The following is a 57,671-nucleotide window of genomic DNA, read 5'->3' as shown; positions in this document are numbered from 1 at the left end:
ATCCGTGGAGGTTTCCGCACATACACGGAGCGTGCCGAGGTATACGCAATGCGAACAAGTCGCCCCACGGCCTTACAGCCGGGCGGCGAACGGGCCTTAGCATTTGCCTTTGTCCCCTGACCGTCTCCAGGAACGCGAGATCCATGACCGACATCGCCGATGTACTGCTCGTCCATGGTGGCACCCCGCTCGAGGGCGAGATCCGGGTCCGTGGTGCGAAGAACCTCGTGCCCAAGGCCATGGTCGCCGCGCTGCTCGGCAGCGGCCCGAGCCGGTTGCGCAACGTCCCCGACATCCGCGACGTGCGGGTGGTGCGGGGGCTGCTCCAGCTGCACGGAGTCACGGTCCGTCCCGGGGACGAGCCCGGTGAGCTGCTCCTCGACCCGTCCCACGTCGAGAGCGCCAACGTCGCGGACATCGACGCCCACGCCGGGTCGTCGCGCATCCCGATCCTCTTCTGCGGCCCGCTGCTGCACCGCCTCGGCCACGCCTTCATCCCGGGCCTGGGCGGCTGCGACATCGGCGGCCGGCCGATCGACTTCCACTTCGAGGTGCTGCGCCAGTTCGGCGCGACGATCGAGAAGCGGGCCGACGGCCAGTACCTGGAGGCCCCGCACCGGCTGCGCGGCTGCAAGATCCGGCTGCCGTACCCGTCCGTCGGCTCGACCGAGCAGGTGCTGCTGACGGCCGTGCTGGCCGAAGGCGTCACCGAACTGTCGAACGCCGCGGTGGAGCCGGAGATCGAGGACCTCATCTGCGTGCTGCAGAAGATGGGCGCGATCATCTCCATGGACACCGACCGGACCATCCGGATCACCGGTGTCGAGAAACTGGGCGGCTACACGCACCGCGCCATACCGGACCGGCTCGAGGCGGCATCCTGGGCGAGCGCGGCGCTCGCCACCGAGGGCAACATCTATGTCCGCGGCGCGCAGCAGCGGTCGATGATGACGTTCCTCAACACCTTCCGGAAGGTCGGCGGCGCCTTCGAGATCGAGGACGAGGGCATCCGCTTCTGGCACCCGGGCGGCCCGCTGAACGCGATCGCGCTGGAGACGGACGTCCACCCGGGCTTCCAGACCGACTGGCAGCAGCCGCTGGTGGTGGCCCTGACCCAGGCATCCGGCCTGTCGATCGTGCACGAGACGGTCTACGAGTCCCGGCTCGGCTTCACCAGTGCGCTGAACCAGATGGGTGCGCACATCCAGCTCTACCGGGAGTGCCTGGGCGGCTCGGCCTGCCGCTTCGGGCAGCGGAACTTCCTGCACTCCGCGGTCGTGTCCGGACCCACGAGGCTCCAGGGGTCCGATCTGGTGATTCCGGACCTGCGGGGCGGCTTCTCGTACCTGATCGCCGCGCTGGCGGCGCAGGGCACCTCGCGGGTGCACGGCATCGACCTGATCAACCGCGGCTACGAGAACTTCATGGAGAAGCTGAGCGAGCTCGGCGCGAAGGTCGAGCTGCCGAGCGGCTCCGAGGCCTGATCCGTCCCGGGGGCCGCCGGCCCCCGGGGAGACGGCGAAGGGCGGCCACCCGGACCGGGTGGCCGCCCTTCGTCGTGCGGGGTGTTACTTGCCCTTGGCGGCTTCCTTGAGCTTGGAGCCCGCGGAGACCTTCACGCTGTAGCCGGCGGGGATCTGGATCGGGTCGCCGGTCTGGGGGTTACGCGCGGTGCGAGCGGCACGGTGGGTGCGCTCGAAGGTCAGGAAGCCGGGGATGGTGACCTTCTCGTCACCCTTGGCGACGACCTCGCCAACGGTCTCGGCGAAGGCGGCCAGGACGGCGTCCGCGTCCTTGCGGGTCACCTCGGCGCGCTCCGAAAGAGCGGCCACCAGCTCACTGCGGTTCATATGTACTCCCGTGTTTCTACTTGCCAATGAGGCGTGAGATCGAAGCCGATGCTGCCAGGGCCCTCGGACAGTCCCCGGACCCGGGTCTGATGCAGACCCTCGCGCCCGGATAGGCATCCTGCCCCCATGAACGGCGGGAACGCCAATCCGGCACCCTGGAGAGTCACACGAAAAGCGCCACTGACCCGTTGTGGTGACGCCGTGCCTTCTCCCTCAGCAGCGCACCGCAGGGCTCGCTTCAGGGGTGCGGCCTTTTTCTGCCCCGTCACCCTATGGGCCGGACGGGTCACCTGCTTCCGCGACGCGCCGGGGCAGCCGGGCTGTCGTACGCCCGGCGGGGCCGTACGACAGCCGTCCCGAGGGCGCACGGCGCCGCAGGGACCTGGAAGTCCGGACACGCCCCGACGGGCGGGGGCACCGCCTACTGCGGCTTGGCGACCTCGCTGACGGCGTCCGCGACGGCGCCTGCGACCTTGTCGTTGAAGACGCTCGGAATGATGTAGTTCGGGTTGAGCTCGTCCTCGCTGACGACATCGGCGAGGGCAGTCGCGGCGGCGAGCATCATGTCGGTGGTCACACTGTGCGACTGGGCGTCCAGCAGGCCGCGGAAGACGCCGGGGAAGACCAGCACGTTGTTGATCTGGTTGGGGAAGTCGCTGCGGCCGGTGGCGACCACCGCGGCGGTCTGACGGGCGATCGCCGGGTCCACCTCGGGATCGGGGTTGGCCAGGGCGAACACGATGGCCCCGTCCGCCATGGCGGCGACGTCCTCCGCGCCGAGGACGTTGGGGGCCGAGACGCCGATGAAGACGTCGGCGCCGCTCACGGCCTCCCTGAGGGTCCCGGTGATGCCCTCCGGGTTGGTGTTGTGGGCGATCCATCCCAGCGGGGAGTCCGGGTCGGTGCCGACCAGGTCGTGCCGGCCCGCGTGGACGACGCCGTGGATGTCGGCGACGACCGCGTGCTTCACCCCGGCGGCGATGAGCAGCTTGAGGATGGCGGTGCCGGCCGCGCCCGCACCCGACATCACGACCCGCACATCGCCGATGTCCTTGCCGACGACCCGCAGGGCGTTGGTGAGCGCGGCGAGGACGACGATGGCGGTGCCGTGCTGGTCGTCGTGGAAGACCGGGATGTCGAGGGCCTCGCGCAGCCGCGCCTCGATCTCGAAGCAGCGGGGGGCGGAGATGTCCTCGAGGTTGATGCCCGCGAAGCCCGGCGCGATGGCCTTGACGATCTCGACGATCGCGTCGGTGTCCTGCGTGTCGAGGCACAGCGGCCAGGCGTCGATACCGGCGAAACGCTTGAAGAGGGCCGCCTTGCCCTCCATGACGGGCAGGGCGGCCTTCGGGCCGATGTTGCCGAGGCCGAGTACGGCCGAGCCGTCCGTGACGACGGCGACGCTGTTGCGCTTGATGGTCAGCCGGCGGGCGTCCTCGGGGTTCTGCGCGATGGCCATGCACACGCGGGCGACGCCCGGCGTGTACACCATCGAGAGGTCGTCACGGTTGCGGATGGGGTGCTTCGAGGCCATCTCGATCTTGCCGCCGAGGTGCATCAGGAACGTACGGTCGGAGACCTTGCCCAGTGACACGCCCTCGATGCCGCGCAGCTTCTCGACGATCTCGTCGGCGTGCGCGGTGGAGGAGGCGGCGATGGTGACGTCGATCCGCAGCTTCTCGTGGCCGGAGGCCGTGACGTCGAGGCCGGTGACGGTGCCGCCGGACGACTCCACGGCGGTGGTGAGCTGGCTGACCGAGGTCCCGCTGGCGGGAACCTCCAGTCGGACCGTCATCGAGTACGAGACGCTGGGCGCCGTTGCCATGGCCGTGTTCCTCTGCTTTCCGTTTACCTGCGCCGGCCACGGGGTCATCGGAGCCGACCGGTCCGATCGTCCCACCTACCAGTGGGTAGAAGTTAACCGCTGAGGGGATTCGGTCCATCGCATCGGTCACACAGGACGGCTCTGCCGCACGACGACGGGCGCCCCACCCGTTCGAGTGGGGCGCCCGTCGGACGTTCAGCGACACCGACCCGCCATGCTCGCCTCGCGGCAAGTGGTCGCTCGTAGCGACGATGGTTGGGCCCGGGGGCTTGGATCGGGCCGGTGCCACAGCCAGGCTAACAAACCGTCCCCGCAGGGGATCAAGCCCCGGCGACCGGTTCCCGCGGACGGCGGGCGGGATCTGCGCCGTCCGGTGGGAGTTCCGTCCCGTCCGGCGCAGTGTCCGGCCGGGAGGAGCGCGGCCCCTCAGTCGCGGAGCAGGTCCGGGACCCCGTCCGCGTCCGCGGCGTCCCGCTCGCCGGAGAGCACCGTCAGACGCTGGGTGGCGCGGGTCAGCGCGACGTACAGCACCCGCAGGCCGGCCGGGGACTCGTCCGCGATCTCGGCCGGCGAGACCACGACCGTCGCGTCGTACTCCAGGCCCTTCGCCTCCAGGCTGCCCAGCGCCACGACCCGGTCGCCGAGCCCGGCCAGCCACTGGCGCGCCCCGCCGCGGCGGTCCATGGCCACCACGACGCCGACCGTGCCGTCCACCTCACCGAGCAGCCGCTCGGCCTCCGCGCGGACGGACGCGCCGAGGTCGTCGCCCGCCTGCGCGAACCGGGGCAGGAGGCCGGTCGAGCGCACGGCGGAGGGCGGCTCCATACCGGGCATGGCGACGGCCAGGACCTGGGCGGCGACCTCCGCGATCTCGGCCGGGTTGCGGTAGTTGACGGTCAGCGTGAACGCGCGCCGCGGACGGGTGCCGAGGGCCTCGTCCCGGGCGGCCCCCGCGTCGTCCGGGTCCGGCCAGGAGCTCTGCGCAGGGTCGCCGACGACCGTCCAGGTGGCGTGCCGGCCGCGGCGGCCGACCAGCCGCCACTGCATGGGGGTCAGATCCTGCGCCTCGTCGACGATGACGTGGGCGTAGTCGGTGCGTTCCTCCTCCAGCCGTTCCGTGCGGCTGCGGCGGGACGCGCTCCGGTCCGCGAAGGTGGTGACCTCGTCGAGCCCGGTGAGCTGGTCCAGCGGTTCGGCCTCGCGCCTGCGCGGGCGGGCCGGGACTCCGAGAAGGCCCTGGAGTTCGTCGAGGAGCGCCACGTCGTGCACGGACAGCGGCCCCCGCCCGTCCGGACCCAGGCGCTGCAGCGAGCGGGCCAGCAGCCGGGCCTCGCGCGGCTGGAGGACGCGGCGCGACCAGCGGGCCAGCAGCCGCTGGTCGGCCATGGCGGCGAGCACGCCCCGGGGGGTGAGTTCCGGCCACCAGGCGTCGAGGAACGCGGTGAAGTACGGCTCGGTGGAGATGTCCTCGTCGAAGGCCTGTCGGGCCTCGGCCGCCAGCTCGGGGTCCGGGTGGCGGCGACCCGCACCGGACTTCGTCCACAGGGAGTCGAGGATCAGCCGCCGGGCCCGGGGGCGCATCAGGTTGACCGGGGCGGTGCCGCCGAGCACGGCCTGCCGGATGCGGTCGAGTTCGCCCGCGTCCAGCTCGATGCGCGAGCCGAAGGCGACCGCGCGCAGCGCCGTGGGGGGTGCCGCCGCCTCGGCGGGGGCGTCGTCGAACGGCAGTTGCCCGTCGGCCGCGGGGGCGGCGGAACCCGGCCGCGACGCGGTCAGCGCGCCCCGGGCGGCCTTGCGCAGGACCTTGACCATGCGGGAGGAGCCCTTGATGCGGGCGACGTCCGGGCTGTCGTACGTCGTCGCCTCAGCGCCCTCGACCAGCGAGCCAACGGCGCGGATCGCGACCTGGCCCTCCTCGCCGAGGGAGGGCAGGACACCCTCGGTGTAGGCGACGAGCAGCGGCGTGGGGCTGACCACGAGGATGCCGCCCGCGTAGCGTCTGCGGTCCTGGTAGAGCAGGTAGGCGGCGCGGTGCAGAGCGACGGCGGTCTTGCCGGTCCCCGGCCCGCCGCCGACCTCGGTGACGGACGCGGCGGGCGCCCGGATCACCAGGTCCTGTTCGGCCTGGATCGACGAGACGATGTCGCGCATGGCGTGGCTGCGGGCCCGGCCGAGCGCGGCCATCAGGGCGCCGTCGCCGACGACGGGCAGCTCGGCGCCGTTCAGGGTGGCGGTCAACTCGGGCCGCATCAGGTCGTCCTCGACGCCGAGGACCCGGCGGCCCTTGCTGCGGATGACCCGGCGGCGCACCACCCGTCCGGGGTCCTTCGGGGTCGAGCGGTAGAACGGCGCGGCGGCGGGGGCGCGCCAGTCGATGACCAGGGGGGCGTAGTCGGCGTCCAGCACGCCGAGCCGTCCGATGTGGAGGGTCTCGGCGATCCGGGCGGTCCTGCCGCCGTCGCCGTCCGGCAGGACCGCGTCGTCGGCGGGCTCCACGGAGGTGAAGGCGCCGTCGGGGCCGCGTACGCCGTCCTTGCCGAGGAGCAGGTCGATCCGGCCGAACAGGAAGTCCTCGAACTCGCTGTTGAGGCGGTTGAGGTGGAGGCCGGCGCGGAAGACCTGGGCGTCGCGTTCGGCGAGCGCTCCGGGCGTGCCGACCTGGGCGCGGCGGGACGCGTCGTCCATCAGGAACTCGGCCTCGTGGATCTTCTCCTCGAGGCGGCGGTACACCTGGTCCAGATGATCCTGTTCGACACCGACCTCGCGGTCCCGTACCGAATCGACAGCGGCATCCTGCACGGCCACTGAGGCCCCCTTCTCACGTACTGGGCAGCCGTCAACCGTACGCGAACAGGGGTGTTCCGCGCACCTGCGACCGGCCGCGAGGCGGCGAGCGCACCCGGTTTCGCCCGGTGCCCGTCCTTTCTCGAGCCGATCACATCGCCGCTGATCGGAGCAGCGAGGGTCCCGTCACGGACTCAGGCGCCGTACTCCGTGTCGACCGCCGGTTCCACGTCGAGGCGGTAGCCGCGCTTGACGACGGTGCGGATCAGTTTCGGCTCGCCCAGCGCCGCCCGCAGCCGGGCCACGGCCGACTCCACCGCGTGCTCGTCGGTGCCCGCCCCGGGGAGCGCCCGCAGCAGCTCGGCACGGCTCACCACCCAGCCCGGACGGCGCGCCAGCAGGCGCAAGAGCGCCATACCGGCCGGGGGCACGGGACGCGGCTCGCCGTCCAGCAGCACCGCGTGCCCGCGGATCTCGAGCCGGTGATCCGCGACGGACAACGCCGGAGCCCTGCCCGGGAGCTGTTCGCACAGCAGCTGGACGAGCGGGCCGAGCCGGAAGCGTTCGGGCCGGGAGGTGGGGATGCCGTGGGCCTGGAGGGGGGCGGCGGTGACGGGTCCGACGCAGGCGCTGAGCACGTCGCGACGGAGCGCCTCGAGGACGCCGTCCAGCATGCCGCGCTCCCGGGCCCGGTCCAGGAAGGACGCGGCGGCGGGGGCGCTGGTGAAGGTCACGGCATCGACGCCGTGTCCGGCCGTGGAGTCCAGGAGCCGGTCGACGGGCCCGATGTCCTCGGGCGGAAGCCAGCGGTAGACCGGCACCCCGACGACCTCCGCACCGGCGTCGGTGAGCGCCTCGACGAAACCCGGGACCGGCTCGCCGTGCAGCTGGAGGGCGACGCGGCAGCCGTCCACCCCGTCCGCCAGCAGGCGGTCGAGGACCTCGGCCATCGACTCGGACGCCGGCGACCACTCCTCGGTCAGCCCGGCCGCCCGGATCGCGCCGCGCACCTTCGGGCCGCGGGCGAGGATCCGGGTCCGGCGGAGCCGGTCGCGGACGCTCTCGCCCAGCCCCCATCCGTCCGCCGCCTCGACCCAGCCGCGAAAGCCGATGGCGGTCGTGGCGACCACCACGTCGGGCGGCCGGCCGATCAGGTCACGGGTGGCGGCGAGCAGGTCGCCGTCGTCCGGGAGCGGCACGATGCGCAGCGCGGGAGCATGGACGACCGCCGCGCCGCGTCGCTCCAGCAGGGCGCCCAGTTCGTCGGCCCGGCGGGCAGCGGTGACGCCGACCGTGAAACCGGCCAGCGGCGTGGCTCCCGGGGCCGGCCGCCGTCCCGCTGAGGGTTCGGGTCCGGTGGTGTGGTGCTGGTGCATGGCTCTCGATCCGCTCGCTGTCCCGTACGCGTGCGCCCGGCGCGGGCCGTCCCGCCCGTGTCACCGGGGACCTCGATCCTGCCCGCAGGCGATGACGGGCACGGTTCCCCGGTGTGTCACCACTGTTACGCACGGGCCCACCGGCCGTGGGGCCACCGTACGGGCCGCCGGTTCCGCGGACCGCATCGCGCAGGGCGACGCCGCGTTGCCCGGGAAGGGCCGTGCCCGTTGCCCCTGATCCCGCGGGAGTGGCGAAGCGCGCGACGACGAGCGCGGACCTCGGCGTGCCACGAGGCTGAGCGTCACCCGGTCGCGGCGGACGCTCCTCGCAGGGCGGTCGCGGCACCGCGCGTGATGGGCTCGCCGTGCCCGAACACCGCCGTTTCGACGTCGAGTTCGGCCAGGCGGTGCAGTGACTCCACGGCCCGGGCCCGGTCGGTGTTGAAGACGCCCAGCATGGTCCGGCCCACGTTGGCCACCGCGTCCCCGGTGAACAGAACGCTCGGTCCGGGCAGGTGGAGGGCGATCGACCCGTCTGTGTGCCCGGGCACCGCCACCACCACCGCCCCGCCGCCGAACGCCAGGACGTCGCCGTCCTCGACCTCGTGGTCGACGCGGCACGGAGGGGCCGGCGGCAGAGGTGGAAGCGCCTGTCTGATCGGTACCTCGAACGGCTCCAGCACGGGTGGCGCCCCGACCGCCTCCCCCCGGATGACCGGAGCCTCCCGCCGGTGCGCGACCACCGCTGCTCCGTGCCGGCCGGCCAGCTCGGCTGCCGCGCCGGTGTGGTCCTCGTGCCAGTGCGTCAGGACGATCCGCCGCAGGCGACCGTCCAGAGCTCCGTCGACCTCGGCCGCACAGTCGGCCGTCCCGGTGTCCACGAGGGTCAGTTCGTCGCCGTCCTGCCACAGGTAGGCCGCCCCCACGGGGAAGCGAAGCATCCGTAAGCCCGGTCGCAACCCGATGATTTCCATACGGTGCAGCCTGCACGGCCGCCCCCGTCGGCGTGCGGCCGTTCGCCCAGGGCTCAGCGGGGACAGCCGCCGGCAGCCGGTGCTTCCTCACGAGGTGCCCGGCTCCATGACGACCGCGGCGGCCGCGGTGGGCAGGAGCAGCATCAGCGCGCTGACGACCGTCCAGTTGCGACCGCCGAACCGGGCCACCGCGACGGTGTACGGGATCCGCAGCACCGCACCGACCAGGGTCGCCGTCGCGACCAGGAAGAACTTGCCGGCCGGGTCGATCCCGTACTCGGGCCCCGTGAACAGGACCATGACCGACCACAGGGACCACACCGAGAAGCCGATGTGCTCGGACAGGGCCGAGCAGATCAGGTTGCGGCGTGCGACGCGCTCACCCGTCTCCCGCCAGAAGACCGGGTCCTCCGGATCCCACCGTTCGATCCGGTGTCGCCCGGCCCGTCCGGCCGGTGGTGTCGTCGTGGCGTTCATCGCGCCTCCGGAGTACGGGGCCGGTACGGCCCGCTGTTCCGACGACGCTAGGCAGGCTGTGTTTCGCTCCCGTGGCAGCGGATGAAGGGCGAGCAACCTTGCCCTCACCCGGGTGCGGGGCCGCACGGTGAGCGGTGCCGATCGTCGGGCGGTGGGGGCCGCCCGTCAGTACCGGCGGCCGGAACTGTCGGTCGCGGCGGCGGCGAAGGGCTCCTCGTCGGCTTCCGGCAGCCAGGAGCCGTCCGGCCGCGCGAGCCAACGGCCCGTCGTGCCCAGGGCACGCGACGCCTCCCGGAGGGCGTCGAGGCCCGGGTGCCGCAAGCCGGCGCGCCACACCATGGAGACGGGCGACAGCGGCACCGGGTCCGTCAGCGGGCGCAGCACCATGCCGGGGACGTCCGCGAACTCCGTGCTGGCGAGGACCGACCAGCCCTTCCTGCGGACGAGGCGCACGAACTCCGCCTCGCCCTCGATCTCCGGGAAGGGCGCGGCCGGTTCGATGCCGCGGCCGGCGAACAGGTGCCGGGCGAGGTCCGTCCACTCGGCGGTGGCGGGGTTGCCGGCGCCCGCGTAGAGGGTCTCGCCGGCGAGCGCGTCCAGCGGGATCTCGGCCCGGGCGGCCAGCGGGTGGTCCGCGGGCAGCAGTACGGCCATCGGTTCCAGGCGGACCGGCACCGCCGTCAGGAGGGGGCGGACCGCAGCGTCCAGTCCGGCGGCCCGTCCGAAGGAGACGTCCAGCCGGCCGTCCAGGATCCCGGCCGCCGCGCCGGTCAGACCACTGTGGAAGCGGGCGACGAACTCCAGGTCCGGCCGCGCCTCCCGGGCCGCCTCCAGCACCCGGTGCGCGGTGCCGAACGGCACGCTCACGTCCACCAGCAGTGGTCGCGCCCCCGGGCGTGCGCACGCCTCGGCGAAGTCGTCGTGGGCGGCCAGCACCCGCCGCGCGTACGGCAGGAGGCGCTCGCCCTCGGCGGTGAGACGCACCTGCCGGGTGGTGCGGACGAACAGCTCGACGCCCGACTCCCGTTCCAGCCGGCGCACATCGCGGCTGAGTGCCTGCTGGGCGACGTACAGCCGCGCTGCGGCGCGGGTGAAGTGCAGTTCGTCGGCGACCGCGGTGAAGTACCGCAGCAGGCGTGGTTCGAAGTCCCTGGGCACGGGCCCTATTTGACAACACCGGGCGGTCAATCAGCAGGGGAACAGGTGTTGGACGCCGGAGGGGCGCCACCGTGAGCCTGGGGCGGTGAACCGAAACCCTGCCGTCCGTAAGGCCGTTGACATCGCGCTGCTCCGCCGTCGGGTCTCGGCTGCCCGGACGAGTCGGCGTCGCGGGCCGCTCGCTCCCTACCGCCGGATCCTCGCTGTACCGGGCGCCCTCGCCTTCACCCTCGCCGGGCTGGCGGCCCGGCTGCCGCTGTCGATGCTCGGGGTCGCCACGGTCGCCATGATCGCCGCTGTGCGGGACTCGTACGCGCTGGCGGGCGCGGTGTCGGCGACCGGTGTCGTGGTGACGGCGGCCACCGCGCCATTGCTCGGGCGTCTGGTGGACCGGTACGGGCAGGCGCGGGTGGCGCTGCCGGGCGCGGCCGTGTTCGCCTGCGGCGCCGTCGCGATGCTGCTGTGCGTTCGCCTGGGAGCGCCGGACTGGGCTCTGTTCGTGTGCTGCGCCGGCGAGTGCGGCATCCCGAGCATCGGGGCCATGACCCGGGCCCGTTGGACGGAGCTGTTCCGGGACGATCCGGCAGCCGCTCACACCGCGAACTCGCTGGAGCAGGTGCTCGACGAGTGCTGCTTCATGGTCGGGCCGGTGCTGGCCCTGGTGCTGTGCACGGCTGCCTTCCCGGAGGCGGGGCTGCTGTGCGCGGCGCTCCTGCTGACCCTCGGAACCCTGTTGTTCACGGCGCAGCGCCGGACCGAGCCGCCGGCCCGTCCGGCGGCGCCGGGTTCCCCGGGCGCCGCCCTGCGGATGCCGGGCCTGGGAGTGGTGACCGCCGTGTTCCTGGCGACCGGGGCGCTGTTCGGCTCGATGGAGGTGTCCACGGTCGCCGTACTCGACGTGCTCGGCGGAGGCCCGGCAAAGGGCGGCGTGCTGGCCCTCCAGGCGGCAGGGTCGTGCCTCGCGGGAGTGGTCTTCGGCGGCTTGACGCTTCGCGGCCCGCTGGTCGGGCGGTTCACGGCCGGGGTCGCCGGGATGGCAGCCGGGGTGCTTCCTCTGACGGCCGCCGACGGGCTCGGCGTCCTCGCGGCGCTCCTTTTCCTCGCCGGCACCGCGACGGCGCCGACCATGATCTCCGGGATGACGCTGGTGCAGCGCCTGGTTCCGCCGGGTCGCCTGACCGAGGGCATGAGCACCGCGTACACCGGCCTGCTGATCGGGATATCGGCGGGCGCGGCCGCCGCCGGGCGGATCGTCGAGGGCTTCGGGGCGGCCCGCGGCTACGCCGTGCCGGCGACGGCGGGGGCGCTGGCTCTCGTCGTCGCGCTGGCGGGCTCCGGCCGGCTGCGCGCCGCGCTGCGGCCGGAGTGCGGGTGAGAGGGCGGGGGGTCCGCGCACAGCGCCGTCCGTCGGAAGACGGGGCTCCGGTCGCCCGGGCAGGTGCCGGTGCCGGGCGGCCGGAGCCAGGAAGGACGAGCGGGACGGGACCTAACCGAGGCCCCAGGTCCGGCCCATCCGGTGGGCGGCGCACAGGTCGACGTCGAGCAGGTACGCCCCGGCCGTGCCGCACTGGGTGGCTCCGGTCCCCGGATCGACCGGCTGGCCGTGGCCCATGCCGGTGATGCTGTACGTCTCGACGACCGCCGCCCCGCCGGCGTTCCGGTACACCTTGTGCGGGTAGCCCGCGACGGTGTCGCTGGTGTCGGCGGTTTGGTCGGTGCCGTGGACGTCGGTCCACTGCTCGACGATGTCGTCCATGTTGACGGGCTTGACGGTGTAGTCCGCGGTGCCCTGGAAGACCGAGACCTTCGGCCACGGTCCGGTGTGGGAGCTCGCGGCGCGCACCCGGTCGCCCCACTGCTGCGGGGTCTGCGTGGCCCCGACGTACATGCACACGTACGGCGATCCCGCCGCCTGCGCGCAGCCGTACGGGAGACCTGCGACCACGCCGCCCGCGGCGAACTTCTCCGGATACGTGGCGAGCATGACGGTGGTCATGCCACCGCCCGCCGAGAGTCCGGTGACGTACACCCGCGAGGCGTCGCCGCCGACGTCGGCGATCTGCTTGTCGACCATCTGGGCGACGGAGGCGGCCTCGCCCTGGCCGCGTTCCGTGTCACCGGCCTGGAACCAGTTGAAGCAGTTGCTCGCGTTGTTGGCGGAGGTCTGCTCGGGCAGGACGACGGAGAAGCCCCAGCGGTCCGCGAGCTCGGTCCAGCCGGCGCCGGTGCCGTAGCCCTGGGCGTTCTGGGTGCAGCCGTGCATGGCCACCACGACCGGACGGCCCTGCGGCAGGCCGGTCGGGACGTAGCGGTACATCTTCAGCGCGCCCGGGTTGGTGCCGAAGCCGGTGACCTGCTCGATGGTCCCGGCCGCGGAGGCGGGAGTGGCGACGGCCGGGAGCAGTAATGCGGCGATCGCGGTGAGGAGGGTGACGAGCAGCGCCGTGGAGCGGCCTGTCCGGTGTGATGCATCTCTCATGGAGGTCATGTCCGAGGACGGTAGAAGCGGCCCCCGCAACCCGGATATGGGGCGTGCCCCCACAACGGCGAAGGCCCCGCTGTGTGAGCGGGGCCTTCGCCGACATGGGACGAGTGGAGATGGCGGGAATCGAACCCGCGTCCAACGGTGCGGAAACAGGGCTTCTCCGTGTGCAGTCCGCTGCGCTTTTCTCGGCCCCGGAGATCACGCGGACAAGTCTCCGACGGGCTCAGTCACTGTTTGATTTCCTTCTCGACCCCGTGACCGGGTCTAGAAGTTTAGTCCCCTAGCTGATGCCAGGATCCGGGTCGGGAACAGCCCCGGGCTGACACTTCGCGTGGTCGCTACTCAGGCAGCGAGGGCGAAGGAATCGCGCTTGGTGTTGGCGATTATTGGTTGCGACATATGGTTTACGAGATCATTGCCGCTTCCTCGACACGCTTCCCCTGCTTCGACAGCCGCTGTCGAAACCGATCATCCCCATGTTGATTTTTCAAATCACCGGGCGGACCCGGTGGCTCTGCGGTCATCGTACGGGAACAACGCGTACCGATGCCAGATCATTCCCGCCGGCCAGGTGGATGCCGGAGGTCACGCCCTCAGGCCCGCTGCCTGCGGCGGGCCGCCGACACGGCGCGGTCCGTCTCACGGCGGTCCTGCTTCTCCCGGAGCGTCTGCCGCTTGTCGTACTCCTTCTTGCCCTTGGCGACGGCGATCTCGACCTTCGCCCGGCCGTCCTTGAAGTACAGGCTCAGCGGCACGATGGTGTAGCCGGTCTCCTGCGTCTTGCGGTCGATCTTCTCGATCTCCTCGCGGTGCAGCAGCAGCTTGCGCCGGCGCCGGGCCGAGTGGTTCGTCCAGGTCCCCTGGCTGTACTCGGGGATGTGGACGTTGTGGAGCCACGCCTCGCCGCCGTCCAGCTGGGCGAAGCCGTCCACGAGGGACGCCCGGCCCTGGCGCAGCGACTTGACCTCGGTGCCGGTCAGCACGAGACCGCACTCGTAGGTGTCGATGATGGTGTAGTCGTGCCGCGCCTTCTTGTTCTGCGCGATCAGCTTGCGACCCGTCTCTTTAGCCATAGCGTGGCCATTCTCGCACTACACCCCCGGTGCGGGGCCACCGAATACCGCAGGCCCGCGGCGCCCGGCCGCACGGACCCACCGGCCCGCCTCACTCCCCCGGCCCGAGGCCGCCCAGCACTCTGCGGGCCCGCTGCTCGACGCCCTCGTCGGTGTTCAGATCGGGGGTGATTCCCTCGCCGTCGACGCTCCGCCCGGACGGCGTGCGGTAGTGGCCGACGGTCAGCTCCGCGACGGAGCCGTCGGGCAGTTCGCTCGGCATCTGCACGGAGCCCTTGCCGAACGTACGCGAGCCGACGAGGACAGCGCGCCCGCGGTCCTGCAGTGCCCCGGCCAGCAGCTCGGCCGCGCTCATCGTGCCGCCGTCGACCAGCACCACCAGCGGCGCCTTCGTGGCCCTGCCGCGATCGGCGCGCAGTGTGCGCTGCTCCCCGTGGACGTCGTACGTCGCGACCACGCCGCCGTCGAGGAACGCGGACGCGGCGGTGACGGCCTCCCCGACCAGACCGCCCGAGTTGCCGCGCAGGTCCAGCAGGAACCGGTCACCGTCCGGGGCCGTCTGCACGGCCTTCAGGACCTGCCGCCCGGTGCCCTTGGCGAACGAGCCGACCTTGATGCTGGTGACCGCGGAGCGGGCCTCGCGCTCGACACTCACCGTCTCGATCTCCAGCCGCGTGCGGTGCAGGGTCTGCTCCCGCACGCTGCCGGCCCGCTCGATGCCCACCTGGACGGGCGAGCCGGCCTTCGCGGCACGGTCGCCGCCCCGAAGCCGGGAGACGACCTCGGTGACGGGACGGCCGCGGATGCCCCTGCCGTCGATGCTGCGCAGCCGGTCCCCCGGCGCGACGCCCGCCTTAGCGGCCGGACTGCCGGGCCGTACTCCGGCGACCTCGATGTCCCCGCCGGGTGCACCCCGGACGTCCATGCCGACGCCGACGTACTCGCCGTCCAGGGCCCGTCGGAGCCCCTCGTACTCGCGGGAGGTGTAGACGGCGGCCCACCGGTCGCCGCTGCGGCTGACCGCCTCGCGGGCTGCTTCGGACCCGGACTTGCCGTCGGCCATCGCACGGGCCGCCGCGGCCATCACTTCGGAGCGGGCGGCCGGAGCTGCCTGTGAACGGGCGGCCACCGCCTCGGAGTTGGTGGTCTCGTCGTCCCAGCTGCCGGTGGCGGCACCGGTCACCAGGGCGCATCCGAAGACCAATGTCAGAGCAGCCCCGCGGCGAATGCGGCGGGGCCGGACGAACATCAGCGGATCCGGCATGCCGGTGAGTCTAGGACACGCCGCGGCGCCGTACGGAGCATCTCCGTACGGCGCCACTGGAGACACATCACACCTTGAGGTACTTGCGCAGAGCGAAGAAAGCGGCAAGCGCAGGCATCAGCAACCCGATCGCGAGCACCAGCGGAAGCTTGGTCAGCACCGCGTCCCAGCCGATGAAGTTGATGACGTCGATGCGGTCGACGAGCCAGTTGTTCACCAGGAAGTACTGACCGCTGACCAGCAGGAAGCACGCCAGGCCGGCACCGATCAGGCCGGCGATGGCTGCCTCCATGATGAACGGCATCTGGATGTAGAAGCTGGACGCGCCGACCAGCCGCATGATGCCGGTCTCCCGGCGCCGGCTGAACGCCGACACCCGGACGGTGTTGACGATCAGCATCAGCGCAACGACCAGCATCAACCCCATCAGGCCGAGCGCCGCGATGTTCATGCCGTTGAGCAGGTTGAACAGGTTCTCCAGCAGACTCTTCTGGTCCGTGACCTCCTGGACGCCCGGCCGGCTGGAGAAGGCGCTGGAGATCACCTCGAACTTCTGCGGGTCCTTCAACTTGATCCGGAAGGACTCCTGCATCTGGTCCGGAGTGAGGGAGCTGGCCAGCGGCGAGTCGCCGAACTGCTCCTTGTAGTGCTTGTACGCCTGGTCGGCCGACTCGTACTGGACGGTGTCGACGATCGGCATCCTCTTCAGCTCGGAGAGGATCTCGCCCTTCTGGTCCGGTGTGACCGCGCCCCGGCTGCAGTTGGGGTCGGCCTCGGCGTCGTTCTTGTTGCAGAGGAAGACCGAGACGTTGACCTTGTCGTACCAGTAGCCCTTCATCGTGCTCACCTGGTCGCGCATCAGCAGCGAACCGCCGAAGAGGGTGAGCGAGAGGGCTACGGAGATGATCACAGCGAAGGTCATCGTCAGATTGCGGCGGAGGCCGACGCTGATCTCCGAGAGGACGAACTGTGCGCGCATGGTGTCCTTTCACAAACTGGTGGCTCGGCTACGGGCTTCGTTCAGTGCTGGTAGCCGTAGACACCACGCGACTGGTCGCGCACCAGCCGCCCCTTCTCGAGCTCGATGACGCGCTTGCGCATCTGGTCGACGATCTGCTGGTCGTGGGTCGCCATCACGACCGTCGTACCGGTCCGGTTGATCCGGTCCAGCAGCTTCATGATCCCGACGGACGTCTGCGGGTCGAGGTTTCCGGTCGGTTCGTCCGCGATCAGCAGCATCGGACGGTTGACGAACGCCCGCGCGATGGCGACGCGTTGCTGCTCACCACCGGAGAGCTCGCCGGGCATCCGGCCGTCCTTGCCACCGAGCCCGACCAGATCGAGCACCTCCGGGACCGTCTTGCGGATGGAGGCCCGCGGCTTGCCGATCACCTCGAGCGCGAAGGCGACGTTCTCCCCCACGGTCTTGTTGGGAAGCAGCCGGAAGTCCTGGAACACGGTGCCCAGCTGGCGGCGCATGTGCGGCACCTTCCAGTTGGACAGCCGCGCGAGGTCCTTGCCCAGCACATGGACCTGTCCGTGACTGGCCCGCTCCTCGCGCAGCAGGAGCCTGAGGAAGGTGGACTTGCCCGACCCCGAGGAACCCACGAGGAAGACGAACTCGCCCTTCCCGATCTCGAGCGAGACGTCCCGGAGCGCCGGGCGGGTCTGCTTCGGGTAGGACTTGGAGACGTTGTCGAATCGGATCACGGCTGCACCACGGTCGACGTGTAGAGGGCACGGGAACAGCGGGCTCCCGTCGGTGAGCGAGACCCTACGCGAAGCCGGGAGAGGAGCGCAGTCGTCGTCCCTGGTTATGCACTTAGTCACGTGACATAACACAGAAATCCAGGACAAAGGTCCCGGCGGGTTACCGCGGGGCACCCGGCGAACCCCACCACGGCGCGCCGAACCCGCCGGAAGCTGGCAGAGTGGAACGAGGGGAACCGCAGCACCTCCCCGAGCGTTGGGCACAGTGAGGAGGAGATCGCATGACGTGCGACCGTCTGGTGTGCGCCAACTGCGCGGCCCCCGTCAACGAGGGCCGGTGCCCGGTGTGCCGGGCCAGCCGGGAGAGGATGCGGCAGGAGGGCGGCCTGTTCGCGGCGCTGTCCCCCGTGGCGCTGGTCGCCCTGCTCGTCCTCATGATCGCGCTCGCGGTGCTGCTCCAGCAGGCCGTCTGAGCGCCGGCACCCACCAGCACGCCGAAGGGGCCCGGAACAGTGTTCCGGGCCCCTCGTCGTGCACTGCGCGGGCTCTCAGGTGCTGCGAGCCCTCACCGGGCCGTTCAGGCCACGGCGCCGCCGCCACGGCTGATCAGGCGCGGCATCAGGCGGAAGCCGATGCCGCCGGCGATCATCGTCGCGGCGCCGACCAGCAGGAACGCGGTCTCGGAAGCGCCGGTCTCCGCCAGCTGCTCCTTCGCCTCGCCCTGCTGGACCGGCTGCGAGCCGGCGCCGTCGGGCTCGGTGCCGACCTCGTCGCCACCGGTGCTCTGGCCCTCTTCGCCGCCGGTGCTGCCGCCGTCGGTCGAGCCGCCGGTGCTGCCGCCGCCGGTGCTGCCGCCGTCGGTCGAGCCGCCGGTGCTGCCGCCGTCGGTCGAGCCGCCGTCGGTGGAGCCACCGTCGGTCGAGCCGCCGGTGTCGCCACCGCCGTTCTCGCCGCCCTCGACGACACCGGCGATGGAGCCGCCGTTGTCGCCGCCCTCGGTCGCGCCGGCGATGGAGCCACCGGTGCCCTCGGTGCTGCCCTCGGTCACGCCGGCGATGTTGCCACCGCCGTTGTCGCCACCCTCGGAACCGCCCTCGGAGCCGCCGTTGTCGCCACCCTCCGTCGCACCGGCGATGTTGCCGCCGTTGTCGCCGCCCTGGGTGACACCCACGATGGAGTTGCCCTCGGTGACACCGGCGATGTTGGCGCCGGTTTCGTCGTTCGCGCCGACCTTGGCGATGCCGAGGTCGAGACCGCTCGCCGAAGCGGCGCCGGCGGCGGTCAGCGACGCACCGGCCGCGATCACCGCACCCGCGGCGATCCGCGCAACGCGGAGCCGTGTCTTCTTGGTCATATGTTCGCTACCCCCAGTAGCTGTTGTCTTGATGGAGCAGCCCGTACTCACGCGGCGAGGCAACGACTGGGAGTTCCTGACGCGGGATCTCGACCCGCCGCCCCCGTTCGCACACGCCTCGGACATGGGCATGCCGCGCGTCAGCTTTTCCACTTTCGGCACCAGCGTCAAGGCCGTTCCGTTCGCATTGCCGCATATACGGTCACTTGCCGGACGCAGAAAGTGTGGACTGTGACATGAACCGTAAGTTCCGCTCCGGCACGACGTATTCGGTCGCCACACACACGACGGCGCCCCACGGTCCGTGCGGACCGCGGGGCGCCGTGAAAACCGAACCTGCCTACTTCTCCTGCTGCTTGCGCCAGCGGATGCCGGCCTCGAGGAAGCCGTCGATCTCACCGTCGAGCACGGACTGCGGGTTGCCGACCTCGAACTCCGTCCTGAGGTCCTTGACCATCTGGTACGGGTGCAGGACGTACGAACGCATCTGGTTGCCCCAGGAGTTGCCGCCGTCGCCCTTCAGCGCGTCCATCTTGGCCTGCTCCTCCTGGCGGCGGCGCTCGAGCAGCTTCGCCTGGAGGACGTTCATCGCTGTCGCCTTGTTCTGGATCTGCGAGCGCTCGTTCTGGCAGGAGACCACGATCCCGGTCGGGATGTGGGTCAACCGCACCGCGGAGTCGGTGGTGTTGACGCCCTGGCCGCCGGGTCCGGACGACCGGTACACGTCCACCCGCAGCTCGGACTCGTCGATCTCGATGTGGTCGGTCTGCTCGACCACCGGCAGCACCTCGACACCGGCGAAGGACGTCTGGCGACGGCCCTGGTTGTCGAACGGCGAGATGCGCACCAGCCGGTGCGTGCCCTGCTCCACGGACAGCGTGCCGTAGGCGTAGGGGCACTGCACGGCGAAGGTGGTCGACTTGATGCCGGCCTCTTCCGCGTACGAGGTCTCGTACACCTCGGTCTTGTAACCGTGGCGCTCGGCCCAGCGGAGGTACATGCGCTGCAGCTGCTCGGCGAAGTCCGCCGCGTCCACGCCGCCGGCCTCGGCCCGGATGTTGACGACCGCCTCACGCGAGTCGTACTCGCCGGACAGGAGGGTGCGGACCTCCATCTCGTCGAGCGCCTTGCGGACGGAGACCAGCTCGCTCTCGGCCTCGGCGAGCGCGTCCGGGTCGTCCTCGCTCTCGGCGAGCTCGAACAGCACCTCGAGATCATCGATCCGGCTGCGCAGCGAATCCGCCTTGCGGACCTCGGCCTGGAGGTGGGAAAGCTTGCTCGTGATCTTCTGTGCCGCCTCCGGGTCGTCCCAGAGGGACGGGGCCGCCGCCTGCTCCTCGAGCACGGCGATGTCGGCCCTCAGCTTGTCGAGGTCCAGGACGGCCTCGATCGACCCCATGGTCGAGGAGAGGGACTTCAGCTCTTCGGATACATCGACGACTGCCACGGGACCAGCCTAACGGCTCCACCCCGCTTCCCTCCCCGCCCCCGGCCACCTTCCTCCCCCACCCCCTCGCCCACCCCTGCGGGGGACGGGTCCCCCGCCCCGGAACGACCTCAGCCAGAGGCGGCGTGGCTGCCCGCGCAGGGGACGGGGCCGGAGGGCTGGGGGTCCTGGACACTTCCGTCTATTTGCGGCCGCCAGCGGCCGTAAATATACGGTCCAGGACCCCCAGCCCCGCAGGTCACGGCCCCGGCACCCCAACGCACCCGCACAGGCCCACCGCCCGGCACCCCGACCCGGTACCCGCACCCCGACCTGGCACCGCAACGCACCCGCACACACCCCGCCGGCCCAGGCCCGACCGGCCCGACCCCGGCACCCCAACCCACCCGCGCAAGCCCGCCGACCCGCACCGCGACCCGCCCCCGCCGCGCACCCGGAACCCGCACACACGCCCCCACGTCACAGCACGAACGCCAGCACCCCCACCACGACGACAAGAGCCGCCGCCAGAACCCCCACCCGCACCCGCCTCATCCGCACCGCCGCCCGATGCCGGGCCGACCCCGGCCGCCGCTGCCCTGCCGCCCGCGGCACCCGCGCCGTCCCCCGCGCCCCACCGGCCAGCTCGTCCGCGCTCGGCACCCGCATGCTCGTATGGGTGTCCCGGTTGGAGTCCGGCGCCGCCCCGTGCACCAGCGGCACCGCGCCGCTCCTGCGCCCCCGGCCGTTGCCACCTCCGTCGACCACGCCACCGACGACCGCGCCACCGGACCCCGCACCCGATCCGTCGAACCCGCCGCCACCGCGCCCCGCCCCGGACCCCCCGGAACGGCCCCCCGCGGGCACGTCCACGGGATCCGGTTCCGGCTCGTCCACCGCGAGCGGCGGCATCCCGGCCAGCTCCGGCAGGATCTCCCGCAGCCGGCCCGCCATCTCCGCAGCCCGCAGCCGCGACGCCGGCGACTTCGCCAGGCACTGCACCAGGAGGTGCCACAGCTCGTCCGGCACACCGGGCAGCGGCGCGACGCTCTCCGTCACATGCCGCCGCAGCACCGCACCCGGATGTCCGCCGCCGAAGGGCGTGAATCCGGCGAGCAGTTCGTAGAGCACCGTCGCCAGGGCGTAGATGTCGACGGACGCGCGGGCCGGCAACCCCTCGACGATCTCCGGCGCGAGGTAGTCGGGCGTGCCCAGGATGTGGCGCGGCTGCGAGCGGCCCCCCGCCGCCCCGGCCGGCTCCGCCCCGCCACGAACCGCCCGCGTGCGCCGCGAGGAGTCGACGAGCCGGGCGATGCCGAAGTCGGTGAGCAGTGCGGGATGGGATCGCCCCGGCCCCAACGCGCCCTGCATGTCGAGCAGGATGTTCTCGGGCTTGACGTCCCGGTGGACGACGCCGGCGGCGTGCGCCGCGGCCAGACCGTCCGCGACGTCCGCGACGACGGCCACCGCCGCCTCGGGAGCGAGCCGGCGCTCCCGCTCGAGCCGGGTGCGCAGGTCCGTGCCCCGGACGAGGTCCATGACGAGCGCCAGGTCCGCGCCGTCCACCACCAGGTCACGGACACCGACGACGCGAGGGTGGTCGAGGCTGAGGAGGACCGTGCGCTCCTGCACGAACCGGCCGACGAGCTCCTGGTCGGACGCGAGGTCCTCGCGCAGCAGTTTGATGGCGGCGGGCCCGTCGGGGCCCTCGCCCAGCCACACCGTGCCCACGGACCCGCGTCCCAGGATCTGGTGGGCGGTGTACCGGCTACCGATCTTGCGTGCCAAGGCTGCTCCGACGTGTTGTGCCCCGGGACCCGTGCTCGGGCCCCTGCCCGCCGGGTGGTTCGAGGGTGGTCCTCGGCGGATGATCCCGGGGGGCCGGTGTAGGCGACAAAACTACGCCGCTGCCCGGGGCGCTCAGCACCGGACCACGTCAACTGTCACTTCTGCGCGGGATTTCGACCCGGTGGCAGTCGGAAAAACGTCGAACTCGCCCAATGATGCGACCGGTTCGGGCGACGTTCGGTCAACGGGCTTTCGGAAGCGACGCGTCGGGGCCGGGTGCCTCCCCGTGCAGGAGAGGGCCCCGGCCCCGATCGGCAGGTCGGCGGGCGCCCGGCGCCCGCGCGGGACTACTGCCCGCCCAGGTTGCCGCCGCTGCCCGAGCCGCTGCCCGGCGACGTCTCGCCGAGCTCGGAGAACCAGTCGCCGACCGAGTCGATCCAGTCGGTCGTCGCCACCCAGAAGCTCTTGCCCTCGGCGACCCATTCCGGGAGCGGGGTGAGTTCCCAGATCAGCCAGGCGGCCACGATGAACACCACGATCGTGAACAGGCAGCCCTTCAGGCACCCCAGCCCCGGGATCCGCATCGGGCTGGCACTGCGCCGCGGTTCCCGGCGCGGCTCGCGCCGCGGCGGCTGGGGCTCGTAGCGGCGCGGCGGCGGCTGGCGCCGACGGGGCTCGGCCGGCGGGTAGGGGGCGGGCGGACGGCCGCCCTGCCGCCCGTACGGCGCCTGCTGCGGCGCAGGGCGCGAGGGCCGGCGGCGCAGCGGGTCCTCGCTCGGGTCGAGGTACTGGATCTGGGTCTGCTCGGCCCGGTCGCGGGCCGCGGCCATCTGGTTCTGCCAGGGGTGGTCGCCGTCCTGGCCCGGGGGGCCGGGCGGCACCGGCGGCATCGCCCGGGTGGGGTCGGTGGCGCCCGCGGCACCGGCGGCTGCACTGCCGTGCGGCATGTACTGGGTGGCGTCCCCGTTGGCCATGGTGGTGGCCGACGGGTCGTACGCCGGGGCACCTCCGTGCGGCAGGAACTGCGTGGGATCCGCGTCGGCGTCCGGGACCGGCGCCGGGTCCGGTGCGAGCAGCGCGGCGACACCGAAGGCGGCCTCCGCCTCGGCCGGGGAGGCGTGCACGCCCACCCCCGCGGCGACCGCGCGCAGGCCCCGGGCGAGGTTCTCGGCGCTCGGCCGCTCCTCGGGACGCTTGCGCAGGCAGCGCTCGATGACCGTCCACAGCGGCTCGGGAACGGTCGTGGGGCGGCGGGGCTCCTCACTCAGGTGGCGCTGCAGCACCTCGAGGGCCGTCGCTCCCGCGAACGGCGGGCGCCCCGTGACGAGTTCGTACAGCAGGATCCCGGCGCCGTAGATGTCGACGGCCGACGTCTGCGGCCTGCCCTCCGCGGACTCCGGGGCGACGTAGGCGGGGGTGCCGACGAACTCCTGGGTGCGGGTCAGTCCCGGCGAGTCCGCCAGCCGGGCGATACCGAAGTCGGTGAGCATCGGGTGCAGCGGACCGCCCTGGTGCAGGCCCGCCAGCAGGACGTTGGCCGGCTTCAGGTCGCGGTGGACGACGCCGTCGGAGTGGCTGGCGGCGAGCGCGTCGGCGATCTGCGCGGTGAGGAAGGAGGCGTCGACCGGCGAGAACGGGCCGTTGTCGCGCAGGTGACGCTGGAGGTCCGGGCCGTCGATCAGGTCCATGACGAGCGCGAGGAGATCGCCCTCGACGACCAGGTCGCGCGTCCGCACGATGTTGGGGTGCGTGAGCCGGAGCAGCACGGAACGCTCGCGCAGGAAGCGCATCACGACGTCCGCGTCGTTCGCCAGCTCCTCCTTGAGGACCTTGATGGCGACGGTCTCTCCGGGCTGCCCGGCCACTGCGGCCTCGGCGCCTGCTGTCTCCCGCTGGCGAGCCCGCCACACGGTGCCCGTGGCTCCGCGTCCGAGCGGCTCCTCGAGCAGGTACTTGCTGCCTACCGGCCGCACGTCATGCGCTCCCTGGTCCGTTGGGGGTGGGTGCTGTCGATGGGGCCCGCCGGGCTTGCGATCCGCCCGGTCCGGGACAGAGGGCCCCGAGGGGGTGCCCGGCGGAGCCTCTCCGATCCGCAAAAACCCGCCGCGCACCCCCTACCCGTCCGCCCCACTGTAATGCCGCTCCGGTGTCAACACCCGGGCCGCGGACCGGGGGACCCCTCCGCCGCGGGTTTCGGCGCGGGCGGACGGCGCACCCGGGGGGCCGTCCGGGAGGTGCTGTTCACAGCGCACTCGGGTGGGCGGCCGGCCGGGGCCTGGCGTGCCCCCAGCCGACCGGTGAAGATCGTCCTGTGGCGGGAACGGGGCGCGACGGGCGTCACAGGTGCGAGGATGCACCCCGGCACGCGAGCGGCGGGCGGCGGGGGCCCACGCGCGCCGTGCCGGCCTGTACGCGCCGAAGCGCCGTGCACGCTGGGGGGAGATCTGCGCCAGACGCCGCCTCCCTGTCGGGCACCCGAACAGGAAGGGACCGTTCACGGCCATGCAGATCCGGCTGACCGTCCTGGGACCGCTGGGCGGTTCCGTCGCCGACGTGCTCGTCACGGCTCCGGCCGGCACCCCGCTCGCGGCGGTGGCGAGCGACCTGGCGGCCTCCGTCGCAGAAGCCGCGGCGTCGTCGGGAACCGTGGTGCTGTACGCGGGAGGCGAGCGGCTCGACATCCAGCGTTCCGCCCTGGGCGAGCCGCCGCTGGTGGACGGAGCGGTGCTGTCGCTGGGCGCCCCCGCCGTACCCGGCCGGCACCCCGGGGTGGCCCCCGAGACCGGCTCGCGGGCCTGCGCCCAGCTCCATGTCATGTCCGGGCCGGACGCGGGCGGGGTGCACCTGCTGCACGGCGGTGAGATCCGTATAGGGCGTTCCGGCGAAGCGGACGTGCCGCTCGACGACCCCGACGTGTCCCGGCTGCACTGCACCGTGGCCGTGGGCGAGGACGGCCGGGTGACCGTCACCGACCTGGGGTCGACCAACGGCACCACTCTGGACGGGGAACCGGTCGGCGGGCGTCCGGAGCCGGTGCGGCCGGGCGGTCTGGTGCGCATCGGCGAGTCGGTGCTGCGTCTGCATCCCGCCCCGGACGGCACCGGCGGGGATCCCGGTGCGGGGCCGATACCACGGACGATGGCCGCCGTCGCCGACGGCGAGGGCCATCTGCGGATCGAGCGCGCGGGGCGACAGGCGGGTCTCCCGGCCGGTGCAGCCACGGAACACACCGGACCGGAGCAGAGCGGACGGGAGCGGACCGGGCCGGAGACCGCCGGGCTGCCCGGGGGCAGCGGCGCCGCCGGCGGGGGCCCGGCCGCGGGGGGACCGGCCCGTGATCATCCCGCCGACGGCGGCCCGGGACAGGAAGCCCGGCGGGGACTCGGGGTCAGCGCCTGGGCCCGGTGGCTGACCGCCGGGCGCGCCGGTGTCCGCCCGGGGAACGGGCCCGGCGGACCCGCCGCCCCGGACGTCGCCGCAACCCTGCTCGAGCGCTGGCCGGACCCCGCCACCGTGCTGCTGACCGTGCTCGGCCCCGGCCGCCGGCTCTGGGAGCGGGACGCCGCGCACGACGACGCGATGGTCGTCCGGCTCGGCACCGCGCACCGCTCCTCCGAAGCCCTGCCCGCCCCGGTCACCGTCGGGCTGCGCCAGGCCGGTTCGCTCGGCCTGGCCGGACCGCGGGCCAGGCTCACCGGACTGGCCCGCTCGGTGGTGGCCCAACTGGCCGCGCTCCACTCGCCCGGCACCCTGGAGATCGTCCTGATCGACGCCGGGAGCGCAGAAGCCGGCGGGGAACGCCCCGCCGAGTGGTCCTGGCTCGGCTGGCTCCCGCAGGTGCGGCCCTCCCACGGCCAGGACTGCCGGCTCCTGTTCGCCCGCGACCGCGAACAGGCGGAGGCACGGGTGGCGGAGCTGGTGCGGCGGCTCGACGACGGTCCGCTGGGCCCGGGCTGGGCCGACGCCGGCCGCGCGGCGGTCGCCGAGGCATCGGCCGCGCACAGGGGGCCGTACAGCCTGGTGATCGTCGACGGCGACCCCGGCACGCCCGCCTTGCGGACGACCCTGCGCCGGATCGCCGCGAACGGCCCCTCCGCGGGGGTCCATCTGCTTTGCCTGGCCGAGACACCGGCCGCCTCACCCGCCTCCCCGGTCTCGGCGACGTTCGACGCGGCCCGGCAGGCGTCCCCCGCTTTCGGGTCCTGCGGTGCCGTGGCGATGCTGAGCGGGGACGTGGCGACGGCGCTGCGCGTGCTGATGCCCTGGCCGTCGTCCGGCGACGTCGGCGCCACGGCCCCGGGCGACCTGGCCGGCCCGGTGGTCGGCAACGGCGTGGTGGCGACGGTCGACGCCGTCTCCCCGGCCTGGGCCGAGCGGTTCGCGCGGGCACTGGCGCCGCTGCGCGCCGCCGAATCGGGCGCGTCCTCCGGCGGCACGTCGCGGCGGGTGGCCACGACCCTGCCGCGCACGGCACGGCTTCTCGACGAACTGGGGCTGGCGCGCGCCACCCCCGCGTCGCTGACCGCCCGCTGGGCGGAGGCCGACGACGGCCCGGCCGAGCGCCGAAGGCTGCACACGGTCCTCGGTGCGGGACCGCACGGGCCGCTCACGGTCGATCTGGCCGCGGAAGGACCGCATCTGCTCGTCGAGGGCGGCCCCGGCACGGGCAAGACGGAGTTGCTGCGCGCCCTGGCGGCGTCGCTGGCGGCCGGGGACCGGCCCGACCGGGTATCGCTCGTCCTCGTGGACGGCCGCGGGGCGGGCTCCGCAACCGTGCCCGAACCGCGGAGCAGCGAGGGCCGCGGCGAGAGCGGGCACGGCGCGCCGGAGGCCGACGGACTGCGGCCGTGCACCGACCTCCCGCACGTCTCGACGCATCTGACCAGCACGGACCCGGTGCGCATGCGGGCCTTCGCGCAGTCCCTCACCGCGGAGTTGAAACGGCGCGCCGAGCTGCTCGGCGACGCCGGCCACGACGCCCGGCCCGCCGCCGTCCGCCCGGAGAAGGCCGCGCGGGTCGTCACGCCCCGCCGGGCCGGGGACGACACCGGCCTCCCGCTGCGGGCCGGCACCGCAGCAGGATCCGGCTCGGCCCGGCCGGTGCCCGGCAGCAGCGCGGCCGCATCGGACGGGATGCCGCGTCTCGTGGTACTGGTCGACGACTTCGACGCCCTGGTGGACCCCGCCCTCGGCAGCACCGGCCGACCGGCCGCGGGGTCGGTGGTGCGGGCGCTGGAAGCCGTGGCCCGCGACGGTGCCGGGCTCGGGGTGCATCTGATCGCCGCATCGGGCCACCCGGAGCGGACGGCGCAGACCGCCGCCGCACAACGGGCCGGCCTGTGCATCCGCCTGGAGGTGCTCCCCCAGGAGGAGTCGCCCCGGGCCGGCACTGCGGCCCACGACACGGCAACCCGGGCGGGCCGCGGGCTGCTGATTTGCCGCGGCGGCAGGACGACACCGTTCCAGACCGGGCGGGTCAGCGGACGGATCCCACGGACGTCCACCCTGCGGCCGACGGTCGTCCCCCTGGACTGGGACCGGGCCGGCGACCCGCCCGCCCGCCGGCCGCTGCGGGAACTGGGAAACGGCCCGACCGACCTGGCACTGCTGGCCAGCGCCATGCAGCGGGCCGCGCTCACGGCGGACGCCCAGGCGTCCCCACCGCTCGGCTGAGGCGCGCCCCGGCCGGAGCCGGGCGGCGCCGTCCGCACGCCCGGGCAGGGCCGGTGTCAGTTCCGGACGAACAGGTTCAGCCGGGCGCCGCGCGTGCGCTCCTCGCGTTCGCTGTGGAAGTCGGCGAGCAGGGCCTCCTTGGCCCGCTCCCCGGCCGGCCGGCGGCCGGTGGCCCGCTCGGTCCCGGCACCCTCCAGGACCCACACCCTGCGCACGTCGGCCATGGCGGCGTGCAACCGCTCCGGGGCCAGCTCGGTGCCGTAGAGGGTCCCGGAGCGGGCGGGTGAGCGGTCCAGGGCAACGTCGTCGAGCCCGGCGAAGGCGTCCGGATAGGCGACGGCCGCCTTCCGCCGGTCGCCGCCCAGGAAGAGGATCGCGTCCCGCGGTTCGGCCGACCGCTGCACGAGCCGTGCGACGGCCCGCTGGTCGTCCGGCCGGCTCTCCGGCGAGCGCAGGTACAGATGGGTGCCGAACTGCCCGCCGAAGGTGAACGCCACCAGCAGCGCGGCCGTCAACGGCATCGCGACGGCCCACGGGGTGACGGCATCGGCCATCCGCTCGATGCCCGCCGCGACCAGCAGGCAGAAGCCCGGCAGCGCGAACAGCACGTACCGCTCGGCGTACACCGGATGCAGCTGCGACACGGCGAAGAGCAGCGCGGGAGGCAGCACCAGCAGCGGCAGCGCCAGGACGGGGACGGTCAGTCCCGGGATCGGGCCCTCGTCCCGGCTGCGGCGGCGGGTGAGCAGCGCACCGATCGCGAACACCACGGTCGGGAGGGCGACCCACCCCGACGGGCCGGCGAAGGCACGCACCAGCTCGGTGAAGGCCGGCCAGCCCGGCGCCGCCCAGTCGGAGGGCCCCGCCTGTCCGCGGGCCGTCCACATCACCGGGGCGGCCACGAGGCAGGCGAACGCGGCGGCCATCACCCAGCGGAGCCACAGGCACGCAACGGCCCGCACCAGCAGGAGGGTGGCCGCGTGGGCGAAGAGCAGCAGCAGCGCACTCGGGTGGAGCAGACCGGCAACCGCGACGACCGCCGCGTAGCCGCACCACCAGCGGTCCTCGTCCTCCTCGCAGCCCCGGATCAGGAAGTACGTCGCAGCGGTCGCACAGGCCGTGACCAGGGCGTACTCGTGGGCCTGCTGCGCGTAACGGCTCACGGCCGGGACGACCGCGAACAGCATGCCCGCGGCCAGCCCCACCATCGGCGCGGCCAGCCGGGTGCCGATCGCGGCCACCAGGGCCGCGGCCAGGCCCATCGCGGCCACCGAGGGCAGCCGGAGCACCAGTTCGTCCGGCCGCAGCGCGAGCAGCCCCTGCATCAGCAGGTAGTACGGCCCGTGGACCGCGTCGGTCTGACTCGCCAGCTGCCACAGCTCGCCCGGGCTGCGCCGGGCGGCGGCCCAGGTCGCGGTCTCGTCACCCGACAGGCCCCGGCTGCCCAGACCCCAGAGGCCGAGGGCCACGGCGGTGAGCGCGGGCAGCAGCACGGTGATCGCACTCGCCGGGCCGGACAGGGGCGTCCCCCGGCGCTGTGGAAGCTGCAGCTGCGTGGTGACCAAGAGTCCTCCTCGTGGCTGGCCCCCCGGGGGACGGCCCCCTGTCTTGGTTCGGCAGCCGGACCCGGCCGCTTGACCGCAACAGGCAGATTTCTCATGGTTCGGACAAGAATGGGATGACCTGAGCGAATCCGGGTCGCCGTCCTCCCGGACGGCAAGCGCCCGGCGCCCCCACGGAAACCCGGTCGACGCGCCATGGACGAAGCACCGCCGGAATGGGCCGGCTCCGCCGCGACAGCGCAGGTCAGTGTGATCGTGATCGGCTTCGACGACGCCGACCGCATCGCCGACGCCGTCCTCTCCGCGCTGCGCCAGGGCCCGTGCGTCGCCGAGGTCGTGGTGATCGACGACGGTTCCGGCGACGGCACCACCGACGTGCTGATGGGACTCGCCGAGCGCTACGCGCGCATCCGTGTGGTCCACCGGGCGGCCAACAGCGGCGGTTGCGGAACCCCACGCAACGACGGACTGATGCACGCCTCGGCCCGTTACGTGATGTTCCTCGACAGCGACGACGTGCTGCCGCCCGGCGCCGTGAACTCCCTCGTCTCGGCGGCCGCACGGCACCGCGCCCAGGTCACCGCCGGCCTGTGCATCCGCCGCGAACTGCCGCACGGCCGGGACGTGCCCTGGCAGCGCGCTCTCTTCCTGCGCGAGGCGGTGTACGACTCCCCCGACGACCAGCCGCGCCTGGTCCGCGACACCCTCTGCGTCAACAAGCTGTACGACCGCGCGTTCCTCGCCCGGCACGCCGTCACCTTCCCCGAAGGGGACTTCCGCTACGAGGACTTCGTCTTCACCGCCCGGGTGCTGGCGGCGGGCCCACGGATCGCGCTGATCCCCGCGCCCGTCTACATCTGGCACGTGCGGCGGGACGCGGCCGAACCGTCGATCTCCCTCGACCGCGGCACCCTCGGCAACTGGCGCAACCGGCTGGAGGCGCACCGCCGGTCCGTCGAGATCCTCGAGGGAGCCGGGCGCAGCACGCTCACCCGGGCCGCCCGGACCAAGTTCCTCGACCACGACCTGCGGATGTACACCCGCGAACTGGGCAGCCGCAGCCCGGATTTCCGCAACGACTGGTGGCGGCTGACCCGGGAACACCTCGCTGCCTTCGACGAGGCCGACCTGCTCGCCGCCCGCGCCCCCGCCCGCTGGATCGCCCGCGTCGTCACCGCCGCCGAGGAGCCGCGGGACCTGGTGCGCCTGGCCGAGCTGGCCAACCGCCCGGCCCGGCTGCTCCCGCCCTACGTCCGGGTGGCGGGCCGGCCCGTCTGGGACACCGATCTTCCCCAGGTGGAACTGGACCGGATCGACACCAAGCCGCTGTACCGGCTGCCCGTGACGATCGACGCCGAGCCCCGGGCGGGTGCCCGTACCCGGCTGCACGTCCGCGTGCACGACCTCTACGGCCGCCTGCTCCGGGCACGCCCCGCATCCGTCGACATCGAGCTGCGCCACCGGGAGGACGGGCGGCTCGGCCAGGTCCGCGACGCGTGCCTGAACGGGAACGGAAATTCCTGGACGGCCGAGGCGATCCTGGACCTGGACGCGCTCGCACCGGCCGGGGCGGCCCGCCCGGAGGTGTGGGACGTACGGGTCCGGCTGCGCTGCGCCGACGGCTCGTCGCTCTACACCGCCGCCCGCGCCGGCGGCCCCGGGCTGCGGCGCACGGCTGCGGTCAGCCGCCGGCACGGCCTGCTGCTCGTCCAGCCGTACGCCACCTCCGGCGGTTCGCTGGCGCTGCGGGTCGCGAGCGGGCCGAGGCCGGCCGCCGGTGTCGCAGCCGACCGGCTGCTGCGGCGGCGGGAGCGCCGCAGCCGGGAGGCCCGGCGCACGCGGTGGCCCCGGCGCGCCCAGCGGTCTCAGCGCTCGAGGAAGGCGAAGAGGTCCTCCCACCGGCGGACGATCTCCGCGGTCGAGTAGCGCCGCACGTTCTGCCGGGCCAACACCCCCATCCGGTCCCGCAGCTCCTGGTCGGCCATCAGCACCCCCAGCTGCCGGGCGAGTTCGGTCGTGTTGCCCGGCGTCGCCAGCAGCCCGTCCTCCCCGTCCCGGACGATCTCCCGTACGCCGGGGGCGCAGTCGAACGCGACACAGGGAACGGCGGTCGCCATCGCCTCCATCAGCGCCAGCGGGAAGCCCTCCCCCCGCGAGGACTGCACGAACACCGAACCGCCGCGCAGCGCACCGGGCACGTCGTCCGTGCGCCCCATCCAGTCCACGCCGGCGTCCAGGCCGAGTGCCGTGCACCGCGCCTTCAGCATCTCCTCGTCCTCACCGGAGCCGTAGATGCGAAGCCGCCAGCCGGGAAAGCGCGGCGCGGTCTGCGCCCAGGTGTCGAGCAGCATGTCGATCCCCTTCTGATCGTGCAGCCGCCCGATGCTGATCACCACCTTCTCCGTGCGCTGCGACGCGACCTCCGGCATGAAGGGCAGGGGGTTCGGCATGCAGCCGACGTTGTCCAAACCCCTGCGGATCCACCGGTCGGCGTCCTCCCGGGTGAGGAGCAGCAGCCGGTCGGCGTCCGGGTAGTACCGCAGGATCCGGCCGAACCGCGAGGAGCCCCGGGAGTAGTCGTACGACTCGTGGCTCATGCCGATCACCGTGAGTCCCCCGGTGTCGGCCGACCGCACCCACTCCATCGCCCACACCTGGGTGACGATCACGACCCCGCCGGGCCGGGCGGTGCGGAACAGCGCGCTCAGCCGGTCCACCTGCTCGCGCATGCCCGCCTCGCGGACCCTGCGACGGTGGCGCACGGCCGGATCGAGCAGCCCTCGCAGCCCGCGCTCCGGACCGGCCGGCGGCGGGCGGGTTCCGTACAGGGTCGTCATCGGGTACGGCGGCTCGCCGCCCAAGTCCTGCGGCACCTCGGAGGGCGCGATGCCGACCAGGTGCACCCGGTGCCCCCGGGCGAGGAACAGGCGGGCCATCTGGTGCGACCAGCTGGTCACACCGCCCAGCTCGTCGACGCTGTTGGACACGAGGAACACATCCCGGCAGACCTGAGCGCGCCGCGCGTCACCCGTGCGCCGCGCGTCCGTACCGGCGCCGTTCATGCCGGGCCCCCCGGTGCGGTGCCGCGCTTGAGGGCGATCAGCTCGACGACCCGCCGGGCCGCGTCGCCGCGGTCGTACTCCCCGAACTCCGCGACGAACCGCTGCCGGGCCTCTGCGTACACCGGCCCCGCCGACTTGAGGTCCGCGACGGCCGCGAACAGCTCCTCCTCGGTCTCCGCGACCGGCCCCGGTGCCTTCAGGCGCAGGTCGAAGTAGGTACCGCGGCTCTCGCCCGCGTACGCGTCGTAGTCGTGCGCGAAGAAGATCATCGGCCGGTCCAGCAGCGCGTAGTCGAACATCAACGACGAGTAGTCCGTGATCAGCCCGTCCGCGAGCGCGAGCAGCGGGGTGACGTCGTGCTGCGACGTCACGTCGACGACCTTGCCGCGCAACCCGGGCGGCAGCACGACCCGGTTGAGGTAGTGCGCCCGCACGAGCAGGGTGATCCGGTCGCCGAAGCGGCGTGCGAACGCCTCAAGGTCGAAGCCCGGTTCGAAGTTCCGCACCTTGCCGGACGCGTCTGCCCGAAACGTCGGCGCGTACAGCAGCACCATCCGGTCGTCCTCGATGCCGAGCTCGGCAGCGAGCGGTCCGCGGCTGCGCGCCCCCGTCAGCTCCTCGCGGCGGCGCTCGGCGACCAGCGGATCGTTGCGCGGATAACCGGTGCGCACCGGCACCCCGCTGCGCAGCCGGAACGCCGCGGCGAGCGTGCGCACGTCGTGCTCCGAGCGGACCAGGAAATGGTCGAACCGGTCCAGCACCCGCTGATGCGCCTCCTGCGCCGGCCGGGTCATCATCCTCAGCCGCGGCTCGTCGAACCCCATGCGCTTGAGCGCCGAGCCGTGCCAGGTCTGGATGTAGGTGGTCCGCGAGCGCTTGGCCAGCTTCAGCGGAAAGCCCTGGTTGTCGATCCAGAAGTCGGCCCGGGCGAGGGCGAGCAGATACCGCCATCCCCAGCGGCGTACCAGAACGGCGTCGCGGGGGAAGCCGTCGGCGCTCCGACCCGCGTACGACCACACCCCCTCGAACGGCACGCCCAGGTGGCGCAGTTCCTCGTAGACCGCTCGCGGGCTGTCGCTGTACTGCTTGCCGAGATGGCTCTCGAAGACGATCAGACCGGGCCGGACCGGCAGGCGGCAGAACAGCCGGTGGTACACCCCGATCTTCGTCGGACCCGAGTTCATCCTCCGCCTGACCTGCCGCGCCCCGCGCAGCCCGCGCTTGGCGAGGCTGCCGGGACGTCCCGTGACCAGCCCGCCGATGGACCGCGTCGCACGGCTCGCGACGGCGCCCTCGGCGACCAGCCGGAAGGCCAGGTGCCCGCGCCGGGACACCTCGGGCAGCAGATGGTCGGCCACCAGCCGGGTGAGCCGCGGGCGGACCGGCAGCGACCGGGCGCCGTCGAGGTCCACCCCGTCCACGCTGATCCGGGTGCGGAGCCGGGTGCCGTCGACATCCAGCACGAGGCGGACGTCCCAGACCGCGTCGATGACGCCGAGCGGCCGCAGACCGTGCGTCAGACCGGCTGCGGCCTCCCACTCGAGGTACCGGTCCCCCCAGCGCAGGGCGGTCAGCGGGAAGCAGTGGACGGTGCGCAGCCCCTTGCGGCGGGGGCGGAACTCCAGCCGCCCGCGCAGCCGCGCGGAGCGGGCGATGCGGCCGAGCGGGTTGACGACGTTCCCGGCGAGCCGCAGCGTGCCGCGCCCGTCGTCGCCGTAGGACGTCAGCCGGTTGCGCAGGAAGAGCCGCTCCAGCGGGCCCGTGTGGTAACCGGCATCGGTGACGTCGAGGACCGCGCGCCCCTCCGGATCGTCGAGATGCTCCGCGCACCAGTAGACGCGTCCGTTCCGCTCGACGAGCGGCGAGGAGAGTTTGGCCCGGTTCGCCAGCGTGTCCGCGGCGGGCAGCAGGTTGTCCCAGTCCTGCTTCCGCAGCAGGTACGCGCAGATGGCGTGGACGGGCTCGGCGGCGGCGTACGCGGACGGGTCGACGCCGTCGAGGTAGCCGGCGGCGAGTTCGGCGAAGCGCCGCCGGTACTCCGCGTCGAGCAACGGCAGGTCCCGCAGGTGGAGCACCAGGTCGTGCTTGAGGAACTTGACGTCCTTGTGGAACTTCAGGTCGCTCAGCCGCTGCTGCTCCAGCAGCTCGTCGATGCGCCGGTGGATCTCCATCCGGTGGGCGAAGTTGGCGATCTCGTGGCGCCGGTTGCTGATGGACCGGGCGGCGGCGTCGCCGTTCTCGACGACGTTCCAGAAGTAGACGCGGTTGGGGATCAGGGCGATGCGGCGGGCGGCGAGGTACGCCCGGGCGGAGAACAGCAGGTCCTCGTAGTGGATGCCGACCGGGAACCGCAGGTCGCGCTCCAGCAGGAAGTCCCTGCGGTAGCACTTGTTGGTGGACAGGGTGTCGAAGACGAGCAGGTCGGGCAGTTCACCGATCGACTCGAGCACCTGGCTGTGCCGGTAGAGCCACGGGTACCACTCGACCTTCTTGCCGTGCCGGTTGGCGACATGCACCCGGACACACAGCCCGGACACGAGGTCGGCCTCGGTGCGCTCGGCCGCCTCGAGCAGGTTCCGGCAGGCGTTGCGCTCCAGTTCGTCGTCACTGTCGAGGAACATCACGAAGCTGCCGCGGGCCTCGGCGATACCCCGGTTGCGGGGCGCTCCGCAGCCGCCGCTGTTCTCCGGGAGCCGGAAGACCCGGACCCGGCCGGGGTGCTCGGCGGCCAGCGCCCGGGCCGTCTCGTACGTGCCGTCTGTGCTGCAGTCGTCCACGACGACGGCCTCGACGCCGTGCAGGGTCTGTTCCAGGACCGAGCGCACGGCGGTGGGCAGCCGGGCCGCGTCGTTGTAGGCGATCACGACCACCGAGACGTCCGGGCCCGCTGCCGGTCCGCGCATCGTGTTCATCAGCACCTCCGCGCAGCACCGGACACATTTGCGACACATCAGAAACTACCGCCGATACCTCGCCGGCGGCGTCCGGAGCGCCGCCCGCGCGAGCGGTGGCCCGTGACGGGGCGGGGCGGCCGGCGTCCGCGGCCCGCTGGTCCGTTCGGGTGACGAACGGGTGGGTCCGGCCCACCCGCAAACGCCGCGGGGCGGCCCGGAGCCGGTGCGCTCCGGGCCGCCCCGCGGCAGACTCGACGGGACCCCGCGACCCGCGTCAGAGGTGGGTGCGCAGCAGCGTCCGCATCGTCCGCATGGCCACCGACAGATTGGCCAGGTCGAAGGAGTCCGAGTTCTGGATCTCCTCCAGGGTTCCCCGGGCCCGGCCCAGGATCGCCGCGTTGCGCTGCTCCCAGGTCTTGAACCGCTCCTCGGGCGTCGAGCCCCCGTTGGCCGCCGAGAGGACGTCCGACGTCAGCGCCGCGTGCACCGCGTACAGATCCTCGCGGATCGAGGCGCGGGCCATCGACTGCCAGCGGTCGGCGCGGGGCAGCTCGATGATGCGGTCCATCAGCCGGCTGATGTTCAGCCGGTCGGCCAGGTCGTAGTAGACCTCGGCGACCTGCAGCGGCGCCTTGTCCGACCGGTCGGCGATGGCCACGATGTCGAGCGTCGGGAACGAGGTCGAGAAGCCCGCGACCCGCTGGGCCAGGTCCTCGGGCACCCCTGCGCCGAGCAGTTCGTCGACGATGCCCTGGAACCACTCGAGGTCGGAGCCCTTGAGCAGCTTCGGCAGCTGGGTCCGCACCTCCTCGACCCGGTCGGTGAAGAACTCCACCGTCTCGGCGAGCTGAAGCGGCTGCGGCCGGTTGTTCAGCAGCCAGCGGGTGCCGCGCTCGACCAGCCGCCGCGAGTGCAGCCGGATCCGGGTCTGTACGTCGGCCGCGACCCGGTTGTCCAAGGCCTCGACGGCGTCCCAGATGTCGGCCAGCCCGAAGATCGTGCGGGCCGCCGTCTGGGCGCGCACGATCTCCTCCGTGGAGGCTCCGGTCTCCTCGCGCATCCGGTGCAGGAACGTGGTGCCCGCCGTATTGATCGTGTCGTTGACCAGCACCGTCGTCACGATCTCGCGGCGCAGCGCGTGCCCGTCCAGCTGCTCGGGGAACCGCTCCGCCAGCGCCTTGGGCGAGTACGCCCGCAGCAGCCGCTCCAGGTACGGGTCGTCCGGCAGCTCGGTGGCGATCACCTCGTCGGCCGTGGTGATCTTGACGTAAGCCAGCAGGACGGCGAGCTCGGGCCCGGTCAGCCCGCGCCCGGCGCTCAGCCGCTCGCGGATCTGCCGGTCGGTCGGCAGGAACTCGAGCTCCCGGTCGAGCCGCCCCTCGCGCTCGAGGCTGCGCATCAGCCGCTGCTGGGCGTGAAGGAGGCTGGCGGCCTGGGTCTCGGAGTTGGCGAGGGCGACGTTCTGCGCGTAGTTGTTGCGCAGCACGAGCTCGCCGACCTCGTCGGTCATGTCCGCGAGCAGCTTGTTGCGCTGCTTGACGGTGAGGTCGCCGTCGGCCACCACCGAGTTCAGGAGGATCTTGATGTTCACCTCGTGGTCGGAGGTGTCCACGCCCGCGCTGTTGTCGATGGCGTCGGTGTTCACCCGGCCGCCGGTGCCGTCGGGACCGCCGCAGCCGGCGAACTCGATGCGGCCGAGCTGGGTGAGGCCCAGGTTGCCGCCCTCGCCGACGACCTTGACGCGCAGGGCCCGGCCGTCGACGCGGATGGCGTCGTTGGCCTTGTCCCCGACATCGGCGTGGCTCTCCTGCTCGGACTTCACGTAGGTGCCGATGCCGCCGTTCCACAGCAGGTCCACAGGGGCCTGGAGGATGGCCTTCATCAGGTCGGCCGGTGTCATCTTGGTTACCCGCGAGCCGATCCCTAGCGCCGCCCGGATCTGCGCGTTGATCGTGATGGCCTTGGCACTGCGCGGGAAGACGCCACCGCCCTGCGACAGCAGGGAGGTGTCGTAGTCCGCCCAGGAGCTGCGCGGCAGGTCGAAGATCCGGCGGCGTTCGGCGTACGAGCGAGCGGCGTCCGGGACCGGGTCGATGAAGATGTGGCGGTGGTCGAACGCTGCGACCAGGCGGATGTGCTCGGAGAGCAGCATGCCGTTGCCGAAGACGTCGCCGGACATGTCGCCGACGCCGACGACCGTGAAGTCCTGGGTCTGGGTGTCGTGGCCGAGCTCGCGGAAGTGGCGCTTGACCGACTCCCAAGCGCCGCGTGCGGTGATGCCCATGCCCTTGTGGTCGTAGCCGGCCGACCCGCCGGAGGCGAAGGCGTCGCCGAGCCAGAAGTCGTAGGCGACGGCGACCTCGTTGGCGATGTCGGAGAAGGTGGCGGTGCCCTTGTCGGCGGCGACGACCAGGTACGTGTCGTCCTCGTCGTGGCGCACCACGTCCTTCGGGTGCTGGACCTCACCGGCGACGAGGTTGTCCGTGATGTCGAGCAGGCCCGAGATGAACGTCTTGTAGCAGGCGACGCCCTCGGCGAGCCAGGCGTCGCGGTCCACGGACGGGTCCGGGAGCCGCTTGCCGACGAATCCGCCCTTGGCGCCGACGGGCACGATCACGGTGTTCTTGACCATCTGCGCCTTGACCAGACCGAGGATCTCCGTACGGAAGTCCTCGCGCCGGTCGGACCAGCGCAGACCGCCGCGGGCCACCTTTCCGAAGCGCAGGTGGACGCCCTCGACGCGGGGCGAGTAGACCCAGATCTCGTAGGCGGGGCGCGGGGCGGGCAGGTCCGGGATCGCCTGCGGGTCCAGCTTCATCGACAGGTAGCCGTGGGGCTTGCCCGTCTCGTCGCCGACCTGGCCCACCTTGGCACTGCCGCCGTCGGCGCGCTGGAAGTGGTTGGTGCGCAGGGTGGCTTTGATGACGGTGAGGAAGGAGCGCAGGATGCGGTCCTCGTCGAGGCTGGCCACCTGGTCGAGCGCGGCGTCCAGCTCCTCGAGCAGGGCGTCGGTCAGTTCGACGCCGGCCCGCTGCCGGTCCGGCGACATCCGGGCCTCGAAGAGGTTCACCAGGAGCCGCGTGGTGTGGACGTTGTTGCGGAGGGTGTCCTCCATGTAGTCCTGGCTGAAGGTGGACCCGGCCTGGCGCAGGTACTTGGCGTAGGCACGCAGCACCATGGCCTGCCGCCAGTCGAGACCGGCGCTGAGCACCAGGGCGTTGAACCCGTCGTTCTCGGCCTCCCCCGTCCACACGGCCGCGAAGGCGTCCTGGAAGCGCTCGCGGGCGTCATCGCCGAGGTAGTCGCCCTGCTGGAGTTCGGGCATGCGCAGACCGAAGTCGTAGATCCACGCGGTGCTGCGGTCGGCGCAGCGCAACTCGTACGGGCGCTCGTCCACGACCTCGACGCCGAGCCGCTGGAGGACGGGCAGCACCGCGGAGAGGGAGACCTGGCCGCCGGTGCGGTAGATCTTGAACCGGCGTTCGTCGGGGGCGGCGCCGACCGGCTCGTAGAGGCTGAGGGCGAAGTCCTGCTCGCCGCCCTCGGCCGTCAGCCGGGCGATCCGCTGAAGGTCGGCAACGGCCGCGCGGGGGCTGAAGTCGGCCTTGTAACCCTCGGGGAACGCATTGCCCCACCGGTGGGACAGCTCGGCGGCGCGCTCCTCGCCGCACTCGGCGGTCAGTGCCTCCATGAAGCCGTCGGACCAGGACCGGGCGGCCTCGGCGAGCCGGCTCTCGATGCGGTCGACGTCGGCGTCGGTCAGGTGGGGCAGGGCGGTGCCGGGCTCCACGCGGATGACGAAGTGCAGCCGCGACAGGATCGACTCGGTGTTCCAGGCCGTGAAGTCGACGCTGGTACCGCCGAGTTCCTCCTTCAGGATGTCGATCAGGCGCAGCCGGACGCTCGTGTTGAACCGGTCCCGGGGCAGGTAGACGAGCGCCGAGTAGTAGCGCCCGTACTCCTCCTGCCGCAGGTACAGCCGCAGCCGGCGGCGCTCCTGGAGGTAGAGCACGCTGGTGACGATGGAGCGCAGCTGGTCGACGGGCGTCTGGAACAGCTCGTCCCGGGGGTACGTCTCCAGGATCTGCAGCAGGTCGCGGCCGTCGTGGCTGTTGGGGGAGAACCCGGCTCCCGAGAGCACCTGGGCGACCTTGCGGCGGACGACGGGGACGCGGCGCACCGACTCGGTGTAGGCGGCCGAGGAGAACAGGCCGAGGAAGCGGCGCTCACCGACGACGTTGCCCTGCTGGTCGAACTTCTTGACGCCGATGTAGTCGAGGTAGGAGGGGCGGTGCACCGTGGCGCGGCTGTTGGCCTTGGTGAGAACGAGCAGTTTGTGCTCGCGGGCCTTGGCCCGGGCCTCGGCCTTCAGCTGATCGAACGCCGGCGAGTGCGGCCGGGAGTGCAGGCCGGCGTCCGGGCCGGTCTCGTGGTGCACGGGGTCGGAGCGCAGGATGCCGAGCCCGGTGCCGGGGAGTGCCTTGAGCACCTCCTCCGCGTCGCTCTCGTCCTCGGGCGTCACCTCGTACTCGCGGTAGCCGAGGAAGGTGAAGTGGTCGGCGACCAACCAGCGCAGCAGCTCGCGGGCCTCCTCGACCTCCTCCTGGCGCAGATCGGCGGCGACGGGCTCGGAGGGCAGGTCCTCGGCCAGGCGCAGCGCCGTCTCCCGCATCTTCTCCCAGTCCTCGACGGCCTCGCGGGTGTCGGAGAGGACGCGCTGCAGGTGGGAGGTGATCTGCTTGAGGTCGCCGCGGTCGGTCTCGCGGTCGATCTCGACGTGGATCCAGGACTCGGTGAGCGCGTCGTCCGGCAGGTCGGCCGCTGCCCCCTCGTCGTCCGCATCGGCGTCGTGGTCGAGGATCTCGATGAGCTTGCCGGTGATGTCCCGGCGGACGGCGATCTGCGGGTGGATCACCACGTGGATGCCGCGGTTCTCTCGGGTGAGCTCGTTGGTGACCGAATCCACCAGGAACGGCATGTCGTCGGTGACGACCTCGACGACCGAGTGGGAGCAGGTCCAGCCGTTCTCCTCGACGGTCGGGGTGCTCACCCGGACGCTCGCGGTGCCCTGCGGGCGGTTCTCCGCCAGGCGGTAGTGGGAAAGTGCGGCACCCAGGACGTCGACCGGGTCCCGCCCGGTCAGGTCCTCGGGTGCGGTGTGCAGGTAGTAGCGCTGGAGAAACGCGGTCAGGGCCTCCCGATCGAGGCCCTGTACCGGATGTTGCCCCCCGGCCGGGCTGTTCTCAGCTACGCGGGCCGCCCGTTCGAGCAGCTCGGCCTTGGCTTCGTCCAGCTTGGTCTGCATGTCCTCGTGGCTCCTGTCGCGCGTCGTTGCGTGACGTCGGGGATGACGGCGTGTGGTCGCGCCGTGCGGACAGCGTCCCGGGACTGCCTTCCGGAGGGGTACCGGAGGACGGGCGGGATGCGGATCCGCACAGTGCCGACGCTATGCCGAGATGAGAGATGATCGTGCCGGTATCGCCGATTTCCGGGACACGGTCCCGTTTCGGGTCGGCAACGGCCCGGAAGTGTTCCCACCCCCGGCTGCGGCCGTGAACCCCGGGGCGTTGCCGCGGGGCCCCGGGGGCTTCGCTGCCCCCTCGGGATATCGCGCTGATCACGGCACCAGGCTATCGCCCTCCCCCGGGGACCCGTCATGAGCCGTTTGTGTACAAAACCGGGAGCCGAAGTTTGACGCTCCGGACAGCGAACCGGGAGCTCGGGGACGTTCTCGCTCGGGCGGGGACGACCGCGGACGACCGCCTTCGGCCGACCCGCTCCACCTCCCTCAGCGGACGGTCGCGTCTCAGCGGACCAGGTGCTCAGCGGCTTCCACGGCCTCGGCCAGGGTGTCGACCACCGGGACTCCCGCCGCCGTCAGGCTCGCCCGGCTGTGCGATCCGCCGGTGTAGAGCACTGCACGCGCGCCCACGTGCTCGGCGGCCACCGCGTCGTCCAGGGCGTCTCCGATGACGACGATGCGGTCGGCGGGCACGCCTTCCAGCGCACCCAGGTGGCGGACCATGTGCTCCGCCTTGCCGGTGTGCGAGGGCCCGACCCGGCCGTCGACCCGGACGAAGTGCTCCTCGATGCCGTGGCCCCGCACGATCGGTACCAGGTGCTCGTGCGGGGCGAGGGAGCACAGCGACTGGGTGGCGCCCGCGGCCCGGCGGTCGGCGAGGATCTCCCGGGCGCCGGCGGCCAGTTCGGCACGCGGCGCCAGCTCCCAGTAGTGGCGGTGGAACGCGCCGTCCATCATCTGCCACTCGGCGTCCGTCGGCAGCCGGCCCATCAGCCGTTCGTAGAAGCGGGGGATGGGCACGCAGTAGATCTCGCGGTACCGGTCGAGGGTGATCGGCGGCAGGCCGATCTCGGCGAACGAGGCGTTGGTCGCCTCGATCACCGCGTGGATGTCGTGGAAGAGTGTGCCGTTCCAGTCCCAGACGATGTGTGCCCCGTGTGCCCCGGTTCTGCGCATGGAAGAACGGTACCCATCGGCACCGACAGTGCGGTCAGCCGATGAGGCCCGGAACCTCCTGGGTGGCGAACCAGAGGAGTTCGTGGGCCTCGGCGCCGTCCACGGTGAACCGGGCGTCGTCGTCGAGGTCCGCCGCGCCCAGGGCCGCGGCGGCAGCCGCCACGTCCTCCTCGGCGTCCGGGGCGTCCACGTGCACGGCCGCCACCTCGGTGAACGGCAGCGGGCCGGCGCAGCGCACCATGCCGAGCGCGCCCTGGTCCAGCCCACGGTCGGGGTCGGAGGGGGCGGACCCGTCCGGGACGTCTGCGGCGACGACCACCCTGCGGCGGGCGGCCTGCGGGTCTGTCGCGAGCAGCCGGAGCGAGGCCTGGGCCGCCCGGCCGAGGGCCGCGTACTCGAGTTCCTCGACGTTGTCGGAGAGGTACCACTCGCGCAGCGCGGGGGTCACGGCGTAGGCGTCCAGCGGCCCGGGCCCGAGCTCGCCCGCCTCGTACGCATCTGCGAGACCGGACAGGGTCAGGGGGACGTAGACGCGCATGGCTGCCGCTTTCGTGAAGGCACGGACGTTCCGGTTCCGGCCGGCGCCGGGGGCGCCGTCCGGGTAGGGCCAGCATAGAGCCGTGGGACTCGCCGGGGTCCCCCTTCCGGGCGGCATCGGTGGACGACTCCCGAGCCTCCGGGGGCCGCCCGCTGCGGCCTCCACGTCCCGCGCGCACCGTCGTGACCGGCCGCGATCCGGCCGCACGGAAACCCTGGTCCGGCTCATCACCCGGATAGGTGAACTCCACGGCACCGCGGCGCGCGATCCACCACGCTTGCGCCGCCGCACCGGGAGCCGTAGAAGACTGGGCAACCACAAGTTACCGCTCGGTATATTCCGGGTGGACCATCGGAATGACGGGGGTCATCAGCCATGAACAGGACGACGCCGGGCCGACGCCCACCGCTGCGACCGCGCGGACATGGCGCTCCACCGCCCCGGCGCGACCCACGGGGCCCCGGAGCCGCCACCAACGCCGCGCTGCGGCGTCGCGAACTCGAGCGGCTCCCCCGCTACTGGTTCGCCAACCGCCTGCTGCTCACCCTCAGCGGGCAGAAGCCGGTGCACTGGATGCTCGGGCACACCCTCGGTGCCGCGTACGACCAGCTCATCGCACTCGCGCCGCTCACCCCGCTGCGTCCCGCCCCCGACGGCGTCCGCTCTCCCGCGCCCGCGGTCCGCCACTGCGACGAGTTCCGGCCGGACCCGGGCATCATCGAGGCCTTCGCGCGGATCGAGTCGGGGGACCGGCTGCGCGCCCTCGCCTTCCGTCTCGAACGCGGCCGCGACACCCGCTGGCGCTGCTCGGCCGTCGACATCGGAGCGGCCCTGCGGGAAGACGCCTGACCTCCGCCACGGGCCCCGGAGCGTGCCGCAACGCAACGGCCGGGGCCGGGCACCCTCGAGTGCCCGGCCCCGGCCGTTCGTCCCTGTCGTACGCGCCAGGCGCGCTACTTCTTGCGGCGGCGGCCGGCCGCCTTCTGGGCCTTGCGACGCTCCGCACGGGTCAGGCCGTCCGCCTCGGACCGGATCACCGGGATCTCACCGGTCTCGAAGTCGCTCTCGACGACACCGCCCTCACCGTCCACGGTCGGCGCCGAGAAGTGCAGCCGCTCGTGCCGCTGGGCCTGCAGGCCCTTGGCCCGGATCTCGGGACGGGCGCCGGCCGCCGCCGGCACGGCCGCCTCGGGCTGCTTCTCCAGCGAGGCCTTCCCCTCCTCGGGGACCGGCACCTCCTCGACCTGCTGCTCGACCTGGACCTCCAGGTTGAACAGGTAGCCGACGGACTCCTCCTTGATGCCCTCCATCATGGCCGTGAACATGTCGAAGCCCTCGCGCTGGTACTCGACCAGCGGGTCCTTCTGGGCCATCGCGCGCAGCCCGATGCCCTCCTGGAGGTAGTCCATCTCGTACAGGTGCTCACGCCACTTGCGGTCGAGGACCGAGAGGACGACCCGGCGCTCGAGCTCACGCATGATCTCCGAGCCGAGTTGCTCCTCCCGCGCCTCGTACTGTGCGCGGATGTCGTCCTTGACGGACTCGGCGATGAACTCGTCCGTGATGCCGGCCCGGTCACCGGCCGCCTCTTCGAGCTCCTCGATGGTGACCGCCACCGGGTAGAGCTGCTTGAACGCGCCCCACAGCCGGTCGAGGTCCCACTCCTCGGCGAAGCCCTCGGCCGTCTCGGCCTGGATGTAGGCATCAATGGTGTCGTCCATGAAGTGCTGGATCTGCTCCTGCAGGTCCTCGCCCTCCAGGACGCGGCGGCGCTCCGCGTAGATGACCTCACGCTGCCGGTTGAGCACCTCGTCGTACTTCAGGACGTTCTTACGGGTCTCGAAGTTCTGCTGCTCGACCTGCGACTGGGCGGACGCGATGGCCCGGGTGACCATCTTGTTCTCGATCGGCACGTCGTCCGGGACGTTGGCCATGGCCATGACCCGCTCCACCATCTGCGCCTTGAACAGCCGCATCAGGTCGTCGCCGAGCGACAGGTAGAAGCGGGACTCGCCCGGGTCGCCCTGACGGCCGGAACGACCGCGCAACTGGTTGTCGATCCGCCGCGACTCGTGACGCTCGGTTCCCAGCACGTACAGCCCGCCGAGCGACTTGACCTCCTCGAACTCGGCCTTGACCGCCGCCTCGGCCTTCTCCATGGCCACCGGCAGGGCCGCCGCCCACTCCTCCGGGTGCTCCATCGGGTCGAGGCCGCGCTGCCGCAGCTCCGCCTCGGCCAGGTCGTCGGGGTTGCCGCCGAGCTTGATGTCGGTACCGCGGCCGGCCATGTTGGTCGCCACCGTGACGGCACCCTTGCGCCCGGCCTGGGCGACGATCGTCGCCTCACGGTCGTGCTGCTTGGCGTTGAGCACCTCGTGCGGCACACCGCGCTTGGTGAGCTGGTTCGACAGGTACTCGGACTTCTCCACCGACGTCGTACCCACCAGGACCGGCTGCCCCTTGGCGTGCTTGACGACGATGTCCTCGACCACGGCATCGAACTTCGCCGGCTCGGTGCGGTAGATCAGGTCCGACAGGTCGACACGCTGCACCGACCGGTGCGTCGGGATCGGAACCACGCCGAGCTTGTAGATCTGGTGGAACTCGGCCGCCTCGGTCATGGCGGTACCGGTCATGCCGGAGAGCTTGTCGTAGAGACGGAAGAAGTTCTGGAGCGTGATCGTCGCGAGCGTCTGGTTCTCGTCCTTGATCTCCACCCCTTCCTTCGCCTCGATCGCCTGGTGCATGCCCTCGTTGTAACGGCGGCCGGCGAGAATTCGGCCGGTGTGCTCGTCGACGATCATGACCTCGCCGTCGATGACGACGTAGTCCTTGTCCTTCTTGAAGAGTTCCTTGGCCTTGATGGCGTTGTTCAGGTAACCGACGAGCGGGGTGTTCACCGACTCGTAGAGGTTGTCGATGCCCAGCCAGTCCTCGACCTTGGAGACGCCCGACTCGTGGATGGCGACGGTGCGCTTCTTCTCGTCGACCTCGTAGTCGCCCGTCTCCTCGATCCCGCGCTGGGGGTTCGCGGCCTCGCCCTTGTTCAGACGCTTCACGAGCTTGGCGAAGTCGCCGTACCACTTGGTGGCCTGGTCGGCCGGACCGGAGATGATCAACGGCGTACGGGCCTCGTCCACCAGGATCGAGTCGACCTCGTCGACGACCGCGAAGTTGTGGCCCCGCTGGACCAGTTCGTCCTGCGACCACGCCATGTTGTCGCGCAGGTAGTCGAAGCCGAACTCGTTGTTGGTGCCGTAGGTGATGTCGCAGTGGTACTGCTCACGTCGCTGCGCGGGGGTCATGTTGGCCAGGATGCAGCCGACCTCCAGGCCGAGGAACCTGTGCACCCGGCCCATCCACTCGGAGTCGCGCTCGGCGAGGTAGTCGTTCACCGTGATCAGGTGAACGCCCTTGCCGGACAGCGCGTTGAGGTACGTCGGCAGGGTTCCGACGAGGGTCTTGCCCTCACCGGTGCGCATCTCGGCGACATACCCCATGTGGAGCGCCGCACCACCCATGATCTGAACGTCGTAGTGGCGCTGGCCGAGCACACGCTTGGCGGCCTCGCGGACGGTGGCGAACGCCTCGGGGAGCAGGTCATCCAGGCTCTCACCGTCGGCGTAGCGCTCCTTGAACTCGTCCGTGAGCGCCCGGAGCTCGGCGTCGGTGAGGTTGACGAAGTCCTCTTCGATGGAGTTGACCTGGCCCGCGATGCGGTGCAGCTTGCGCAGGATCTTGCCTTCGCCTGCACGCATGAGCTTGTTGAAGACGGACACGTAGGTTGGTCTCCTTGCCGGTCGGGCCTGGCACCGTCGGTGCGCGGGCACGGCAGGGACAGGCCCCGCCGCAACGGCCATCGTAAGTCAGGACCCGGCCGGGCCGGGAGGTCCCTGGGCTCCGAGCCGCGCTGTCACCCGTAAGAAGAACGCACGGATCCCCCCGAAGGTGCCCGCACCCGCACCACGAGGCGGCAAAAACCGGCCTCCCGGTCGGCGCACCACCGGGATTCCCGCCATGCGAACCGACCTCGAAGGAGGAGCGCTTCACTCCGGTCCGATGCTCGATGGCCCCACCGCCCGCCTGCCCTCGGACGGCGGGATCGCGGAACCCGTCACAGCTGTCGGTCAGTGGCAGAGCCACGACCACCGGAACCCGCTACGAGTATCAATGTCGGTGGCGGCGTCTAGGGTGCCGCGCATGACGAACGTGCCCGGCCCCACGGTCGAACTGTCCGCGGACGACGTCCGCCGCCTCGCCCTGCGTGCGCAGGGGCTGCTCGGTGCGCCGGATCGGCGTGGCAGACCCCAGGACCGGGTGCGCCGGGTACTGCGCGGGCTCGGCGCCGTCCAGCTGGACACGATCTCGGTGCTCGCCCGCTCCCACGAGCTGATCCCCTACGCACGTCTCGGCGCTGTCGGACGCCCTGCCGTCGAGGCGGCGTACTGGACCGACACCCACTCCTTCGAGTACTGGTCGCACGCCGCCTGCATCCTGCCGATCGAGGAGTGGCCCCACTTCGCGTTCCGACGGCGTGCCCGGCTGGCCCGCGGGCACCGCTGGCACGTCCTCGAGGACTCGGAGCGCTCCTGCGGGGCGGTCCGCGACCGGCTGAAGATCGACGGACCGCTGACCGCGACGGAACTCGGCGGCGCCAAGAACGGCGGCCCCTGGTACGACTGGTCGGAGACCAAGATCGCCGTGGAGTGGCTCCTCGACACCGGTGAGGTCGTCTGCACGCAGCGGCGCGGCTGGAAGCGGGTCTACGACCTCGCCGAGCGGGCCGTACCGTCCGAGCTGCTGCACGACGACTTCGACGACCGGGAGTGCATGCGCCGGCTGGTCGCCCAGGCAGGAGCCGCGATGGGGGTGGCCACCCGGGCCGACCTCGCCGACTACCACCGTCTCAAGGGCGAACAGGTCGACTCCGTGATCGCCGACACGGGCCTGGTACCGGTCCGCGTGGAGGGCTGGGCGAAACCCGCCTGGGCCGACCCCGCGGCGCTGGCGGACGTGCCGCGGGGCCGGCACCGCACCACCCTGCTCTCACCGTTCGACTCGCTGATCTGGGACCGCCCGCGCACCGAGCGGATCTTCGGCTTCACGCACCGGCTGGAGGCGTACGTCCCCAAGCCGAAGCGCGTGCACGGCTACTTCGCCATGCCGCTGCTCACCGGCGGGCGCCTGCGGGGACGGGTCGACCCGGCCCGGGAGGGACGCACCCTGGTCGCACGGCAGGTCTCGCTGGACGGCCCCGGTGCCGTGGTTCCGATGGCCCGTGCCCTGCGTGAGGCGGCGTCCTGGGTGGGCTGCGACAACGTGCGCATCGAGCGCACCCTGCCCTCCGATCTCACGGCCGGGCTCGTCGCTGCGGTCGCCGGCTGAGGCCACCGGCGCTGCCGGCCCGCTACCTGATCTCCAGGATCTTCTCGCGCATCGCGTACACCACCGCTTCCATCCGCGAGTGCAGCTGCAGCTTCTCCAGGATGTTGCGCACGTGGTTCTTCACGGTGTTCTCGCTGATGAACAATTCCTTGGCGATGTCGCGGTTGTTCATGCCCGTCGCGACGAGTTTGAGGACCTCCAGCTCCCGGTCCGTGAGCCGGGGGGCGGGCACCAGCCGTTTCTCGTCCGTCCGCTGGATCATCGACTTGAACTCAGTGAGCAGCTTGGCCGCCATGGACGGGCTGATCTGCGACTGGCCGTCGGCCACGGCGCGGATCGCGGTCGCCACCTCGTCGGTGGAGATCTCCTTGAGCAGGTAGCCGGTTGCGCCGGCCTTGATCGCGTCGTAGAGGTCGGCTTCCTCGTCGCTGATGGTGAGCATGATGATCCTGGCGCTGGGTGCCACCTCCTTGATGGACGTGCACGCCTCGATGCCCCCGCGCTTCGGCATCCGGACGTCCATCAGCACGATGTCCGGCAGCAGATCCGCCGCCTTGTCCACCGCCTCCGCACCGTCCCCGGCCTCACCGACGACCTCGATGCCCTCTTCCTGCTCGAGCACCATCTCCAGTCCGCGCCGGAACAGCGCGTGATCGTCGACGACGAGAACGCGGATCGGCTCCCCTCCGGCAGCGCCGTCGCCCGAACGCGCGCCCTCCTCGCGCAGGCCGGGCTTGTGCCCCAAGCTGTCCTCCATCGTTCCTCCCCCTGAAGGCCGAAGCCCTGGTAGCTCACGGGCCAACGGGACTGATCCCGCCACGGGTTGCCCGGCTGGCCATGATTTCATGCCCGGCCACGAGGACATCGCTTCCGGTGTCGCACACCGGTGCCCCCGGGGGCGCAAGGTCGCTCCGGGGGCACTCGGTTCAGCACTCAGATCCGCCGGTCAGCCACCCAGCGCTCCCCCCGCGCCCTCGGGTGCCTCTTCGATCATCGGGTCGGTCTCGAGGTGGATCACGCCGTAGTCGTATCCGTGCCGCCGGTAGACGACGCTCGGGTTCTTGGTGTCGGAATCCACGAACAGGTAGAAGTCGTGGCCGACCAACTCCATCTCGTACAGGGCCTGGTCGAGACTCATCGGGGCGGCGGCGTGCGTCTTCTCGCGGACCACGAGAGGGCCTTCGCCCTGCACCTCGAGCGAGCCCATCCGGGTCGTACGGACTCCCGGCTCGGGGCGCTCCTGCGCGAGTTCCCCGTTGATGTGAGCGGCAAGGGGCGCGGTTGCGGCAGCCACACTCGTCGGCGTCCGGCCACCCCGGTGCACACGCCGCTTGTCGGCCTGCTTGCGCAGCTGCGCTTCCAGCCTGCTGGTCGCCGCGTCCAGGGCGGCGTACGGATCTCCGGCGGAAGCTTCGGCGCGGATCACCGGACCACGCGAATGCAGGGTGATCTCCACCCGGTCCGAACGGTCGGCCTGCCGCGGGTTGTGCTCCTTGGTCACCTCGACATCGAGGCGGATCACTTTGCCGTCGATCTTCTGGATCTTGTCCAGCTTCAGCTTCTCGGCCACGTGCTTGCGGAAGCGCTCGGGCACCTCGGTCTTGCGGCCCTTGACGACGATGTCCACGCAGAACTCCGTTCCCGGATGCCCGCCCGCAGGCGGGATCCCACTTGCCCTGGGCCGGCGGGCCGCCCATCGGCGGGCACGTCCCGGCCGGCACTGCGTCTGCTGCACCACCACGGCCCGGGGGGTCGTCCGGAGCCGCGGCGCTGCGGCTTTCACCTCCTTCTCCCCAGTCCTCGGAGTTCCACCCCACCCATTTCAGGGTTCCTGCAAAAAATGTGCAGTGCATCCGCGGACAGGAGGAATACCACGCCTTCTGCTCCTCACCCCCGAACATAGCTCGCCCGAGTGGGTGTCGGCACCCCCTACCGACGCGTACCCCCGTTCAGGTGCTCTCCGACGTCAACGCCTGCAACGCCGCACGTCAGCGTGCGGGGCGCGCTGACGAGGCGGTGGTGTTCGCGGTCGCCGCGACCACCGCAGCACCCCCGGCCACGACACCCTCCGCCCCTGTCGCCCGGGCCGCCTCCGCCAACGACGCACCCGTGGTCATGAGGTCGTCCACCAGCACGACCCCGCCACCGTGCAACAGCCGGCGTGCACCGGGCACCGTCTCCAGGGCGCCCGCCAGGTTCTCCCGCCGTGCGCGAGCGCCGAGCCCGGACTGGTCGGCCACCACCCGCCGTTGCCGCAGAACGGGCAGCACCCGCGCGGCCCTGCCGGTACGCCGCAGCTCGCCCGCCGCTTCACGGGCCATGCGGCGCACCGGATCGTGACCGCGTGCCGCCACCGCCCGCCGGGACGACGGCACCGGCACCAGGAGCAGCGGACAGTCCCGCTCCGTCATCGCCGCCCGGACCGCCACGGCGAGTGCCCTGCCCAGCACCCGGGCGAGCCCCGTCGCCCCGCGCTCCTTGTGCGCGATCAGCACCGCCCGGACCTCGTCCGCGTACCACGCGGCCGCATGGACCACCGGTACACCCGGGACCGGGTTCACCGGCCGCACCCGCCGGGGCGGCAGGCCGGTCAGAGCCCCCCGGCACCCCGCGCACAGCACCACCCGAGGCGCACCGCAACCCGCGCAGTCGACCGGCAGCACCAGACCCGTCAGTTCCTGCAGCCATTCCCCCATCACTCCACTGTGCCCAGGGGGAACAGCGTCCGCCACCCCTGTGGAAAACCCTGCCGGTCCGGCACAGCCCGCCCCGGGAGCCCGCGAGAGCGGGACGACCCGAACGTCAGCCGGGATAGACGGGAGCCGTGCCGCGATTCACCACGAGCCGCCAGTTCGCGTCCACCGGAAGCCGGACGATGCCGTCCGCCGAGTCCGCGATCAGCGGCTTGTCCGGATCCTCCGAAGCCGCCACCGCCTGCACGCCGTTGATCCCCGGCAGCGCAGGCGTGTTCGCGGCCGAGCCGTCGGTCTCGACATACTGCAGCTGCTGCACTCCCCCCGGCTCCCGGCCGACCACCACCAGCCGGCTCGCGCCCGCCCAGGAGGCCGCCTCGACGTGTTCCATCCGGGGTGTCACCGAGTGCAGATCGTTCACCGTCAACGACGGCTCCGCCTGCCCGGAGACCCGTTCCACCCGGCCCAGTTCCAGCGACTGCCTGCCGTCACGCAACACCAGCAGAGCGATGCGCAACCCGTCCGAGGCGACCCGCAGCGACCGGATCTCGGCGTCCCCGAGCGACGGCACGTCGACTTCCTGCGGTTTCCCGGTACCGCCGGGGAGACGGAGCAGGCGCGGACGCGCCGGGTCGCGGTCCGCCACCCACAGGTCGCCGTTGCCGTCCCAACTCGGCGCCGTCAAGCCGTGGTCGGCGCTCTGCGCAGCACTCTGCAGACGCACCGGCCCGCGATCCGCGCCCTTCTTCATCTGCGCGACGTACAGCGACCGCCCGTCGGCCGAGACCCCGGCGGCCATCCGCTCGGAACGATCGACCCCGACCGACCCCAGCGGTACTGCGCCGTGCCCGAACGGCCCGTCGACCAGCATGGTGTCGGTGCCCACGTCCGCCAGGGCGGCCATGCGCTGCTGCGCGTCGATGAAGTACTGACGTTCGGAGGTCTCGCGGAGTCCGGCGGGGGCGAACATCTCGGCCTGTCCGCTGGTCAGCGTGCACAGCCGTGACCCCGTACTGCGCAGAAGCTCGACCCGGCCGACCTCGGCCGGCGCCAGTTCCTGGACGGTGAACATGACTTGAGCGGCCATCCGGGTGCACTGCGCAGCTCCGACCCGGGAGCCGCGTTCGTTCAGCCGCACCCGCAGCCCGTTCGAGTCGTCCAGGGCAAGGGAGTTGCCGATGAGCCTGGTACCGGTGGGGAAGGCCGTGGAGGCCACCGGTTCCAGCCAGTCGGTCGGCCCGCGCAGCAGGGATCTCACCGTCGTGGTGACGGGATCGATCCGCTTGCGCAGATAGACCGGGTCCGAGACGAGCACATGCTTCCTCGCCCCCTTGGACTCCACCTGGGGCTCGGCAAAGTAGTACTTGTCGACGGAACGGTAGATGCGCTCGAAGTCGGATTTCCCGAGCAGCAGCCCCTCCGGCGGGGCGTCGATCCGCCACTCCCCGTCCTCCCTCACCAGATGAACGGATTTCTGGTAGTCGGCGTCCGTGGGGGTGTAGGCCTGATTCCGGTCGACCGTGGCGACCTTCCGGCCGGTCACCTCGACGATCAGGCCGTTCTCGTCCGGATCCCCCCTGGGCCGCTGGCGGCGCGGATTCGGGCCGTCCTGGAGCACGGTGGTCATCGCGAAGGGCTTCCAGCGTTCGCGCGCCCGTTCGGTGAGGTACATGCGTGCCGTGCTGAACCGGGCCTCGTCGCTCGTCGTCGCCTCCAGGAATCCCCGCACGATCTGGGTCGGCCGTTCGCCCCGGCTCGGCGGCACCCCGAACACCCGCACCTGCGAATCGGTGTCCGCCCTGGGTGAGGCGTCGATCCGGTGTACCTCGCCACCGGACGGCATCGACGCACAGCCGGTCAGGAACAGCGCCGCGCAGACCAGGACGACGAGGCCCGGGCCCCGACGCCGTCCACCCCGCCGGTCGGCGCCACGGCCCGGCCCCCCGCGGCGGTTCCCGTACCGCTCAGCCCCCACGTGGCCCGCCCTCCGCTTCCGTCTCGTGCTCGTCGGATCGCCTGCCGGGGGCGGGCGAAGGCTCCTCTTGGCCGCGCTCCGCCCCGGCGGGCACCAGATGCGTACCCACCGGCGCCGCAGCATCGCCCGTTCCGTCGGTTCCGCCCGCCGGGGGCTCACCCCGCGTCTGGCGCGGCATCAGCGCACGCGGTCCACCGCCCCGCGGCAGTCCCGCGTCGTTCAGTCCGCGGTTGCGCCGCGAGTCGTCGGGTTCGAGCGGTATCGGCGAGCCGCGCAGCGTGTCGCCCGCCGCGGCCGGCAGCGTCAACCGGAACTGCGATCCACCGCCCGGCTCCCCCCAGGCCTGCAGCCAGCCGCCGTGCAGGCGCGCGTCCTCGACAGCGATCGACAGCCCGAGGCCGGTGCCGCCCGTGGTGCGGGCGCGCGCGGGATCCGCCCGCCAGAACCGGTTGAACACCCGGGTGGCCTCGCCCGGCTTCAGGCCCACCCCGTAGTCACGTACCGCCACAGCGACGGCACCCTCCGCCGCCGCGAGGCGCACCACGATGTTCCGGCCCTCCCCGTGCTCCACTGCGTTGACGACCAGATTGCGCAGCACCCGCTCGATGCGCCGGGCGTCGGCCTCGGCGACCACCGGGCTCCCGTCCCCGCGCACCAGGATCCGGCTGTCCTTGCGCTCGGCCAGCGGCTCCGCGCCTTCGACCACCCTCACGACGATGTCCCGCAGGTCGACCGGCCCGGCCTCGAGCGCCGCGGCCCCGGCATCGAAACGGCTGATCTCGAGCAGATCGGCAAGCAGCGACTCGAACCGGTCCAGCTGACCCCGCAGCAGCTCCGCGGAACGCGCCGTCGCCGGGTCGAAGCCGTCCCGCGCGTCATGGATGACGTCCGCGGCCATCCGCACGGTCGTCAGCGGCGTCCGCAGCTCGTGCGAGACGTCCGAGACGAAGCGCCGCTGCATCCGGGAGAGGTCCTCCAGCTGCCGGATCTTGAGATGCAGGTTCTGGCCCATCTTGTTGAACGCCTCGCCGAGCCGAGCGATGTCGTCCTCACCGGTGACCTTCATGCGTTCCTGGAGCCGGCCCGCCGCCAGTCGCTCGGAGATCCCGGCCGCCATCCGCACCGGGGTGACCACCTGCCGGACCACCAGCCAGGCGATCGCGCCGAGCAGCATCACCACGAAGACCCCGGCCGTCGCCAGTGTCCCCTTCACCAGGCTCAGCGACTTCTCCTCCTGGGTGAACGGGAAGAGGTAGTAGAGCTGGTACGGGTTGCCGTTGACGTCGTACATCTGCTTGCCGATGGCCAGCGCGGGCTCGTCCGCACCCCGGCTGCGGACGATCCGGGTGTGCTGCTCGTGCGGTCCCGACTCACGGTCGACAGCCCTGCGGAGCTCGGCCGGCACGCTCTTCTCGGGCTGGATGTCCCCCGACGCGCGGGGGGCACGGGTGCCCTGGCTGTCGTCCACGAACGGCTGTTCCGCGTCGGATCCGAGGGCCACCACGGAGTAGACGCCCTGGCCGCCGCTCGCGAGCTGCTGCACCAGGTCCGTCAGCCACACACCGGAGTTGTGTGCTCTGCGGCCGACCTGGCCGCCCTCGCGTCCCCGGGCATCGTTGTCGGCCTTGTCCCGGGCGACCGTGAATCCGCCGACGGCTTGGCTCTGCGCCGCCCCTTCCTTGGCGTCCTGCAGACCGTTGCGCACCTGCCCGATGACCACCAGCCCCAGGAGCAGCACCACACCCAGGGACATCAACAGCGTCGTGGCCACCACCCGCAGCTGGATGTTCCGCCGCCACAGCCGGACGGCCGGCAACAGCGGACGCCGGACCCAGCGCAGGAACAGCCGCAGCACCGGATTGACCGGGCCCCCGGCGGACGGATCCTGCAGGAGGTGGCCCCCCTGCCAGAAGCGCCCGAAGGCCGAGATCCTCCCGGCGGGGTCCACAGCCCGCGCGTCACGCCGCGGAGCTGTGCCGTTCCACGTCATCTCAGCTCGGTCCGGCCTTGTAGCCCACCCCGCGTACCGTCACCACGATCTCCGGCCGCTCCGGGTCACGCTCGACCTTGGACCGCAGCCGCTGCACATGCACATTGACCAGACGGGTGTCCGCGGCGTGCCGGTAGCCCCAGACCTGCTCGAGCAGCACCTCGCGGGTGAACACCTGCCAGGGCTTGCGGGCCAGCGCGACCAGCAGGTCGAACTCGAGCGGCGTCAGCGCGATCGACTGCCCGTCCCGCTTCACGGAATGGCCCGCGACATCGATCACCAGGTCACCCATGGTCAGCTGCTCCGGCGCGGGATCCTCGGACCGGCGCAGCCGGGCACGTATCCGCGCCACCAACTCCTTCGGCTTGAACGGCTTGACGATGTAGTCGTCCGCTCCGGACTCGAGCCCGACGACGACGTCGACCGTGTCGCTCTTGGCGGTCAGCATGACGATCGGCACCCCGGACTCGGCGCGGATCAGCCGGCAGACATCGATCCCGTCCCTGCCGGGGAGCATCAGATCGAGGAGTACCAGGTCCGGCTTCGTCTCACGGAAGGCTGCCAGGGCCTTGTCACCGTCGGAGACGAACGAAGGCTCGAAACCTTCGCCACGCAGGACAATGCCGAGCATCTCTGCCAGTGCGGTGTCGTCATCGACGACCAGGACGCGTCCTTTCATAATCGACATCATCCCATTAGCTAATCGTTACCCGGCAGGTGACCTGCCCCACAGTGCCGCGATCGACCCCTTCCCCGGCCGCAGAACACCGCGTTCCGTCACGATCGCTGCGACGAGTTCCGGCGGTGTGACGTCGAAAGCCGGGTTGTGGACTGGGGTTCCGAGCGGTGCGAGCTGTGCGGTCGCGACCGTTCCGGAAACCCCCGGGATCCGTGATGTGATCTCCGTCACTTCCTGTGCAGGGCGTTGCTCCACCACGATCGACGCCCCGTCCGGGCTGCCGGTGTCGACGGTCGTCATCGGTGCGACCACGATGAACGGGACCTCGTGATGCCGGGCCAGCACGGCCAGGGGATAACTGCCCACCTTGTTGGCCACCGAGCCGTCCGCCGCGATCCTGTCGGCCCCGATCAGCACGGCATCCACGCGCCCGGTGGCGAACAGAGATCCGGCCGCATTGTCCGCCAACAGCGTGTGCTGCATGCCGTGGTGCGCGGCCTCGTAGGCCGTCAACCGCGCCCCCTGCAGCAGCGGACGCGTCTCGTCCACCCACAGCTGCTCCAGTCGCCCCGCACGGTGGGCGGCCAGTGCCACCGCGAAGGCCGTCCCCTCGCCTCCGGAGACCAGGCGGCCCGTGTTGCAGTGGGTCAGGATGCGCATCGGGCGTCCCGGCACCAGCTCGTCCAGGAGCGCCAGACAGTGGGCCGCCATCCGTTCACCGGCTTCGGCGTCCTCCCGGTGCAGCGTCCGCGCCTCCGCCAGGGCCGCCGCCGCTGCTCCGGCCCCGTCCGTTCCTCCGGCCAGCGCCGCACGATGGGCCGCTTGGGCCCGGCGTACGCCGTAGCCCAGGTTGACGGCCGTCGGACGGGCATCTGCCAGCAGCTCGGCCGCTTGGCCGACGTCGTCGCCGCGAGCGGCGGCCAGCGCTATGCCGTATGCCCCCGCGATGCCCAGCAGCGGGGCTCCCCGCACGCTGAGCGTCGTGATGGCCCGGACCAGCGACGGGACGTCCTCGCAGGTCATCTCGACCTCTTCGGCCGGGAGCCTGGTCTGGTCGAGAAGCACCACCGTCGCGCCGGCGGGGCCCTCCTCCCACCGCAGCGAGGGGATTCCCGGGCGCTCGGCGGCCCGGGCGGGGACAGCCTGCTGATCATCCATGGGCCCAGTCTGCACGCCGAGGGCGGCGATCAGAAGCGTGCATCGGTCCCCACGGGCGCCGGAGCGCCGTGGCACGATGGCAGCCCACCGGCCGTCGTTGTGCTGTCCCAGGGACCGGCCCCTGCGGTCGGAGCCCGACGAGGCGAGTTCACGGACGGGCATGTGAAGGAGCAACCATGAACGACTCTCCGGGCCGGGCGCCGTCCGGGTCCTCCGCTGCCGACGGGTCCGAGCCCGCCGCCCCGGATCAGCCCGGCGATCAGAGCGGGAAGGCCGCACCGGGTGACGGCACGAAACCGGGTGACGGCACGAAGCCGCAGTTCCCTGCCCAGTGGTCCCCGGTGCAACCGCCGCCGGCCCGTTGGACGGCCCCCGGCGGCCCGGATCGTCGGGGACCGGTCGGCGGTTGGAGCACCGGCCCGAAGCACTACGGGCAGCAGCCGACTGTGCAGCCCGGCATCGTGCCTCTGCGACCGCTGGGAGTCGGTGAGATCCTGCTCGCCGCCCTGTCCGTCGTACGAACCCACTGGCGCACCGCCCTCGGCTTCTCCCTGGCCGTCGCATTCGTCACGCAGGGCCTTCGCACGGCGGTCGAAGGCTTCCTGTTTCCGGACCTGCCACGAGGTGAAGCCCTCGGGAACAGTCCTGCGCCACCGCTCCCCGAGAACCTGGGCGAGGTCGCGGGCTCACAGACCGGCACCGGTCTTACGCTGCTGTTCGGGATTCTGGGGAGCATCCTGGTCACGGCGGTTCTGACCGTCGTCGTCAGCCGCGCCGTCCTCGGCCGGCCCGTCTCCACCGGGGATGCCTGGCGCACCGCCCGCCCCCGGCTCCCCCGTCTCTTCGGTCTGTTGCTGCTGATTCCGCTGGTGTTGGTCGGAGTTCTCGCCGTGGCCGTGGTTCCGGGGTCGGCACTGCTGTTGTCCGGGGCAGAAGCTCCCGGCAGGAGTCTGCTGATGCTCGGTCTGCTCGCGGGCATCACCGCGGCGCTGTGGCTCTGGGTCCGCTTCTCCCTGGCCGCACCGGCACTGATGCTCGAGAAGCAGGGCGTCGTGACGTCGCTGCGCCGGTCCGCCAAGCTCGTGCGCGGCGCCTGGTGGCGGGTGTGCGGCATCCAGATCCTCACGCAGGTCCTGCTCATGTTCGTCGGCGTGCTCATACAGCTCCCGACCAACGTCGCAGTGCTGCTGGTGGGCGGCGAAGACGGCATGAAGTGGCTGACAGGCGGAGCAGGACCGGTCGACTGGACCTTCCTGATCATCACCGGTGTGGGCGCGCTTCTCGCCGCGACCGTGAGTTTCCCGGTCAGCGCCGGCGTCACGGCGCTCCTCTATCTGGACCAGAGGATCCGACGTGAGTCCCTCGACCTGGAACTGGCACGCGCTGCCGGCGTCTGCGGTTACGGCCCGGCACCCACAGACGGCCCGCCGCACCACACGACCTCGTCGCTCTGATGGACGGACCGAGCGCGAACACCACGTTGCCCAGTGCGCGCCGCACGGTGCGCCCGAGCGGCCTTTCCCGCAACAACCCTGCCCACGCGACGTCCTGATCCGTTCTCAACAAGCCCTGGCGTGAACCCGGGCACCGCCCACTCCCGCCTACGAACGCCTCAGGCTCCCTTACTGCCGGCCCGAGCAGAGATCCCGTCAGCACATGCTTCACCCGTCCCCCTTTTTCGCACGCAGGGAACGACCGTGACAGCTCATCGGTTGTGACCCCACGGCGACTTCCGGCCTGCTCCATACACCGGCGACCCGGACAACCAACCCATCCTGTCGTCTCCGCTCCGGCCCCGATGACGCATCAGCCGGCCCCTCGTCTCGTGCGGGGCGGTTGACGATGCACCGGCTTGCCCCCGAACCATCGCCATAGCGCTCCCGCGGTACCGGCCTGACTGGCGGAGGCTCAGTTCAGTCAACCCGTTCGTAAAACCTTTGCACCCGGCTCACGTATGGCCACGTATGGCACAGGGCGGCTGATGGCCCGTCATCGCAACGCAAAAATGCCGGTGTTCCGGAACCATCACCTGGTTCCGGA

The 57,671-nt window shown here is 72.1% G+C and carries 37 protein-coding genes, 1 other RNA gene and 1 pseudogene; 8 read left to right on the top strand and 31 right to left on the bottom strand.

Annotation, left to right across the window (positions count from 1 at the left end; all coding sequences use genetic code 11):
- Positions 1-143 precede the first annotated feature (143 nt).
- Positions 144-1,484, top strand: coding sequence for a UDP-N-acetylglucosamine 1-carboxyvinyltransferase (gene murA, locus M1E25_RS00195; RefSeq protein ID WP_251407466.1), 1,341 nt, complete (start codon positions 144-146; stop codon positions 1,482-1,484).
- 84 nt (positions 1,485-1,568) lie between these two features.
- Here murA and M1E25_RS00190 read toward each other — a convergent pair whose 3' ends face one another.
- From M1E25_RS00190 to M1E25_RS00160, 7 genes and pseudogenes are all read right to left on the bottom strand, one after another.
- On the bottom strand, positions 1,569-1,850 hold the full coding sequence (locus tag M1E25_RS00190) for an HU family DNA-binding protein (RefSeq protein WP_251407464.1): 282 nt from the start codon (positions 1,848-1,850) through the stop codon (positions 1,569-1,571).
- A gap of 421 nt (positions 1,851-2,271) precedes the next feature.
- Positions 2,272-3,675 carry an NAD-dependent malic enzyme gene (locus M1E25_RS00185; protein WP_251407462.1) on the bottom strand — a complete coding sequence of 468 codons (1,404 nt, stop codon included), beginning with the start codon at positions 3,673-3,675 and terminating at the stop codon, positions 2,272-2,274.
- Positions 3,676-4,101: 426 nt separating this feature from the next.
- Entirely contained in the window at positions 4,102-6,480 is a 2,379-nt protein-coding gene (locus tag M1E25_RS00180) for a HelD family protein (protein ID WP_251407460.1), read from the bottom strand.
- 173 nt (positions 6,481-6,653) lie between these two features.
- A complete protein-coding gene (locus M1E25_RS00175) occupies positions 6,654-7,835 on the bottom strand; it encodes a uroporphyrinogen-III synthase (RefSeq protein WP_251407458.1) in 1,182 nt (393 codons plus the stop codon).
- 302 nt (positions 7,836-8,137) lie between these two features.
- Positions 8,138-8,809, bottom strand: a complete 672-nt coding sequence (locus tag M1E25_RS00170; protein WP_251407456.1) for an MBL fold metallo-hydrolase — start codon at positions 8,807-8,809, stop codon at positions 8,138-8,140.
- A gap of 90 nt (positions 8,810-8,899) precedes the next feature.
- Positions 8,900-9,286, bottom strand: a pseudogene (locus tag M1E25_RS00165) (MFS transporter); the annotation flags it as partial.
- Between the two features lie 165 nt (positions 9,287-9,451).
- Positions 9,452-10,444: a LysR family transcriptional regulator gene (locus tag M1E25_RS00160; RefSeq protein WP_251407454.1), complete on the bottom strand. Its 993-nt coding sequence runs from the start codon at positions 10,442-10,444 to the stop codon at positions 9,452-9,454.
- Positions 10,445-10,529: 85 nt separating this feature from the next.
- On the opposite strand from M1E25_RS00160, the gene M1E25_RS00155 reads away from it, so the two are divergent.
- Positions 10,530-11,819 (top strand): MFS transporter, encoded by a 1,290-nt coding sequence (locus M1E25_RS00155; RefSeq protein ID WP_251407452.1) that lies wholly within the window; start codon positions 10,530-10,532, stop codon positions 11,817-11,819.
- 111 nt (positions 11,820-11,930) lie between these two features.
- Here M1E25_RS00155 and M1E25_RS00150 read toward each other — a convergent pair whose 3' ends face one another.
- The 6 genes from M1E25_RS00150 to ftsE all read right to left on the bottom strand — a co-directional run bounded on the left by M1E25_RS00150 (position 11,931) and on the right by ftsE (position 16,976).
- Positions 11,931-12,932, bottom strand: a complete 1,002-nt coding sequence (locus M1E25_RS00150) for an extracellular catalytic domain type 1 short-chain-length polyhydroxyalkanoate depolymerase (RefSeq protein ID WP_251407450.1) — start codon at positions 12,930-12,932, stop codon at positions 11,931-11,933.
- 102 nt (positions 12,933-13,034) lie between these two features.
- Positions 13,035-13,405, bottom strand: a transfer-messenger RNA (tmRNA) gene (gene ssrA, locus M1E25_RS00145).
- A 117-nt stretch (positions 13,406-13,522) separates the two neighbouring features.
- Positions 13,523-14,002 carry an SsrA-binding protein SmpB gene (gene smpB, locus M1E25_RS00140; protein WP_251407448.1) on the bottom strand — a complete coding sequence of 160 codons (480 nt, stop codon included), beginning with the start codon at positions 14,000-14,002 and terminating at the stop codon, positions 13,523-13,525.
- Between the two features lie 91 nt (positions 14,003-14,093).
- Positions 14,094-15,266: a S41 family peptidase gene (locus M1E25_RS00135; RefSeq protein WP_251407446.1), complete on the bottom strand. Its 1,173-nt coding sequence runs from the start codon at positions 15,264-15,266 to the stop codon at positions 14,094-14,096.
- A 67-nt stretch (positions 15,267-15,333) separates the two neighbouring features.
- Positions 15,334-16,245 carry a permease-like cell division protein FtsX gene (gene ftsX, locus M1E25_RS00130; protein ID WP_251407444.1) on the bottom strand — a complete coding sequence of 304 codons (912 nt, stop codon included), beginning with the start codon at positions 16,243-16,245 and terminating at the stop codon, positions 15,334-15,336.
- A 41-nt stretch (positions 16,246-16,286) separates the two neighbouring features.
- Entirely contained in the window at positions 16,287-16,976 is a 690-nt protein-coding gene (gene ftsE / locus M1E25_RS00125) for a cell division ATP-binding protein FtsE (protein WP_251407443.1), read from the bottom strand.
- A 281-nt stretch (positions 16,977-17,257) separates the two neighbouring features.
- Here ftsE and M1E25_RS00120 point away from each other — a divergent pair, with 281 nt between their 5' ends.
- Positions 17,258-17,449, top strand: a complete 192-nt coding sequence (locus tag M1E25_RS00120) for a hypothetical protein (RefSeq protein ID WP_251407441.1) — start codon at positions 17,258-17,260, stop codon at positions 17,447-17,449.
- A 104-nt stretch (positions 17,450-17,553) separates the two neighbouring features.
- Here the strand turns inward: M1E25_RS00120 and M1E25_RS00115 are convergent, their stop codons facing one another.
- The 4 genes from M1E25_RS00115 to M1E25_RS00100 all read right to left on the bottom strand — a co-directional run bounded on the left by M1E25_RS00115 (position 17,554) and on the right by M1E25_RS00100 (position 23,517).
- Positions 17,554-18,330, bottom strand: a complete 777-nt coding sequence (locus M1E25_RS00115) for a hypothetical protein (protein ID WP_251407439.1) — start codon at positions 18,328-18,330, stop codon at positions 17,554-17,556.
- A 340-nt stretch (positions 18,331-18,670) separates the two neighbouring features.
- Complete coding sequence (prfB, locus tag M1E25_RS00110) at positions 18,671-19,777, bottom strand: peptide chain release factor 2 (RefSeq protein WP_251407437.1); 1,107 nt, start codon at positions 19,775-19,777, stop codon at positions 18,671-18,673.
- Between the two features lie 459 nt (positions 19,778-20,236).
- Positions 20,237-21,544, bottom strand: coding sequence for a serine/threonine-protein kinase (locus M1E25_RS00105; RefSeq protein WP_251407434.1), 1,308 nt, complete (start codon positions 21,542-21,544; stop codon positions 20,237-20,239).
- 347 nt (positions 21,545-21,891) lie between these two features.
- Positions 21,892-23,517, bottom strand: coding sequence for a serine/threonine-protein kinase (locus tag M1E25_RS00100; RefSeq protein ID WP_251407432.1), 1,626 nt, complete (start codon positions 23,515-23,517; stop codon positions 21,892-21,894).
- A gap of 529 nt (positions 23,518-24,046) precedes the next feature.
- Here M1E25_RS00100 and M1E25_RS00095 point away from each other — a divergent pair.
- Positions 24,047-27,217, top strand: coding sequence for an FtsK/SpoIIIE domain-containing protein (locus M1E25_RS00095; RefSeq protein WP_251407430.1), 3,171 nt, complete (start codon positions 24,047-24,049; stop codon positions 27,215-27,217).
- Positions 27,218-27,273: 56 nt separating this feature from the next.
- Here M1E25_RS00095 and M1E25_RS00090 read toward each other — a convergent pair whose 3' ends face one another.
- The gene (locus M1E25_RS00090) at positions 27,274-28,782 is read right to left on the bottom strand and encodes a glycosyltransferase family 39 protein (RefSeq protein ID WP_251407427.1); all 1,509 of its coding nucleotides are present in this window, start codon (positions 28,780-28,782) and stop codon (positions 27,274-27,276) included.
- A 192-nt stretch (positions 28,783-28,974) separates the two neighbouring features.
- Between M1E25_RS00090 and M1E25_RS00085 the strand changes: the two genes are divergently transcribed.
- Complete coding sequence (locus M1E25_RS00085; protein WP_251407425.1) at positions 28,975-30,705, top strand: glycosyltransferase; 1,731 nt, start codon at positions 28,975-28,977, stop codon at positions 30,703-30,705.
- Here the strand turns inward: M1E25_RS00085 and M1E25_RS00080 are convergent.
- The 5 genes from M1E25_RS00080 to M1E25_RS00060 form a co-directional block, all read right to left on the bottom strand.
- Complete coding sequence (locus tag M1E25_RS00080) at positions 30,645-31,841, bottom strand: glycosyltransferase (protein ID WP_251407423.1); 1,197 nt, start codon at positions 31,839-31,841, stop codon at positions 30,645-30,647. The two genes, M1E25_RS00085 and M1E25_RS00080, sit on opposite strands and share 61 nt — an antisense overlap.
- Entirely contained in the window at positions 31,838-34,753 is a 2,916-nt protein-coding gene (locus M1E25_RS00075; protein ID WP_251407421.1) for a bifunctional glycosyltransferase/CDP-glycerol:glycerophosphate glycerophosphotransferase, read from the bottom strand. Before M1E25_RS00075 ends, M1E25_RS00080 begins: the two co-directional genes overlap by 4 nt.
- A gap of 256 nt (positions 34,754-35,009) precedes the next feature.
- Positions 35,010-40,040 carry an NAD-glutamate dehydrogenase gene (locus M1E25_RS00070; protein WP_251407419.1) on the bottom strand — a complete coding sequence of 1,677 codons (5,031 nt, stop codon included), beginning with the start codon at positions 40,038-40,040 and terminating at the stop codon, positions 35,010-35,012.
- A 501-nt stretch (positions 40,041-40,541) separates the two neighbouring features.
- On the bottom strand, positions 40,542-41,213 hold the full coding sequence (locus M1E25_RS00065; protein ID WP_251407417.1) for an HAD family hydrolase: 672 nt from the start codon (positions 41,211-41,213) through the stop codon (positions 40,542-40,544).
- Between the two features lie 34 nt (positions 41,214-41,247).
- Positions 41,248-41,751, bottom strand: coding sequence for a DUF6912 family protein (locus tag M1E25_RS00060; protein ID WP_251407415.1), 504 nt, complete (start codon positions 41,749-41,751; stop codon positions 41,248-41,250).
- 375 nt (positions 41,752-42,126) lie between these two features.
- Here M1E25_RS00060 and M1E25_RS00055 point away from each other — a divergent pair, with 375 nt between their 5' ends.
- Entirely contained in the window at positions 42,127-42,600 is a 474-nt protein-coding gene (locus M1E25_RS00055) for an Rv3235 family protein (RefSeq protein WP_251407413.1), read from the top strand.
- Positions 42,601-42,704: 104 nt separating this feature from the next.
- On the opposite strand, the gene secA is transcribed toward M1E25_RS00055, so the two are convergent.
- Positions 42,705-45,530, bottom strand: a complete 2,826-nt coding sequence (gene secA / locus M1E25_RS00050; RefSeq protein ID WP_251407411.1) for a preprotein translocase subunit SecA — start codon at positions 45,528-45,530, stop codon at positions 42,705-42,707.
- A 391-nt stretch (positions 45,531-45,921) separates the two neighbouring features.
- Here secA and M1E25_RS00045 point away from each other — a divergent pair, with 391 nt between their 5' ends.
- Positions 45,922-47,136 (top strand): winged helix-turn-helix domain-containing protein, encoded by a 1,215-nt coding sequence (locus M1E25_RS00045; protein WP_251408190.1) that lies wholly within the window; start codon positions 45,922-45,924, stop codon positions 47,134-47,136.
- A gap of 22 nt (positions 47,137-47,158) precedes the next feature.
- Here the strand turns inward: M1E25_RS00045 and M1E25_RS00040 are convergent, their stop codons facing one another.
- The 7 genes from M1E25_RS00040 to mtnA all read right to left on the bottom strand — a co-directional run bounded on the left by M1E25_RS00040 (position 47,159) and on the right by mtnA (position 55,631).
- A complete protein-coding gene (locus M1E25_RS00040; protein ID WP_251407410.1) occupies positions 47,159-47,893 on the bottom strand; it encodes a response regulator in 735 nt (244 codons plus the stop codon).
- A gap of 189 nt (positions 47,894-48,082) precedes the next feature.
- Complete coding sequence (hpf, locus tag M1E25_RS00035; RefSeq protein ID WP_251407408.1) at positions 48,083-48,763, bottom strand: ribosome hibernation-promoting factor, HPF/YfiA family; 681 nt, start codon at positions 48,761-48,763, stop codon at positions 48,083-48,085.
- A 361-nt stretch (positions 48,764-49,124) separates the two neighbouring features.
- Positions 49,125-49,832, bottom strand: a complete 708-nt coding sequence (locus M1E25_RS00030; RefSeq protein WP_251407406.1) for a ComF family protein — start codon at positions 49,830-49,832, stop codon at positions 49,125-49,127.
- 106 nt (positions 49,833-49,938) lie between these two features.
- Positions 49,939-51,804, bottom strand: coding sequence for an LpqB family beta-propeller domain-containing protein (locus tag M1E25_RS00025; RefSeq protein ID WP_251407404.1), 1,866 nt, complete (start codon positions 51,802-51,804; stop codon positions 49,939-49,941).
- A complete protein-coding gene (mtrB, locus tag M1E25_RS00020; RefSeq protein ID WP_251407402.1) occupies positions 51,794-53,794 on the bottom strand; it encodes an MtrAB system histidine kinase MtrB in 2,001 nt (666 codons plus the stop codon). Before mtrB ends, M1E25_RS00025 begins: the two co-directional genes overlap by 11 nt.
- Position 53,795: 1 nt before the next feature.
- Positions 53,796-54,485, bottom strand: a complete 690-nt coding sequence (gene mtrA, locus M1E25_RS00015) for a two-component system response regulator MtrA (protein WP_285830175.1) — start codon at positions 54,483-54,485, stop codon at positions 53,796-53,798.
- 15 nt (positions 54,486-54,500) lie between these two features.
- Positions 54,501-55,631, bottom strand: coding sequence for an S-methyl-5-thioribose-1-phosphate isomerase (mtnA, locus tag M1E25_RS00010; protein WP_251407398.1), 1,131 nt, complete (start codon positions 55,629-55,631; stop codon positions 54,501-54,503).
- A 461-nt stretch (positions 55,632-56,092) separates the two neighbouring features.
- Here mtnA and M1E25_RS00005 point away from each other — a divergent pair, with 461 nt between their 5' ends.
- Positions 56,093-57,085: a DUF7847 domain-containing protein gene (locus tag M1E25_RS00005; RefSeq protein ID WP_251407396.1), complete on the top strand. Its 993-nt coding sequence runs from the start codon at positions 56,093-56,095 to the stop codon at positions 57,083-57,085.
- Positions 57,086-57,671 lie beyond the last annotated feature (586 nt).

This window comes from Streptomyces meridianus (assembly GCF_023703325.1).
Taxonomy (GTDB): Bacteria; Actinomycetota; Actinomycetes; order Streptomycetales; family Streptomycetaceae; genus Streptomyces; species Streptomyces meridianus.
This window is presented reverse-complemented; position numbering and strand designations above follow the sequence as displayed.

Excerpts from the sequence above, each read along its gene's own strand:
- murA (WP_251407466.1), top strand. The coding sequence starts at position 144 with ATGACCGACATCGCCGATGTACTGCTCGTCCATGGTGGCACCCCGCTC.
- M1E25_RS00190 (WP_251407464.1), bottom strand. The coding sequence starts at position 1,850 with ATGAACCGCAGTGAGCTGGTGGCCGCTCTTTCGGAGCGCGCCGAGGTG.
- M1E25_RS00185 (WP_251407462.1), bottom strand. The coding sequence starts at position 3,675 with ATGGCAACGGCGCCCAGCGTCTCGTACTCGATGACGGTCCGACTGGAG.
- M1E25_RS00175 (WP_251407458.1), bottom strand. The coding sequence starts at position 7,835 with ATGCACCAGCACCACACCACCGGACCCGAACCCTCAGCGGGACGGCGG.
- M1E25_RS00170 (WP_251407456.1), bottom strand. The coding sequence starts at position 8,809 with ATGGAAATCATCGGGTTGCGACCGGGCTTACGGATGCTTCGCTTCCCC.
- M1E25_RS00150 (WP_251407450.1), bottom strand. The coding sequence starts at position 12,932 with ATGACCTCCATGAGAGATGCATCACACCGGACAGGCCGCTCCACGGCG.
- smpB (WP_251407448.1), bottom strand. The coding sequence starts at position 14,002 with ATGGCTAAAGAGACGGGTCGCAAGCTGATCGCGCAGAACAAGAAGGCG.
- M1E25_RS00135 (WP_251407446.1), bottom strand. The coding sequence starts at position 15,266 with ATGCCGGATCCGCTGATGTTCGTCCGGCCCCGCCGCATTCGCCGCGGG.
- ftsX (WP_251407444.1), bottom strand. The coding sequence starts at position 16,245 with ATGCGCGCACAGTTCGTCCTCTCGGAGATCAGCGTCGGCCTCCGCCGC.
- M1E25_RS00120 (WP_251407441.1), top strand. The coding sequence starts at position 17,258 with ATGACGTGCGACCGTCTGGTGTGCGCCAACTGCGCGGCCCCCGTCAAC.
- M1E25_RS00115 (WP_251407439.1), bottom strand. The coding sequence starts at position 18,330 with ATGACCAAGAAGACACGGCTCCGCGTTGCGCGGATCGCCGCGGGTGCG.
- M1E25_RS00095 (WP_251407430.1), top strand. The coding sequence starts at position 24,047 with ATGCAGATCCGGCTGACCGTCCTGGGACCGCTGGGCGGTTCCGTCGCC.
- M1E25_RS00085 (WP_251407425.1), top strand. The coding sequence starts at position 28,975 with ATGGACGAAGCACCGCCGGAATGGGCCGGCTCCGCCGCGACAGCGCAG.
- M1E25_RS00080 (WP_251407423.1), bottom strand. The coding sequence starts at position 31,841 with ATGAACGGCGCCGGTACGGACGCGCGGCGCACGGGTGACGCGCGGCGC.
- M1E25_RS00075 (WP_251407421.1), bottom strand. The coding sequence starts at position 34,753 with ATGAACACGATGCGCGGACCGGCAGCGGGCCCGGACGTCTCGGTGGTC.
- M1E25_RS00070 (WP_251407419.1), bottom strand. The coding sequence starts at position 40,040 with ATGCAGACCAAGCTGGACGAAGCCAAGGCCGAGCTGCTCGAACGGGCG.
- M1E25_RS00065 (WP_251407417.1), bottom strand. The coding sequence starts at position 41,213 with ATGCGCAGAACCGGGGCACACGGGGCACACATCGTCTGGGACTGGAAC.
- M1E25_RS00060 (WP_251407415.1), bottom strand. The coding sequence starts at position 41,751 with ATGCGCGTCTACGTCCCCCTGACCCTGTCCGGTCTCGCAGATGCGTAC.
- M1E25_RS00055 (WP_251407413.1), top strand. The coding sequence starts at position 42,127 with ATGAACAGGACGACGCCGGGCCGACGCCCACCGCTGCGACCGCGCGGA.
- M1E25_RS00045 (WP_251408190.1), top strand. The coding sequence starts at position 45,922 with ATGTCGGTGGCGGCGTCTAGGGTGCCGCGCATGACGAACGTGCCCGGC.
- M1E25_RS00040 (WP_251407410.1), bottom strand. The coding sequence starts at position 47,893 with ATGGAGGACAGCTTGGGGCACAAGCCCGGCCTGCGCGAGGAGGGCGCG.
- M1E25_RS00030 (WP_251407406.1), bottom strand. The coding sequence starts at position 49,832 with ATGGGGGAATGGCTGCAGGAACTGACGGGTCTGGTGCTGCCGGTCGAC.
- mtrB (WP_251407402.1), bottom strand. The coding sequence starts at position 53,794 with ATGACGTGGAACGGCACAGCTCCGCGGCGTGACGCGCGGGCTGTGGAC.
- mtrA (WP_285830175.1), bottom strand. The coding sequence starts at position 54,485 with ATGATGTCGATTATGAAAGGACGCGTCCTGGTCGTCGATGACGACACC.
- mtnA (WP_251407398.1), bottom strand. The coding sequence starts at position 55,631 with ATGGATGATCAGCAGGCTGTCCCCGCCCGGGCCGCCGAGCGCCCGGGA.